A 57671-nucleotide genomic window follows, 5' to 3' on the forward strand; every position below is an offset into this window, starting at 1 on the left:
TCGAACCGGTGTCGACCAATATCCTGTCCGGACTGATAGAGGCGCTGGCAGGGGCACCCTATCACGGGCGGGCAGACCTTCCCGTTCTTGCAGAAACCCTGCAGCTCGAGGCGGATGAGCTCTTTCATCTCGGCGAAGCCCTGCAACTCTTGCGCTTTGCCCACCTCAGCGAAGGCGACCTCGTGCTCACCGAAGCCGGAACCAAATTCGCCCACCTCGCCACCGACGCCCGCAAGAGGCTCTTCGCCGAACATCTGGTCACCTACGTGCCGCTGATGGGCCTCATCAGGCGCGTGCTCGACGAACGCACCACCCACACAGCCCCGGCCGCCCGTTTCCGAAACGAGCTTGAAGACTATATGACGGCCTCTCGCGCAGACGAAACCCTCAGGACCATCGTTTCATGGGCAAGGTATGCAGAGCTGTTTGCCTACGACGAACGCAATGAGATGTTCAGCCTTGAAGATCCGGAGTGAAAAAATGGCATTCCGCCAAGTGCGCAAGTGTGACATCGATCATAACCTCAGCCTATCGCGACGATCAATAAATCCAACTTAAATTTATCGCAGTGTTGCGCTAAGTTCCGCCCCGACAGACGGGAACAGCCTTTTGAAAATTTCGGGTTTCATGCGGAATTTTCATACGAGCCCAAACTGTTGAAATTCGATGCTCCAACGCGGGCGCATTTTTTCGAGGAGAAAATCATGGACCATGAACCAGCCAGCGCTCAGGGCGCCAAATGTCCCGTAGCGCATGCGCCGGCGCCGAAACCTCGCTCCAACCGCGATTGGTGGCCCAACCAGTTGGACGTCCAGATCCTTCACCACGGTGCCGGCCGCGCCGATCCTCTCGGCAAGGATTTCAACTACGCCGAAGAATTCAAGACACTCGATCTTGCCTCCGTGAAGGCCGATCTCCATGCATTGATGACGGACAGCCAGGATTGGTGGCCCGCTGATTTCGGCCACTATGGCGGTCTTTTCATCCGCTTGGCCTGGCACAGCGCCGGCACCTATCGTATCACCGATGGCCGCGGCGGCGCCGGCGCCGGCCAGCAGCGTTTCGCGCCTCTAAACAGCTGGCCGGACAACGTCAATCTCGACAAGGCCCGACGTCTGATTTGGCCGATCAAGCAGAAGTACGGCAACAAGCTTTCCTGGGCAGACCTCTATATTCTGACCGGAAACGTTGCGCTCGAATCCATGGGCTTCAAGACCTTTGGATTTGCAGGCGGTCGCGCCGATGTGTGGGAGCCTGAGGAACTGTTCTGGGGGCCGGAGGGCTCGTGGCTCGGCGACGAGCGCTACAGTGGAGAGCGGGAGCTGGCCGAGCCGCTGGGCGCGGTACAGATGGGTCTGATCTACGTCAATCCCGAAGGTCCGAACGGCAATCCCGATGCGCTTGCCTCCGCCCGTGACATCCGCGAAACCTTTGCCAGAATGGCAATGAATGACGAGGAAACCGTCGCACTGATCGCAGGTGGCCATACCTTTGGCAAAACCCACGGTGCAGGCGATCCTTCCTTCGTCGGCATCGACCCGGAAGGCGGCGAACTCGAGGCCCAGGGGCTTGGCTGGACCAGCAAGTTCAACACCGGCGTCGGTGCCGACGCGATCGGTAGCGGCCTCGAAGTCATCTGGACGCAGACGCCGACACAGTGGAGCAACCACTATTTCGAGAACCTGTTCGGTTTCGAATGGGAGCTGACCACAAGTCCGGCCGGTGCCAAGCAATGGGTCGCAAAGAACGCCGAAGCCTCAATCCCGGACCCGTTCGATCCGTCGAAAAAGCGTCTTCCAACCATGCTGACCAGCGATCTGGCGCTGCGTGTCGATCCTGCCTACGAGAAAATCTCCCGGCGCTTCCTGGAAAACCCCGCTGAGTTCGCCGATGCGTTTGCCCGGGCCTGGTTTAAGCTCACCCATCGTGACATGGGACCGAAGATCCGCTACCTCGGGCCGGAAGTTCCGGCGGAAGATCTGATCTGGCAGGACGTTATTCCAGCCGTGGACCACGTTTTGGTGGATGACGCAGACATCGCCAGCCTGAAGGCCAAGGTGCTTGCCTCTGGTCTTACTGTTCAGGAACTTGCATCGACCGCCTGGGCTTCCGCCTCGACATTCCGCGGCTCTGACAAGCGCGGCGGTGCCAACGGCGCCCGCATCCGGCTTGCGCCGCAAAAAGACTGGGAGGTGAACCAGCCGGCGCAGCTGGCGAAGGTTTTGGCAGTTTTGGAGGGCATCAAAGCCGACTTCGACAGGGCTCAGTCGGGTGGTAAAAAGATCTCTCTGGCGGATCTGATCGTCCTTGCAGGCTCTGCCGGTATCGAAAAGGCTGCCAAGGCAGGTGGTCACGATATCACGGTCCCCTTTACCCCCGGCCGCATGGACGCATCGCAGGAGCAGACGGATGCGGCCTCCTTCGCGGCGCTGCGACCACGCGCTGACGGCTTCCGCAATTATATCGCCGGCCGGCAATATATGAGGCCGGAAGAAGCACTGGTCGATCGTTCGCAACTGCTGACGCTGACCGCACCAGAGATGGCGCTTCTGGTTGGCGGGCTTCGGGTTCTCAAGGTGGGACAGCCGGAACATGGCGTGTTCACCGACAGACCGGAGACCTTGACCAACGACTTCTTCATCAACCTTCTCGACATGAACACGGTGTGGTCACCTGTCGAGGGTTCGGAAGGCGTATACGAAGGTCGGGACCGCAAGACGGGCGCACGGCGTTGGACGGGAACGCGTGTGGACCTGATTTTCGGTTCTCATTCGCAGCTCCGGGCGATTTGCGAAGTCTATGCGCAGTCCGATTCCGCCGAAAAATTCCTGCGGGACTTCGTCGCCGCCTGGACGCGGGTCATGAACGCAGACCGTTTCGATCTCAAGAAATAATAGCTGCGTATTCGTCTACCACGAAGGGGAAGGGCCACCGAAGCCTTTCCCCTTTGCGCTTTATGATGCGGTCGAGAGACACTTTGAACTGCCCGCGTCACATCATTTTGTTCCAGCATGACCTGCTCGGTCCGAAATCCGCACAGCGTTTTAGAAACAACATCACCGCGTCATCGCGAACACCGTCGCTGATGCAGTTGTTCGCCGGCCGGCCACCTTCCCTTGTCGGACCGACACACCGCAGGGGACCGCTCCCGCAGACCCGTTGCAAGGCAGTGCAGCGCATTCCCAAGAACGCGGCATCCTCGGGGAAGGGAACCGTTTGTTCATAACGGGATCGAACCCTAATTTGCCCTGAACAGAGAACCCCAGGCCGATAGACAGTTCCCAAGACGAGCACAGCTATGCGCACTTGTCACACCCGCCGCCGAAATGCTGCCAACGACGCTTCACACACTGCAAGATCGGCTTTACCTGCTTGAGATTGCAGAGAGGCGTGACACACGGCGTGACAGTGCTCATTCACTCCCATTAAGCTGTGGAGAACGCCTTGCTGGTGGCACGCTATTTGTTAATATGCGAACATTCGTATGAGACATCCCATATAGAGCCTCCCATGCACCAGCGCCGGCTTGAAAAATTCTACCAGGCCAATCCAAGGGGTCTGAAGTCGGCTGCGGGCGAAGCGTCGGCTTCCGTGACCGGTACGGGCTGCCAGGACCCGGGTTTTGTCGGTGGATTGGATTCCCATCTGACCGGTGAACAGGAGCGGCGGTTGCCGGTCTCACCAGGCAGTTCCCAGTAGGCAAATCCCTGACCGGCATGTTTATCGGACAGTCCCGAGCGGACCGGATTTTTTCATGATCGGTCTTCGGTGGCGCATGATTGCCGACATTGCGCCGTGTGTTGAAGAACGGCTCACCCACTCATGCTCGCTTGACGTATCCCACAGAGGGCTTACGGATCTGATCCGGCCTTGATGCAAACCAACGACCCCAGTGCGGCTCGTTTCCTGTGCGGTGTGTAAGTGATGACGACTGTCGATAATGCGGTGCTGGCCACGGCTGAAGGCCAACGACTGCAGGAGATCAAGCGCGGTGTTGCCTGGCGGCGATGGGGCCCATATGTGTCCGAGCGTCAGTGGGGAACGGTTCGCGAAGACTACAGCGCCGACGGCGATGCCTGGAATTTCTTTCCGTTCGATCACGCCCGAAGCCGCGCCTACCGCTGGGGGGAGGACGGGCTTGCGGGCTTCTGCGACGAGAGCATGCGCTGGTGTCTGGGGCTGGCACTCTGGAACGGCAAGGACTCGATCCTCAAGGAGAGGCTGTTCGGGCTTGCAAACGCCGAAGGCAACCACGGCGAGGACGTCAAGGAAGTCTATCACTACGTCGACGCGACGCCGACCCATTCCTACCAGAAGATGATCTATCGCTATCCACAGGCGGCTTTCCCCTACGGACAACTCCGCTCCGAGAACGCCAAACGAACGCGGCTCGATCCGGAGTTCGAAATTGCCGATACCGGAATCTTTGCCGAGGGGCGTTATTTCGACGTGAGCATCGAATACGCGAAGGCGGGGCCAGACGACATCCTGATGCATATCGTCGTGGAAAATGCGTCGGATGAGGCTGCTGTGCTTCATCTGCTGCCACAGCTCTGGGCGCGCAACACCTGGTCCTGGTCGGACGATCCAAAGCGTCCGCGGCTGGAGGCGCAGGCGAATGGCGACGTGCTTGCCACCCGGACGGCTAAGAAGACGTGGCGCCTCAGCGTCGACCAGCCCTGCGAACTGTTGTTCTGCGAAAACGACACCAATTCGCCGTTCCTTTTCGGCTCTGAGGCCGGCGGGCGTTTCAAGGATGGGATCAACGATTTCGTCGTCTCCGGTGTTCAATCGGCCGTCGATCGGCAGAGCGGCAGCAAGGTCGCGGCACGACAGATCTTCGAGGTGCCGGCAAAGGGCAGGGTCTCCATGCGCCTTCGCTGGCGGGAAGACGGGCTTTCACCCGAGCCCTTCGGCGATTTTGACGCAATCGTCGAACTCCGGCGGCAGGAGGCGGATGCCTTCTACGACGCGGTGCAAAAGGATATTGCCCCGCAATCTGCCCGGGCGGTGCACCGCCAGGCCATTGCCGGACTGCTGTGGTCGAAGCAGTTTTATTTTCTCGATGTTCCCTGCTGGCTCGACGGCGATCCCAATCTTCCGCCGCCGCCCGCAGAGCGTCGCAAGGCGCGCAACGCTGACTGGCGCCATCTTAACAATGCCGACATCATCCTGATGCCGGATGCCTGGGAATATCCCTGGTATGCCGCCTGGGATCTGGCTTTCCATTGTCTGCCCATGGCGCTGGTCGATCCGGATTTTGCCAAGCAGCAGCTGTTGCTGCTCACCCGCGACTGGTTCATGCATCCGTCCGGGCAGTTGCCGGCCTACGAGTGGAATTTCTCCGACGTCAATCCGCCGGTGCAGGCCTGGGCGGCCCTACAGGTCTATGAAATCGACCGCAAGCTGACTGGCATCGACGATATCTCGTTCCTCGAGCGCATCATGCACAAGCTGATGCTCAATTTTACCTGGTGGGTAAACCGCAAGGACTCGGACGGCCGCAACCTCTTTCAAGGCGGTTTCCTCGGGCTCGACAACATCAGCCCGTTCAACCGCTCGGAGGCTCTGCCTGACAATATGGTCCTCGATCAGGCCGACGGCACCGCCTGGATGGCGATGTACGCGCTCAACCTGATGAAGATCGCCATCGAGCTGGCGTTGAGCGATCCTGTCTATGAGGACATGGCGAGCAAGTACTTCGAGCATTTCCTGCTGATCGCCGGCGCCGTTGCGGATATTGGCGAAACCGGCGAGGGGCTGTGGAACGAGGAGGACGGCTTCTTCTATGACATGCTGCGCCACACGGACGGATCCTCTGTCCCGATCCGCATCCAGTCGCTGGTCGGCCTCATTCCGATCTTTGCCGTCGAAGTGCTGGACAACGATATTTTCGACAAGCTGCCGTCCTTTGCTGCCCGCTCGCGCTGGCTGCTGCAAAACAGGCCGAAACTTGCCTCCCTTGTCTCGCGCTGGACAGAGCACGGCGAGGGGGAGAGCCACCTTCTGTCGTTGCTGCGCGGTCATCGCTTGAAGGGGCTGCTCAGGCACATGCTCGATGAAAAAGAGTTTCTTTCCGATTTCGGCGTTCGATCCCTGTCGAAAATCTATGGGTCCAACCCTTACCGTTTCCAGGCAAAAGGCATTTCCATCGAGGTGCCCTATACGCCGGGGGAGGCGGAGAGCGGTCTTTTCGGTGGCAATTCTAATTGGAGGGGCCCGGTATGGATGCCGGTCAATTTCCTCTTCATCGACGCGCTGCGTAAATTTCATAGCTATTTCGGGCCGGACTTCCTGGTGGAATGCCCAACCGGGTCAGGCGTTTTCATGAGCCTGGACGGGGTCGCCGACGAGCTGAGCAAGCGCCTTGCCCGATTGTTCGTACCCCAAGGGGAGAGCGGCGCTACACCCGTTGGCGACTCTATCCTGGGCTATCAGTTATTTTACGAATACTTCCATGGCGATACGGGCCGGGGGCTGGGCGCCTCACACCAGACCGGATGGACGGCGCTGATTGCCAACCTCATCTCCACGACCGGGCAAGCCCGATGAAAATAGCCGACGAACGACCGTTCGTCGTTCGTCGGCAAAAGGTGAGAAGATATTCTCGACAATCGAAAAAGTTTTAAATTTCCGGTGACAGGCGTCCGCTTCACTCAGCTTGGTAGCCGGGCAACAGGGCTTTTAATCGGCCCTTAACCATTTAATTGCATGATCCGCTTCATGAACTCCGTTTTGGTATGCGCAAACACGCCAACGGCTAGACAAATTTGGGAGCCGAACATGATGAAAAGCTTGATTGGGGCTATTGCCTTGGCCCTGGCTGCGACGACGGCATTCTCTGCCGATCTCTATCAGCCGGAACAGGCCCCGCCGCCAGAAGTTGCCGTTGCGCAATCGAGCGGCTGGTATTTGCGCGGCGATGTCGGCTACGCCTTCAGCGACCTGCGCGGAGCCAACTATTTCCAGGGCTCGAACAGCAACATGCAGGACTTCGATTCTGCCAAACTCGATGACAGCTTCACGCTCGGTGGTGGCGTCGGCTACCAGATCAACGATTACCTGCGCACAGACGCGACGGTCGACTACCTGTTCAAGTCGGACTTCAAGGGCTCGACAAAGGGCGATTGCGGCGGTTGCGGACCGGATTTCTCGGCCGTTGCCGCGACGTCACGTGACCGCTCCTCTCTGACTGCCGTGAGCTTGCTTGCCAACGCCTATGTCGACATCGGCCACTACGGCGCCTTCACGCCTTACGTCGGCGGCGGTCTCGGTGGCACCTATATCAAGTGGGACAAGCTCCACAACACGTCTTGCTCGGATGCCGATTCGTCCTCTTGCGACGAAACCGTAACCCATAACGGCCGTGGTAGCTGGCGCTTCACCTACGCGCTGATGGCCGGTACCGCGATCGACCTGACCTGCAATCTGAAGGCCGACGTCGGCTATCGCTTCCGCCACATCGAAGGCGGCGACATGTTCGGCTTTGCCGAAAATGGTGGTCCCGGTTACGACAAGGGTCTGAACCTGCACGAAGCCCGCATCGGTGCGCGCTACAACTTCGGTGGCTGCCAGACGGCCAGCTACATGCCTCCGGCCGAAATCCCGGTCGCCCCGGCTGTCTACAAGTAAACAACTATCTTGATCGTCGAACGCAAAAGCCGCCCGGTCGCTCCGGGCGGCTTTTGCGTTGTCGGCGCGGGCGACCATCCACTGATACCAATCGGCAACAGGCTTGTCTTCGCGACGACGAAGCAAGGCCGATTAAACCTTCATTAACCACGAATTCCCTATGGTTAATGAAATCAAAACGATTGGCAGATTCGCCTTGGCGCGCGTCTGGCTGGAATGCGGGCCTTGTGCCCGGTGGGGAGTGCTTGCGATGATCCGCTTCGATGCTTTGGCAGCGGCCGTGGTGATGACTGTAGCGGCGGCGGGTGCCGCCTTTGGCGGTGATATGCCCCCCGAGATCACAGTGCCCGAGGTCAGCGTCAAGGAGGCGCAAGGGTTTTACGGCCGTGTCGATCTCGGCTATGCGGTGCAAACCAGCCTGCACGGTGCCCGGCTGCGCAGCTATGACGCCAGCAGCGACGGTTACGACAGCGAGCGTTTCGACAAGACCCGCTTTGGCGGCAACGATGTCACCGGTGGCCTTGGCGTCGGTTATCAGTTCAACGATCTCGTTCGTGCCGATGTCACGGGCGACCTGTTCCGCGGCGATTTCAGCGGCAGGTTTTCGACGGCTTCACCTTGCGCGGATGGGGCAGGGGGAACCGGATGTACCGGCAAGACTTCCGCATCCTTCAAGGCGGGCAGCCTGCTCGCCAATGCCTATGTCGATCTCGGAACGGTTGCCGGTTTCACCCCCTATGTCGGGGGAGGCGTCGGTGCGACCCGGGTAATCTGGGGCGATGTCCGAACGACGAGCGCCTGTGTCGGCTGCTCCAGCGAGGTCGCTTCGAGCGCGCGAAGCTCCGGCGATGCCGACTGGCGCTTCACCTATGCATTGATGGCAGGCCTTGCCTATCAGCTCTCACCAAACGTCAAGCTCGATCTCGGCTACCGCTACAGCCATGTGGCGGGAGGCGACATGTTCGGCTCTTCCGCCGCCAATACGGCCGCCGGTGCCACTGGCGCCATGGCCCGCCAGGAAATCCGCGTCGGATTGCGCGTCACCACCTGGTAGTCTTTATCAGGTCGCTGCCGCGACAAAAGATCCTCTCGTCACGACACCCATCTTGACTTCCGCCGTGTCCCCCTTTACCCACAACGGCGGGCCACCCTTCCCCAACGAAGGGCTTTCTATCTGAGAGGATAGCCTCATGACAGAGACCGCAAAGCCGGACGTTCGTCCGCATAATACTCATTTTTCTTCTGGCCCATGCTCGAAGCGCCCCGGTTGGTCGCTCGATGCCCTTTCAGATGCGGCCCTTGGCCGTTCGCATCGCGCGAAGGTCGGAAAGACCAAGCTCAAGCAAGCCATAGACCTTACCCGTGAAATCCTGAATGTACCGACCGATTATCGTATCGGCATCGTGCCCGCCTCCGACACCGGCGCCGTCGAAATGGCGATGTGGTCGCTGCTCGGCGAGCGCGGCGTTGATATGGTGGCCTGGGAAAGCTTTGGCGCCGGCTGGGTTACGGACGTCGTCAAGCAGCTGAAGCTGAAGGACGCGCGCAAGATTGAGGCCGACTACGGTGAGCTGCCGGACTTGTCGAGCATCGATTTCGACCGTGACGTCGTCTTTACCTGGAACGGCACCACCTCTGGCGTCCGCGTGCCGAACGCCGACTTCATTCCGGCCGACCGCAAGGGCCTGACGATCTGCGACGCCACCTCGGCCGCCTTCGCGCAGGACCTCGATTTTGCCAAGCTCGACGTGACCACCTTCTCCTGGCAGAAGGTTCTGGGCGGTGAGGGGGCCCATGGGGTTATCATCCTCTCGCCTCGTGCCGTCGAGCGGCTGACGACGTACGTCCCTGCTTGGCCATTGCCGAAGATCTTCCGCATGACTTCGGGCGGCAAGCTGATCGAAGGCATTTTCACCGGTGAGACCATCAACACGCCGTCGATGCTCTGCGTCGAGGATTACATCGATGCGCTGCTCTGGGCGAAATCTCTCGGAGGCCTCAAGGCGCTCATCGGCCGGGCCGATGCCAACGCCAAGGTCATTGCCGACTTCGTCGCTGCCAACGACTGGATCGCCAATCTCGCGGTAAAGCCGGAAACAGCGTCCAACACGTCCGTCTGCCTGCGTATCGTCGACGCGGACGTCTCGGTGCTTGACGAGGATGGACAAGCCGCTTTCGCAAAAGGCCTTGTCGCTCTCCTCGAAAAGGAAGCTGTGGCATTCGACGTCGGCCATTACCGCGATGCGCCGTCCGGTCTGCGCATCTGGGCCGGTGCGACGATCGAGACATCGGATATGCAGGCGCTGATGCCCTGGCTCGCCTGGGCTTTCCAGACGCAGAAGGCTACGCTTTCCAAGGCCGCCGCCTGACCGAGCGATTCAGGCTCCGCCGAGAGGGCGGAGCCACAGCATTCCATTCACTTCATCGCTGAACCCATTCTCAGGAGGCCATCATGGCACCTCGCGTTCTCGTATCCGACGAACTGTCGGAAACTGCCGTCCAAATTTTCCGCGACCGTGGCGTCGAAGTCGATTTCCAGCCGCAGCTGGGCAAGGACAAGGACAAGTTGGCCGAAATCATCGGCAATTATGACGGTCTCGCGATCCGCTCCGCAACCAAGGCGACGGAAAAGCTGATCGCTGCTGCCACCAATCTCAAGGTCATCGGCCGCGCCGGTATCGGCGTCGACAATGTCGATATCCCGGCAGCATCGCGCCGCGGTATCATTGTCATGAACACGCCGTTCGGCAATTCGATCACGACTGCCGAACACGCCATTGCGTTGATGTTTGCCGTTGCTCGCCAATTGCCGCAGGCCGATGCGTCGACGCAGGCCGGCAAGTGGGAAAAGTCTAAGTTCATGGGTGTCGAAATCACCGGCAAGACGCTCGGCGTCATCGGTGCCGGAAACATCGGCTCTATCGTCATTTCGCGCGCCCTCGGGCTTAAGATGCACGTCATCGCCTACGATCCCTTCCTGTCCAAGGAACGGGCCGAGGAAATGGGTGTCACCAAGGTCGAGCTCGAGGAGCTTCTTGCCCAGGCTGACTTCATCACGCTGCATGTCCCGATGACCGACAAGACGCGCGGCATCCTCAACAAGGAAGCGCTTGCAAAGACGAAGCCAGGTGTTCGCATCATCAACTGCGCGCGCGGCGGGCTGGTCGATGAGGCAGCCCTTGCCGAAGCCATAAAGTCCGGCCATGTCGCCGGTGCGGCCTTCGACGTCTTCGAGGTCGAGCCTGCCAAGGAAAGCCCGTTGTTCGGTCTGCCGAACGTCGTCTGCACGCCGCATCTGGGCGCTGCCACCACAGAGGCGCAGGAAAATGTCGCCCTGCAGGTCGCCGAGCAGATGTCGGACTACCTGATGAAGGGCGCCGTTTCCAACGCCATCAACATGCCGTCCATCACTGCCGAGGAAGCACCACTGCTGAAGCCGTTCATCCGTCTTGCCGACGTGCTTGGCGCTTTTGTCGGCCAGGTGACGGACGAGCCGATCAAGGAAATCGAGATCCTCTACGATGGCGTCACGGCCAACATGAACACCAAGGCGCTGACATCGGCGCTGCTGGCCGGCCTGATCCGTACGCAGGTGTCGGACGTGAACATGGTCTCGGCCCCGATCATGATCAAGGAAAAGGGCATCGTGCTGTCCGAGGTCAAGCGCGACAAGACCGGCGTCTATGACGGCTACATCAAGCTGACTGTCAAAACCGACGGCATGACCCGCTCGGTTGCAGGCACCGTGTTCTCGGATGGCAAGCCGCGGTTCATCCAGATCAAAAACATCAATCTGGACGCGGATGTCGGACAGCACATGGTCTACATCACGAACACCGACGTTCCCGGCATGATCGGCTTCATCGGGACGACGCTCGGGCAGGCCGATGTCAATATCGCCAACTTCCAGCTCGGCCGCGACAGCCAGGGCGGAGACGCCATTGCGCTGCTCTACGTCGATGGTGCGATCAGCGACGATGTGTTGGCAAAGCTGACGGCCAATCCTGCCATCCGCCAGGCGCGGCCTCTGGTCTTCAACGTCGACTGATCTATCGTCAACTCAATTCAAAGCCGGCGCGAGCGATCGCGTCGGCTTTACGCGTTTTCAGTAGTATTCAAAGAATCCGACCGACAGACAGGTAGATGAGGCGTTTGATCTCTCGGCGGGCGCGGGTGGTCATGTCGAGGATGAGGGCGGTGAAGATGCTGAGAAACCCGAGCAGCACCATACCGAGACTGAGGATTGCCGTTGGCAGGCGTGGAACCAGTCCGGTCTCGAAAAAGGTCATCAGGACAGGCACCATCAGCACGGTTGCAATGGTAAAGAACAGCAGGCCGAACAGGCCGAAGAACATCAGCGGCCGCTCTTCCTTGATGAGCTTGACGATCATCAACATGATACGCGCACCGTCACGCACCGTGTTCAGCTTGCTCACCGAACCTTCCGGCCGTTCGCTGTAGGGTGTCGGCAATTCTGCGCAAGGCATGCGCAGTTCCAGCGCATGTACTGCAAGCTCGGTCTCCGTCTCGAAGCCGCTGGACATGGCTGGAAACGATTTGACGAACCGGCGCGACAGGACCTTGTAGCCGGACAGCATATCTGAAAATTGCGGTCCGAAGATCCAGCGGACGATCCCGGACAGAAGCCTGTTGCCGAACTGGTGACCGGGCCGATAGGCGCCGCTCAGTGTCGAGACGCGCGAGCCGTTGACGAAATCAAGCTCGTCTGAAATCAGCGCGTCAATCAGCATCGGTGCGAACAGGGCCGAATAGGTGCCGTCACCATCGGCAAGCACATAGATGTCGGCATCGATATCTGCAAACATGCGTCGAATGACATTGCCTTTGCCCTGCCGCTTTTCCACCCGGACGACGGCGCCGGCAGCACGGGCGATGGCGCCGGTGCCGTCGGATGAATTGTTGTCGTAGACATAGACGGCGGCGCCCGGCAGTGACATCTGGAAATCGGCCACTACCTTGGCGATCGTCACGGCCTCGTTGTAGCAGGGAAGAAGCACGGCAATTCGCTTCTTGCCGAAGGCCGCTGACGAGGGTTTGAATTCGGTGACTTCCAGCATTCGGCAGCTCCAGGACACAGAGGCTTTCCGTGCCAAAATTTACGAGCAGCACGGGGCCTACAGTTCTAAGGGCGTGTCTTTAAGATTTGGTGCTGATGAGGGTAGCCGCGCCACTATTCCCGAACCGCCGAACGGGGATGGTTTATGAAATCTGAACGTGACTGAGGTGATATCTGCAAGCAACCGCTGTCTGCAGGTTGGCTCGGAATGCAAATTTTGCAGCGCACCCTTTTCTATGTCGCACTGCACACTATTTTGGGGGCATGAAGGAATTTCTGGCAAAAGTTGACGATCAATTGAACTGGCTGCCCGGCTGGGTCGTCGGCTTCGTGCTGATCATTGCGGCGATCCTGTTTGGCCTCGTGGTCCACAAGCTGCTTTTCAACATGCTCACGAGGCTAGTCGCCACCTGGGATCTGTTCTGGCGATCGCTGATCTCGCGCACGGAACGCCCAGCGCGTTTTGCCATCGTCGTCGCTGCGTTGGCTTTCGCGGTCTCGGTTGCCCCGCTGACCGAGGTGCAGGCATCTTTGTTGCGGCACGTCCTGCTCATTTGCTTCATCGCGCAGGTGGCCTGGATGAGCAAGTCGGCCCTGCACATCTGGATGATCGTCTACCTCCGGCGCTTCAAGCTCGATGCGGAGGACAATCTGCTTGCCCGCAAGCATGTGACGCAATCGAAGATCATGCAGCGCATCGGCGACCTCATGATCGTCATCGTGGCGATCGCCGCAGCGCTGATGACATTTGAGCCGGTGCGTCAATATGGCGTCAGCTTGCTTGCCTCGGCCGGTGTCGCCGGCATCGTCCTCGGTCTTGCCCTCCAGCCGGTCCTGAAGAACCTGTTTGCCGGCATACAGCTTGCGATCACCCAGCCGATCCGCATCGACGACGCGCTGCTTGTCGAGGGCGAATGGGGCAATGTCGAGGAGATTACCTCGACCTATGTCGTGGTCAAGCTTTGGGACTGGCGCCGGATGATCCTGCCGCTCAGCTATTTCATGGAGAAGCCGTTCCAGAACTGGACACGCGAAAGCTCGTCGCTGATCGGCACTGTCATGATCTATCTCGACTACAGCGTGCCGGTGGCGGCGTTGCGCGCGAAGGTCGAGGCGATAGCGGCGGAATCTGCCTTGTGGGATCGGCGCGTGGTCAATGTCGCCGTCACGGATTTTCGCGAGACTGTGCTCGAAGTCCGCATTCTCGTGTCCGCATCGAGCGCCGGCCGGACATTCGATCTTCGTTGCGAGGTCCGTGAAAAACTGATCGAGTTCATTCAGTCGGAGTACCCGAAGGCACTGCCGCAGTTGCGCATGGACATGCGCGACCTGGTGCCGCGCGAGCCGAACCAGTCGAGCCCTGCGGCGTAGGCCGCCGTTGTGGACGGATGCGATTTCTAGGTCTCCGGTCGATGCTCGCGGTGGATCCAGGCGGTAGTCTTCAATAAAACACACAGTCGACTGCGTCGCTCAAGGCTGCAGTTCGAACTATTCACGGTAACGCTACGACAAAATCGAATTGAGGGCGTTGCGTTTTGTCGCCCGACGCCTCTATTCCGTCGTCTTTTCGGTGCCGTTCGTTTGACATCTTTTGGGTATTGGATGGTCTTATATGAGGGCAGCGTTGCGTCGGTTAGCATCCAGCATGCTTGTTCATCTCCTGCTTGCGTCCGCCGCCATGGGCAGTTGGGCTTTTTATGCAAATCGCAGATATCCGATGCCGCAGCCTTTGTCGGCCGGGCTCGTGCAGGGAATGCTGTCTGCGCTGCTTATGGTGCTTCAGAAGTCGGCCATCGACGTGCTGGCAAGGCGCTTTCCTGGCAGTGCAGCGCTTTGGGCCCCACCGCTGATTACCGGCCTGGGTTCTGCAGCCGTTCTCATCCTGGTGCATCGTCTTGGCGGGACGCCGCGGATCGCACAGACCATTACCCTGCCGCTGATCGTCTCGACGAGCTATGCGACAATCTATACCTTTTGCATCGTTCGCGCGCGCGGCGAGACGCAGTGAGAACGACAAAACGCTCTATCAGCCGGCCGCCGATCGGGCGGCTACCTGCGTTTCCGCTCCGGGCCTTGCGTGCCAAGCCAATTCTTTCTATATCGTTTGCCAGAAACCGCAGGTTTCCGGAGCCTCTTTTGGTCCGGCAAGCCAGATGTTGCCGCTCTGCGGGCATGGCGCGGAACGTCACCAGAACGCGCGACAAGGGAACGGCAGGCAGACCGTGAATTCACTCGATTTCGACAAGCGTCCGGAAGATACCCGCATCGTCGTTGCCATGTCCGGCGGCGTCGACAGCTCTGTGGTAGCCGGAATCCTGAAGCGCCAGGGCTACGATGTCCTCGGCATCACGCTGCAGCTCTACGACCATGGTGCCGCCGTGCATCGTGCCGGTTCCTGCTGTGCCGGACAGGACGTAGACGATGCGCGCCGGGTTTGCGAGACGATCGGCATTCCCCATTACGTGCTCGACTACGAGCAGCGCTTTCGAGACACCGTGATCAATCCATTCATGGAAAGCTATGTGGCCGGCGAGACGCCGATCCCTTGCGTCTCCTGCAACCAGACGGTTAAGTTTGCCGATCTGCTGGCAACAGCGAGGGAGCTCGGCGCCGACGCGCTGGCCACTGGCCATTACATCCGCTCGCGTGCGAACCCCTCTGCCGACAATCCCGGGCGCCGGGCGCTCTACCGGCCTGCCGACGCCGATCGCGACCAGAGCTATTTTTTGTTTGCGACAACGCAGGAGCAGATCGATTACCTGCGATTTCCGCTCGGCGGCCTGCCGAAGGCCGATACCCGGGCTCTGGCCGAGGAGATGGGGCTTGTCGTTGCCAAGAAGGCCGACAGCCAGGACATCTGCTTTGTGCCGCAGGGCAAGTATTCTGACATCATCACGAAGCTGAAGCCGAATGCGGCGCTCGCCGGCGAGATCGTCCATCTCGACGGACGCGTGCTGGGCAACCACGAGGGCATTCTGCACTACACGATCGGCCAGCGGCGCGGTATCGGCGTTGCCACTGGCGAACCGCTCTTCGTGGTTTACCTTGACGCCCGCTCGCGCCGCGTCATCGTTGGCCCCAGAGAAGCATTGGAGACGCACCGCGTTCACCTGCGCGATGTCAACTGGCTCGGCGACGAGGCGCTGGAAGTGGCCGCTGCGGGCGAGGGGTTTGCCTGCTATGCCAAGGTTCGCTCCACCCGCCAGCCGACGCCAGCCGTGCTGCACGTCAACGCGTCTGGCATCTATGTTGATCTTACGATCAGCGAGGCGGGCGTTGCCCCTGGACAGGCCTGCGCCCTCTATTCCGCACCCGGCGACAACGCCCGCGTCTATGGCGGCGGCTTTATCGAACGATCCGAACGGGAGCCATCGGCCGAGGCGTCACTCGCAGCCCTGTTGCGCCCGGCCTTCGCCGCCTGAGCCTTGCCAAGAGCCCGGAAAATCACTTGTCACTCAACGCGTCGATTTTTGTCTCCGCCGCGCTTGACACTAAGGTGAAGGCGGTTTTATAAGCCGCTCAACCAAACGGACCTTTCGGCTCGAATTCTAGAGTGTCGCAAAGGTCTTACGGCGGGGTAGCTCAGGTGGTTAGAGCAGCGGAATCATAATCCGCGTGTCGGGGGTTCGAGTCCCTCTCCCGCTACCACTAAAACAGACGACAGTATCTTCGCCGGCCAAGTTCGTCAGGTTGACTTTGATCTCGAAGAAATAGTTCTCGCCTGGTTGGCGTGGCGCCAAGATGACCTTCGATACTACCTGCCTGAACCTCATGAGAACGTCAGGGCTGGCCTGTCCGTTCTTGCTGGACAGAGTTTCGGCAAGGCACTCTATATCCCTTTGGAAATTCTCTATCGCCTTTGGCCGGATTGCAATGACGTCGTGGCGAGGCGGCTCGTCCTGAAGCTCGCGCTTGCACCGATCGCGTTCGGCTCGTAGGCCTGGCAGCACAGCAGCGGCATCATCGTCCTCTATCAGCCCCTTGGAAAGCTTCAGCGGCTCACAGCCGCTTTGAAGCTGACGAGTCGGGCTCTGCAGTCTTTAGGCACGTAAAAGCAAAGACGTCGTTGCAGGTTGTCGAGCAAATTTGGACGGAGCAATTCGTGGAAGATCGTTGCTCAGAAATGTCCAAAGTGTCGGGAGGGATAAGGACTATCCGAGACGATATGGTTCCGTTCAAACCATCAATGGATTTTAGCGATCCACGTAACTCGATGTACCTTGCGGTCATTTTTTAGAACGCCGTCGACACCTCCCGCCCTAACTACGCATTATGCCGGAATTACTCGAACGGGTCTTGCTGGAACGCCTGCCAGTATCGTGTTGGGTTCACAGCTTCGATTGACAACAGATCCTGCGCCGACAACCGATCCAGCGCCAATCGAGACTCCGGGAAAAATTACGGCGTTCGCACCAATCCAACAACCTGTGCCGATCACGATGTCCTTGCTGACAGCTTTACCGGCTCGGCGACTTGGTGGGCCGATTTCATGGGTTGTGGTTAGGAATTTGACCCCAGCCGCAACCATGCTGCCGCCACCAATATCCACTCGACCAGAACCATCAAATGTAATGTGAGTGCTAAGGAAAACCTGATCACCAAGGCGAAGGAGCTTCGGATCTTTTATTGAGCTTCCACCGAGGATGGTTACGTCCTTGCCCATCGAGACTCCAGAGATCCGAAGTAGTGCGACCCTGACTTTTGATGGGAAACCCATAAAACTGGCTATGACGTTAGCGGTGATCTTGCCGAATGCAGACATTTACGCTCCTTCTGTTTGCAAATGCAAAGGTCACGACATTTCAGAGGTAGTCAATCTCCGTCTCTCCTTATCACCCCGCCCTAAACACATGTGGGGGCGCCACCACCACAACATTTCCCCTCGCCACCTCTCATTGATGGCGGGGTTTTCTCGTTCTGGGAACACCTCAGGGCTTATCCGAATTCGTGCATACTCCGAAGGGACAGCAATGGGCCAATGTCACCCATGAACAGAGACCCGGCAATTCCAACCAAGCTGCCAGACCTCAGCGTCGAAATGCGGAAATTCTTGGCTGGAGTGAGAGACGACGAGATCCCCAATCTCCGCATTGTCGTGGAGTTGCGGGAAGACGAGATCAAGCGGTTCGTCTTTCTGACCACCCAATTCACGATCGAGGATCTTCAGACCATGTCTGACAGTCTCGAAAACCTCCGGACCATCAAGCGGTTTGGAAAGTTTGGCGCCTGGTTTGCCGGATTTGTTGCGGCAGGAGCTGCAGCCGCTGCTATTGTCAAGGGCTGGCTATGGACTGGGGGTCCGAAATGAACCAGACGCTCCGAAGAATATTCGCGGGCACCACGCTGGCTCTCGGCTTTGTCGGCAGCTACTCGATTGTCTCCATGGCCTTCGATAGACAGCCGCCCATCCTCTATGAGGAAGCCAAGGCGCTGTCATCGTCAGTGCCACAGGGAGGCTCGCTGGACGTCGAGTTCAAGGTTTTCCGAACTCGCATATGCCCGGTGGTCGCAAAGCGACGGCTGATTGATTCCCAAGGCAGTAAGCACAGCATCCCGTCCTACACCGTGGGGATGCAGATGTTGGCCGGCCGCGAGACGTACATGAGGTCGATCGTCATTCCCAATAATGCCTCAATCGGCCCCGCGCTCTATGAGGTCGATCTAGATTTTATCTGCAACGCCATTCATCAGATGGGTTTCCCGATCAGGGTAGTTTCTCCCCGGTGACGTTCAATATCACTCAGGGGGATGGTTGACCCTCGCCTGCCCAAAATACACCAGAGCCCCGGTTCACCTTCATTGGTGGGCCGGGGCTCCTTTTTGCGTTTGTGGGCTATTTCTGAACGGATGGGCTAATTTGGGGGGAAGACGACCCGTTGGAGTTATCAGCAGATCGGGTGGGCTGCTCCGCTTGATAGCGCCGAACTGCTTGAACAAGCTCGACTTGCCACGTTCCTAGGCTGATCTCGTCTTGTTCGCCTGTCGTCTGTTGTGACCACAACGGTCTCCCGCTACCACACATCAAAAATGGCTCCAACGCAATAAGTGCATGGATTTCGATAAGCGTTTTTGCTTGTCGCCCTTGTAGTGCGTCGCTGCTTTGTGTCAGATAAAGTGCCGCTACAACCTTACCCAATCTATCAGCATGGCATCAAGGTTTTCATATTCGGCTAATATCGTGGCTGGAAACTCGACATCGTGGACCCTGATCTGCCCGTCAGATTGATACAATACTCCCATCGAGATCCCGAAGTAGGTTTCACGGCGCTTGCTCCACGGTGATTGCTTGACATAAAGCCGATTTGCAGAGGTTGTGAAGTGCTTGCGCTCCGCTGCCAAACGTTCCTCGGTGGGTCTTTGTCGGCTATGCATAACAACGCTTCGATTCAGAGGAGCGCAATGCCATGAATAGAACGCAGCCCGAGATGTAACAGCCACGCCAGTTCATAAATAATGTTAGACATTTCATCAACATTACCTGTATCTACATGATGAGCAAACCCATATCAACAACGCGGGACGCTTTTGTCGTCCATTGGCGCCTGCGTATTATGACAATTTTTATTTGTAGTATCACCGCTTTAATTGCACTCTCTACTGTTGGCGCAATTCTGTTTTATATAATATATTTCCGGGATCAGCTTTGATGGAGCTCTTGACTGGTTGAAATTCAGGAGGAAGAGGTGAACCGGCCCGCTCGTGGCTATCGCGGCGCCTGCGGAACAAGGGTTTCCCACCTGTCATAGCGATGGTGTAACAGGCTCCGGCTGCGAAAATCACGCCGGTGCATTCTTGGCGACGTCACTCCCGACAGGCGAAGCTAGAAGTCTGCATGGTTGCTAATCTTGTCGTTTGTCGCCCGGCTCAGACCAGTCGATCATGAGAATAGTGCTTGGACACCTTTGACAGAACCGGCCGACAGCAAGCTAGTTTCGAGGGTGGATTGGTTGAAGCACGGCAGCGTGTCTTCCACGCATTGGTCGAAAATGATTGATCACTCGACCGATCCAAGCGTGAGGGGAGGGAGCTGGAGCGCATCCACGTCTTCTTCCGACGAGCTCTGCTCGTCGTCGATATGATCGACGATCTCTCTATTGTTGCTTGAGCTTCACTATAATCTGAACGGAAAGTTCGGTGAAATAGTAATAATTAACAAAATATATTTTTTTGATGTTTGAGAAGCCATATATACATCGTTATTATTGTATTAAGGAAAATTTAAAACGTTTGGTAATGAAATTTTCAATGACGGGGATGTTGGGACAGGTTTGCTATTTCGTAATTACATTTAAATTTGAAATATCGTGATTCACCTTTTCAAAAGAGCTGCTTGTTACCATCTGGGAAAAGGGGAATAGGTCATGGCAGCAAGTAACTCCGGCGTTAAGCAGTGGGCGACATATTCTGGGCAGACCTTGATCGGTACTGGGTTCGCCGACACGCTGGGCGGTATCAATGGCGCAGTGACTCTGGTTGGGGGCAGCGGGAATGACACTTACTATTCCTATTCGGCGCTTAACGCCATCCAGGAGGAGCTAGGGGGCGGCGATGATCTCGTTATCACCTCCAAAAACTACATACTGGGCGCCAATCTCGAAAACCTGCAGCTGACGGGCGACAATACCTATGGAATTGGCAATGCGCTCGCCAATGTAATTTCGGGCGGCGCTGGACATCAGCAGCTTTACGGAGCAGGAGGCAATGACGTCCTGACCGGTGGCGCCGGTAGTGATACTTTCATTGTTCGTATCGGCGGAGGTTCGGACACCATCACCGATTTCGAAGCTGGTGCTATAGGCACTGACGTCATTCAGCTCGGCAGTTACGGTTTCACCAGTTTTCAGAGCCTTTCGTCGCATATGTCGCAGGTCGGCAACAATGTTGTCATCCAGCTGAACGCGGGTGAAACATTGACACTTAACAACCACAAGCTTGCCGATTTTGCTGCCAGCGATTTTCAATACGCGCTCGATACCACCAAGCTGACCCAGACCTTTGGCGACGAATTCAACAGTGTCAGCCTCCAGTCGGCCGGTGGTACCTGGCGAACGTCTTTCTACGATGGTGCGTCCGGACGCCTTCATGGCGACGAATCCCAAGTTTACATGGACAAGGATTATCTCGGCCTTGGCGTTAATCCGTTCTCGACGACGAACGGGGTGTTGACCATTCACGCCGAAACCGCAAGCGCTGCCGTGAGACAGGCCACGGGCGAAGATTACACATCCGGCATGCTGTCGTCGCGCGGTACCTTCTCGCAAACCTACGGTTATTTCGAAATACGTGCAGAAATGCCTTCGGAAACAGGAACCTGGCCGGCGTTCTGGCTTTTGCCTGCCAACGGTAGCTGGCCACCGGAGCTGGATGTCTTTGAAACGCTTGGCAAAGACACCTCCTCGGCTATCTTGACAGCACATTCGAATGCCGACGGTACTCATACAATGGCGGGCATTTCCTCATGGGTTGGCGATGTGTCCGCCGGGATGCACACCTATGGGGTTTTGTGGACCAAGACGGATCTCGTGTGGTACATTGACGGCGAGGAGGTTTTCCGCACGGCGACACCTGCTGACATGAATCAGCCGATGTACATGGTGACTAATTTGGCAATCGGCGGCGCCTGGGGTGGCGACACGGATACCAATTTCACCGGTGCCGACATGCAGATTGACTACATCCATGCCTATCAATTGCAAGATCAGACAGGTATTCCGAATGTCGTTACCTCAGATACCTTTTCCCTGACGCTGGATGCTGTCGCAAATTCACTGGTGCTGACCGGAAATTTGAACCTTAACGGAACCGGCAACTCGCTGAATAATATCCTGACCGGCAATACGGGAAACAACGTCCTCGACGGCGGTCTCGGTGCGGACAGGATGATCGGGGGCGCAGGCAACGACACGTACTACGTCGATAATGCAGGTGATACGATCACCGAATGGTCGACCGGTGGCATCGACAGTGTCTATTCGTCGATCGATTTGAAACTTGCCGACAACGTCGAAAATCTCACCCTAACTGGGACCAGTAATCTCAACGCTACCGGCAACTGGCTGAACAACGTTCTGACTGGCAATGCTGGAAACAATGTCTTGGACGGCAGCCTTGGTGCCGACACCATGATCGGAGGCGCCGGCAACGACACCTATTACGTCGACAACGCCGGCGATGCGATCACCGAGTGGTCGGCAGGCGGTATCGACAGTGTCTACGCGTCTGTTTCTCATACTTTGGAAAACAATGTTGAGAACCTGACGTTGACAGGGCTTGCCAACATCAATGCGACCGGGAACTGGCTGAGCAACACCCTAATCGGCAATGCGGGCAACAACACCCTTGATGGCGGGTCTGGTGCTGACACTCTGATTGGCGGCAGCGGTAGTGATGCCTACTATGTTGACAATTCGGGCGATATTGTCACGGAACTGGCTGGCGGCGGGACGGACACTGTCTACTCGTCGATAAGTTACGCGCTCGGGGCCAATGTGGAAAACCTGACGCTCACGGCAGTTTGGAACACCAACGGAACCGGCAACGAACTCAATAATATCCTGACCGGCAATACGGGGAATAACGTCCTGGACGGCGGTCTCGGTGCAGACAGGATGATCGGGGGCGCAGGCAACGACACGTACTACGTCGATAATGCAGGTGATACGATCACCGAATGGTCGACCGGTGGCATCGACAGTGTCTATTCGTCGATCGATTTGAAACTTGCCGACAACGTCGAAAATCTCACCCTAACTGGGACCAGTAATCTCAACGCTACCGGCAACTGGCTGAACAACGTTCTGACTGGCAATGCTGGAAACAATGTCTTGGACGGCAGCCTTGGTGCCGACACCATGATCGGAGGCGCCGGCAACGACACCTATTACGTCGACAACGCCGGCGATGCGATCACCGAGTGGTCGGCAGGCGGTATCGACAGTGTCTACGCGTCTGTTTCTCATACTTTGGAAAACAATGTTGAGAACCTGACGTTGACAGGGCTTGCCAACATCAATGCGACCGGGAACTGGCTGAGCAACACCCTAATCGGCAATGCGGGCAACAACACCCTTGATGGCGGGTCTGGTGCTGACACTCTGATTGGCGGCAGCGGTAGTGATGCCTACTATGTTGACAATTCGGGCGATATTGTCACGGAACTGGCTGGCGGCGGGACGGACACTGTCTACTCGTCGATAAGTTACGCGCTCGGGGCCAATGTGGAAAACCTGACGCTCACGGCAGTTTGGAACACCAACGGAACCGGCAACGAACTCAATAATATCCTGACCGGCAATACGGGGAATAACGTCCTGGACGGCGGTCTCGGTGCAGACAGGATGATCGGGGGCGCAGGCAACGACACGTACTACGTCGATAATGCAGGGGATGTGGTCACTGAACTAGCCGGTGGTGGCAATGATACTGTCTATTCCTCGAGGGCCTACACGCTAGGCGATGACGTCGAGAATCTGACGCTGACGGGCACCGGTAATTTGACGGCGACCGGCAATACCCTCGCCAATATCCTTACCGGCAACGATGGCGACAACATTTTGAATGGGGGTGCTGGCGGCGACACGATGATCGGAGGTGCCGGGAACGACACCTACTACGTCGACAATGCTGCCGATACGATCACCGAGTGGTCGACGGGCGGTATCGACACCATCTATGCGTCTGTTTCGCACACCTTGGAAAACAATGTGGAGAACCTGACGTTAACGGGGGTCGGCGCCATCAATGCAATCGGTAACGGTATCAACAATCTATTGACCGGCAATGCGGGAAACAATGAATTGTCTGGCGGCGGCGGTCGAGACGTCTTGGTCGGTGGACTGGGCGCTGACGTCCTGACGGGCGGCGCAGGAAACGATACCTTCAAATATAATTCCGCGTTAGAGTCGACTGCCAACAACCGTGACACAATTACTGATTTTTCCAGGGGCGATATCATCGACTTCTCGAGCATCACCGACCAAAAACTATCTTTCATCTATACTAATGACTTCTCGGGGACGGCGGGGGAGGTTCAGGTGACGGCCAGCGGTACCGGTTCAATGGTCAGTATCGATATCAACGGCGACCACACTGCCGACACACAGATTTATCTTTCGAACATCAGCGTAACATCACTTCACGCTGATGGCTCTGACTTCCTCCTCTAGTAGACGGCGCAAAAAATTTGAAATCAGCTCGTGTGATTTCCTAGGATTTGATCGAGAGGCAAAGGCTAGATCGTTTCTCCGTCGCAAAATATGCGAATGAAGGGTCGTTGCACCCCAAATCTGGCAGACAGGACTGTTGCCGCGGACAACAGCGTGCCCTTGGTATTCTGCTATAGCCATGTGCGCAAGCGGTTGCACGAACTCGCCGCTGCCGGCCCCGCGCCGGTTGACAGCGGGGCGCTCAGCGGTATCACCGAACTCCTGACGAACAGGATGCTATCCGGGACAAGCCCCGCGAAGAACGCCGCAATGTGCGTAAGGCGAAGAGCCGTCCGTCGCCGAGGGGCTTGAATCATGGTCGACCGAGCAATTCGGTCTTGTCGGCCAGGAGACCAAGCTCGCGGAAACCATCCGCTAACTTTGCTCAAAGTCGCATGCTGGCGCAACAGGGGATCCCGTGTGAAATGTTCTTCACGGATCGATCCACTCGCTGTTTTGAACGGTCAGTCATTGCCGCTTGAAAGAGCAGTGCATTAATCATCATTCTAACGAGAATGCGATGTTTATCATTTCTTCAGCCCGCATCGTAATAATGCAAATTACCAAAATATATAGTTGCGACCACCGAGTGTATCGTTGTTGTCGAAGGTGTGCCTATGAAAATCGATAATCCCTTCGTCACCGCTTTGAGGAGCTATCGGCAAATATTGTCATCAATAATTGTCTTCAGCATCGCCATCAATGCACTTATGTTTGTATCACCTTTGTATATGCTGCAGGTTTATGACCGCGTGCTCCATAGCCGCAGCGAAACGACTTTGCTAATGATTACAGGCCTAGCCCTAGTGCTGTTGGCCATCTACAGTCTACTGGAATGGCTCCGATCTCGCATTCTAGTCCGCGCGGGCCTTCGCTTCGATGATATGATTTCAAACGGCCTATTTAGTCGTGTTGTCACAACGACGCTACGGCAACCTCAAGCACGATCGGAGTTTGCCCTTTCGGACATTGATCGACTTCGGGATTTTTTGACCGGCCCCGGCCTGATTGCTATTTGCGATCTTCCCTGGATGCCCGTCTTTTTGATAGTCTGCTTTCTCTTTCATCCACTTGTCGGCGTGATCTCACTGGTGGGAGCCCTGCTGATCTTCGGGCTTGCCATTCTCAACGAATTCATGACGAAGAGGACGTTGAATGAGGCCAGCGGCCATGCCCAAGCAGCACAGCAATTCGCTAGTTCCGCTCTTCAAAATGTCGAGGTGGTACGCGCACTTGGCATGGAGCGTAGTCTCCGATCTCGATGGCATGACATGCACCGCAACACGCTCGTTAAGCAAGTGATTGCGAGTGATAGGGGAGGCGCACTGCAGTCCCTTTCAAAGTTCATTCGAATGGCATTGCAAACGATAATACTCGGTGCCGGGGCTTATCTCTCAATAGAGGGGGAGATCTCGGGGGGGGCTATGATCGCTTGCTCGATCTTGATGGGCCGCGCGCTGCAGCCAATTGACCAAGTTGTTGGCCAATGGAAGCAGTTTGTCGGCGCACGACAAGCCTACCACAGGCTGTCTCAAATTTTCCGAGATGTCCCGGATGAACAGGTCAGAACGCAATTGCCTGCGCCACATGGCAGATTGGTGGTGGATCAACTGACCGTCGTGGCTCCAGGGCAGCGGATGGCTGTTTTGCAGGGTATAAGTTTCCATGTGCAGCCCGGTCAGGCGGTTGCAATTGTGGGCTCGAGTGGTTCTGGCAAATCGAGTTTGGTCCGGGCGTTGGTTGGCGTGTGGTCAGCGCATTCAGGTGCGGTAAGGCTTGATGGATCGGAGTTGCAGCATTGGCAGAAAGATGATCTCGGCAGGCACTTTGGCTACCTCCCCCAATCGGTCGAACTGTTCGCTGGTACGATCGCCGAAAATATCTCGCGTTTTCAGTATGATGCCTTGCCACAGCAGATTATCGCTGCGGCCACTGCGGCTCGGGTCCATTCGATGATACAGAGTCTGCCCAATGGCTACGATACACAGATTGGTTCGGGTGGTAGTTCGCTATCTGGCGGACAACGCCAGCGGATTGGACTGGCGCGCGCTCTTTTTGGCAATCCAGCTGTGATCATCCTAGACGAACCGAATGCAAATCTCGACAGCGATGGAGAAGAAGCACTTTTTCAAGTGATCGGTGATCTGAAGGCTGCAATGAAAGGTGTGATTTTCGTCAGTCACAAGATGAGCCTAGTGGCGCTGGCAGAAAAGACGCTTGTGCTCGCGAATGGTCGTGCCCAATCCTTTGGTGCGACGCGAGATATCTTCCAGCCCAAGGCTATGCAGGCCCCTGAGCCTGCATTTGGTAGCGCATCGCATCCCCGTCACGTTGCTTGAGGAGACCATTGATGTCCACAACAGCTCAACAATTCGGTAGCGAACCGCGCTTTGCATCGGAGTTTGGGAGACCTGATAATGCATTGTCGTTTTCTCCCAGACCTTACATCATAGCCGGATATCTCACAATCCTGATCGGTTTTGGAGGGTTTGGTGCGTGGGCAGGGTCAGCGCCGATCGCCAGCGGAGTGGTCGCCAATGGCACCGTCTCCGTGGAGTCGAACAGAAAGACGGTCCAGCACCTCGAGGGTGGTATTGTTTCAGAAATCGTTGCGAAGGAGGGCGATGTGGTCGATCCTGGCGCCGTTGTTCTGCGGCTGGATCCAACTCATGCATTAGGCACCTATACATATCTGAGGGACCGTGTTGGGCAGCTGCAGGCCCAGGAAGCGCGTCTAATCGCCGAAAATACAAACTTACCCGCGATCTCATTACCGCCGGAGCTGACGGCGCGAAGTGGCAGCGCCATTGAGGCGGCGGTCAGTTTGCAGCAGACAATTTTCAACGATCGCCGACGTAGCAGAGACGGCCAGGTTGCCATTCTTGAAGCCCGCGCAGACCAACTTCAGGAGGCTGTCTCGGGCCTGTTAGACCATAGAAATGCCACCGACCAGCAGACCTCATCACTTCAAGAGGAAGTAAAAAGGTTGACGCAGGGCATGCAGAATGGCGCGGTCACCGTCAATCAGATTTCGCAGGTCACCCGAGCGCAGCTAAATATGCAAGGGGATCGGGGATCAATTAACTCTGAAATTGCCAAGCTTCGGCAGACAATATCGGAGACCAATTTGCAAATCGTCCAAGTCAAGCAGCAATTTGAGGAGAGAGCGGGCGGCGAACTGCGAGACGTGCGTGACCAGCTGAGCGAAGCGGTAGAAAAGGTCGGTGCCGCAAGGGATGTACTGGACCGGACGGTTATCCGTGCTCCTGTGAGGGGTATGTTGCAGAATATTCGTGTTCACACGAAGGGAGGCGTAATTCGCGCTGCCGAGCCTGTCATGGACATCATTCCTCTTGACGATAATCTTATAGTAACCGCGAAAATACGACCAATTGACATCGATAATGTCAAGATCGGCCTGAAGGCTGAAGTTCGCTTCTCCGCTTTGTCGAGCAGGACGACGCCCGCCGTGTTTGGCAAGGTCACCGTCCTATCACAGGACGTCATGGAGCCTACCAAGGCAAACGAAGCACCCTACTACGAGGCCAGGGTTGAAGTCGATGACAAGGACGTACCAATGGAAATTCGGGGAAGACTACTTCCTGGAATGCCAGCCGACGTCATCATTTCTACAGGCGAGCGAACATTTGCTCAATATATTGCAAGACCTCTCGTCGATGCGTTTCATAAGAGCATGCGTGAAAAGTGACAGCCATACGACAGGACAGAAATACCCTCAACAAGACGAATACAAACATGCACTTTATTTGGCGGAACTCGGCCGCCTAACCACATATAATTTACGCACTGGATGAGGACCACTCTAAATGACCATTATTTCCCCGACTCCAATTGCTGCCTCTCAGAATTGGGTGATATCCTTGGGGGCGCCGGCGCAAGGAGGACATAAGGGTCAGAAACCATGTGCGCCTGGGCAAGGTTGGGGCACGGTCACGGCAGGAGAACCCTCGCTTCCACTATCAGCCGGCTATATTCCAACGCTGCGAACTAGACAGAGGACGCTACGCGACGCATCAGGTCCGGCGGTAACCAACCCGCGTATCAGAGCATGATCAACCGTCGTTATTTGACCGTGCCTCCTGCTTTCCCCAGGATGCATCCACACGCAACGCAACGCCCAGACGAGCGGGCGACGAATTTTCTATTCCTGCATCTTGTAATGGCGAACATGAGAGTGGATTGATTCCAACACTTGGTGCCCGCGTCTGTCGGCTGCGATGATGTCTTCAGGGTCAGCTTTCAGATGAAGGGTCTAGGCTCTTCGTCGTGTTCTTTGACAAAGTGATTGATGGCCGCCTGGAGGTCTACGACGGAATGGAAGGCTCCGTTCTTCAACCGAAGACGGGTGAGTTTCGCAAAGAAGCCCTCGACGGCGTCCAGCCAGGAGCATGAAGTCGGAACGAAGTGGAAAGTCCAGCATGGGTGCCTTGCTAACCAGGCCCGGACTTTAGGCTGTTTGTGTGTGTGGCATAGTTGTCCAGAATAACGTGAACCGCCTTATCCTTCGGCAACTGGGCCTCGATCGTTTTGAGGAAACGGATGAACTCCTGATGCCGGTGGCGCTGCATGCGGCCGATGACGGAGCCGTCGAGGACATTCAGGGCGGCGAAAAGTGTCGTGGTGCCGTGGCGCTTGTAATCACGGGTCATCGTGCCGGCACGGCCCTTTCAGGGGAATACCCTGCTGCGTCCGATCAATCGCCTGGATCTGACTTTTCTCATCAACGGAAAGGACAATCGCATGGGCAGGCGGGGAGACTTAGAGGCCGACCACATCGTGAAGCTTCTCGGCGAAAGCCTTGTCGTTCGATAGTTTGAAGCTTCGCCAGCGATGGGGTGCGAGACCATGCTTATGCCAGATCGACCACTGAAGATGCCGCAATCCCGACTGCCTTTGCCATTGCACGAACCGTCCAGTGGGTGGCTTCCTGCTTGGGAGGCTCCTGGGTCAAGCCGACAACCCGTTCGACAAGATCACTGGCAAGCGGTGCAGTGCCAGGCGGCCGGCTCTTGTCGCGCAAAAGGCCGTCGATGCCTTCCGTCATAAAACGCTCCTGCCAACGCCACACGCAGGTCTTCGACTTTGCTGAGGCGGCCATGATGGCGACTGTTCCCAGACCCTCGTCGCTCGTCAAGATGATCCTCGCCCGCCACACGTGCTTTTGTGCCGAGCTGCCTGCCGAAACAATTGCGTTCAACCGAACCCGGTCGGCAGCGGAAACCTCAAATGTGATACCTGTACGCATTCAACATGCGTTGCATATTCGCGCACAAATTGGAATCCCATCCCGGACTCCTTTATCTCAATCAATCCATTAGAGTGCAGTGAGATCGACGCCGTGAAGCTTCAACATAGCTATGCGATTGGGTGGAACAAGCGTTGCGGCGGCGAGAACATGCGCCTTCAAATCCGCACCCGGATTGGCCAATATCTCGCTAATATCCTTCCAATAGGCTTGGCTTAGCAGGGTCCTGATGTCCCGCTCGACAGTCTCACTCGAAAGCGCCAGCGTATGAGCTGACGCCCGTCTCCACACGAAGAAACGCGCCCGCAAGACATACATTTCCGAGGGGGCGAGAAGCGAGGACTGCCTCAAGATCGCTGAGAGTTGGTCGGGATTTTCGCTGGACGCCTGCCGCACCATAGCAAGGCGCGCCCAAAGATCGCCATCGCCGGGACTGCAGGACAGCGCATGTACGATATAACGGTCCGCGCGCTCCATCGCCGTTGCCCAGTCTTCGTAACGAGCGACAGAATCCTGGAGATCCAGATCCATAAGGATGAATGCGAGGCCTTCATCGAGAATATCCGACCGGCACTGGTTGCTGGTAATGATTGCTTCGGCTTGAGAGGCGTAGCGATCAATTACGTTCTTGTTTGCAGAATCACCGGCAGTCAGCGTTGCGTTCAGATAGAAAAGGTTTGCAAATGTGAGCGTCGCCTGCAGTTCTCGAAATGCCGAGACCATGAGGAAAATTGACAGGCCTATAAACAATAGGCCTGTAGGATTAAGACGACGCGGCAAGATCTTAATCTTCACGATAGTAGCTTGTATATCGGGAGTGATAATATTCACTTGAACCGTAGGCTCGATACAACTTCATCTTGTCGTTGTCGACCTTGTTCAGAATGATACCGGCGCATTTCTCGATGATTTCGATGTTAGCGCGCAGCGTGGAACGTACAACCTTCCGCGTGGTCTTGCCCCACTCCACCACGAACAGGAATGAATCGACCTGCGCCGCGATGGCGCGCGCATCGACAACCGGCGCGAGCGGCGGTAGGTCGAGAATGACGTAGTCAAATCTCGTTCTAACGCTTTCCAACAGATCGCTCATCTCCGATGAGGATAACAGCTGAGACGAATGAGGAATGTTGTGTTTGACGACCGCGGGCAAAAATGCGAGGCGCGTTTTATCGCTCAGCAGCAGCAGATCCGCCAACGCCAGTCCCTCGGTTAAAGCCTCAACAAGTCCGACTTGCGCATGCTGCGCGAGGGAGTGTGTAGAGCCTGGATTTCGGAGATCGCAATCGATCAACAGCGTCCGGGCACCTTGCATGGCCAGCAATTCGGCAAAGTTCATTGAAATTGTTGACTTTCCTTCACTCGGAAGAGTTGACACGATACCGATGACCTTGGCGCCGGGGCCTTTTCTAGAAAGGTCAACCGCCATCTTGGCGCCACGAAGCGTTTCGGCAAACGCTGACATGGGGTGGTCAACCACATAATTCGACATAGAGTTCGTGCGGCGTATACTGCGGGTATCCCCATCGCCACTGGCAGCAGATCTGGTGGCCTTACCGACCTTTACAAGTGGTGCAAGTCCAAGAAATTCGAGCTGAAGCTCGTCTCTGACCTGTTCGCCTGTCCTGAAAAAGCGGTCGCGTATCTCCCTCAATCCGGCGACCCCCGACCCGAGCGCCGCTCCTACAACGCCGAAAAATGCGACGACCAGCGCCTTGCGTGGATATTTCGGCTTATCCGGCTGGACTGGGCGGGTGATCACCCGGGCCTCCGTTATCGGAAAAGATTGCTGCTGAACGGCTTCCTGGTATCGTTGCAGGAATGTTTGATATAGGTTTTTAAACGAGTCGGCAGAACGCTCCAGCTCTCGCAGCTGTACACCAGTTTCCCCGGCAAGTGCGCTTTCACCCCTGGCTTTTGAGACGCTGTCAGTCAGAGAGTTTTCTCGCGCTTGAGCGACATCGTACTCGCTTTTGTAGCTCTCCTGATACCGGGATAGCTCTTCAAACATCAATCGCTCGTATTCTTTCATTTCAGCTCGGAGCTGCACTGCACGAATGTGGCCCTTGCCGAGACGGTTTGAGATATCAGCCTCGAGTTTCGAGGCCGTCAGGTATTTTTGGCGCAGCTCGTTTGACACCGCGCTGTCCAGGACGTCCGCAACGACAGCGTCCGACTGACCGTTTTGGACGATCTGCTGAATGCGCTCATATCTGGCTTTAGCTTTCGCAGTGTCGGACTGGGCAACGATGAGCGCACTGTTGAGCTCAGAAAGCTGTTGATCGCTGATCAAGGTCCCTCCGGCAGAGAGCAGCCCATTTTCGGCGCGGAATTTTTGGACAGCGTGGTCGCTGTCCAATGCCTTTTGCTTCAATTCGTCGATGCGGGCCAGCAGCCAATCGCTCGCGCGACGGGTGGAGTCATACTTGGAATCGAGCTTGTCCAATATATAGGCATCTGGAATCGCGTTGGCGACGCGAGCTGACAAGTCGGCCGAGGGTGACGTGAAACTAATGTTTAAAATATATGTGCGTCCGACACGTGTGATATCCATGTCGTCTTGCAGAAGGGTAAGCGCATCACGCCTGCTTTTCTCGGCCAGATCCTTATCGATATTGCTGGTGACAAACCATTTCATCGGATTGAATTTGCTTAAAAACGAGCCGGAGGAGGCCATGAAAAGCGGATCTTGCCCCAGATTGAGCTTGTCAACGACAGCAAGGCCAATCGTATCCGATTTAAGGACTTCCACTTGGCTGAGAATAGACACCTCATCATCCCCGCCAGTCACGCTATCGTTCTGGGTGAGGCGATTGACCAGGCCGTCATTGCCACGGTCAATCAGCAAACTAGACGTGGCTGTGTAAAGGGGAACGGCCGTCAGGGCATAGGACACGCCTATAATGACTGCGACAATCGTAGCAAGGGCGACAACTGCCCATTGGCGTCGGACAATCGCTAACAGTTTTTCGATATCGATGGCATCATTTGGCGACCGTTGTTCGAACCAGTCATGCTGTAGTGTAGAAAGTCTTTCTGGAGACAGCATTATGATTCTCTTTCTTCAAATAGAGCAGACTACCGTGACGCTTGGCTCTACTGAATAACTATGCCACGTTTCAATAGAATTAAGGATCAACAGGCAGACAACACTTAAGCCACAGAAAGCGTCAGAAAGCCGGAGCGAATCACATTTTTCGCCGTGGTCCAATCTCTAGGATTTTATTCTAATCCCACACGATGGAGCTTTCGCGATCAACAGCAGACTTTGGGCGCGACTATCGTCTAAGAAATGACATTTCGCCGAAGCGACCAGGCACATACACTCTCTAATGCGACTGTGGGCAGGTAGGGTATTCGGAATACCCCGGAGCACTCGAGTATTTCCAAAATATGAACCGACTGTCTCTTTGCTCGCGCCTAGCATGCCCACAGGGGCGAGCATTCTAACTTGCTGGACTTGTCGAATTGCGCTGGGTAGCCGTACGTGAAAATCGAGCCGAGCTTCCCGTTATGAACGTTGTAGTTTCGGTTTTCGTCCCGAAATCGCCGCTAGAAGTTCCGCCGGACGAAAGTCCCGGATTGCCCCCGCCTGCGATTCCAGATGCGGAGGTGCCTGCCCCTGTAGCACCCAGCGATGCAGTCAGCACATCGTTGAGGCCCGCTGCAAAAGCTGTCGTTAATTCACTATCGTTGGCAGCCGCAACCTTTTGTTGAATGAGCAGCACATATTCTGGCGTCGTGACCTGACAGGATTTTACAGCCCGTGCTAGGCCGGCACCGATCGCAGATTTCTGTGGACTGTTTGCCCGGGCAACTAGCTCCATCATCGGATCCAACACAGCCGTGCTGGAACCCGTCAGCCCTCGGACTTTCGAGCTCATTGGCAGCCCCGCGGCTGGGAAGTCCGATAGCAAAGATGCCGGCTGCGCGAGGAACGCGGCAATATCAGTGTCTGCCATCCGGGCCGGCGCGACGAAGCAGCCGGGCGAAACCTGAGCAACGGCCGATCCTCCAACGGTGAGAGTGGCAAGAGCTAGGCCGAACGAAACGCAGTACTTAAAGGAGGAATGCACGGACGACCCCACAATGTAATCATTACCATAGTGTTAACGTGCTACACCGCCGGCAGATATCAAGCAAGAAATTTAGTATTCCCTCCGCGATTTTCAGCTGTAAATTCTGATTTCCCTGAATTCTTGGTTAAAAATGCAGAGTTTCACCTTATTTCCTGCCTTAGATCGACAAATGCAGATCCAAAAGATGTTTTTTGTTCTTCTACTCACGCTTGGATTTAACGAAGGCGCTAACAATTAAATACCTCTGGCATTTATACACGCTGGATTTTCGACCATCATCTAATAATCGCCGTTGCGTGCCTTCTGGAGATTTGAATGTAGAATAATATCGATTTATTTTTAAATCGTGATGTATTGACCGCTCTCTGACGCAGGAGTTTAACCTGCTGTTCAGTAACGACTTTGCAAGGCAATTTGCCCAGAGTTGTAAATTCCAAGATCCTTAGCTCGATGTGCGTTCAAATAATTTAGGATGATCATTCCAATGTCCGGCAATATGGAGTTACAATCGAAAGTGACCGCGCCGTCCATCATACAAGCGCTTTACGTTCTATCCCTTATGTTGACAGTTTTGCCGTTTGGTGCCGTTCATCCCATTCCACTGAGCGTAGCGACGATCTTCTCGTGCTTCTTAGCTCTGATTGCGGCGAAAGTCTTCGGGTTGCCTGTTCGGACTCGCTGGCTGTTTACAGTTGGTCTGATCCTCGCCATCACGACAACATTCTGGGTAGAAGTGCAGAGCATGACGACCATCACAGGTAGCCTTGCCAATCCATTATGGCGAGATCTCGAGAAGGCCTCCTTACGTACTACTGGAGCGATCTCCATCCAGCCCGCAGATTCGATAGCCACGCTGATGTTTATGGCTGTTCCCATGATGACGTTTCTCACGGGGTTAATCATCAGTGGTTCGGATGAGGATGGCCGGCACATGGCAGCGGTCCTGACCGTTGGGGGTGGTCTATGCGCCATCTACGGTCTTATTCAGTTCAGCTTTTTCCCGAACACTAATATGTTCTTCCCAAAAGTCGCATATCAAGACAGCCTCACAGCGACCTTTGTAAATCGGAACACTGCGGGAACCTTTCTGGGACTGGTCTGTCTGGCTCTCGTACGCTACGGCTGGTCGTTATCGAGAAAGATTTCTTGGTTGGCAATATTGCATCCTGCGCCCTCAGGCCGCCTACGCAGGGGCTCGGCCCTGTCTTTCTTCTCGTTCATTGCACTCCTATTCGCCTGCTCCGTCGCGGCGTTGCTTCTGACAAAATCACGTGGAGCGATCGCAAGCACCGCCATAGCCATGCTTTTTCTCGTATTCTTTTTGGCAATCCAACCTATGAAAAATACAGGTTTCTCCGCGCCAACGTCCCGAATGAAGCGAATTTTGCGAGGGACGCTGGCAATGACAATTATTATCGGCGTTCTAGTTGTCTTCGGAGGAAGGACTCTTTTAAGAGCGGAGGCACAAGGAACCGACGATGCCCGCTTCTGCGTTCTCCCCGGCATTCTGGAGCTGGCCAAGGGGGAGCCTCTGCTTGGCTACGGCTTTGGCACTTTTCGATATGCTTTCCCTCCCTTTAGAGACGCCCGATGCGGCATAGTCTACATCTGGGAGCGCGCCCACAATTTTTATCTTGAAGGGTTTATCGGTCTCGGCGTCATGTTCGTGGCGCTCGTCTTCGTCGGTTTATTCGCCCTGCTGATAGTTCACGTCATCGGCATTTATAAAAGACGTAGCATGCGTTCTTATTGCGCGCTTGGGTTTGCCAGCATCCTCCTCGTAAGCCTTCATGGCCTTGTCGATTTCTCGCTCGAGATTCCGGGCATGGCATCCTATTTCGCGGCTTTGATAGCAACCACATCTTCCGTATCACTTGGAAGGTCACCTCACCGAGGGCAGCGGCAAAACCGGTCGTGAAACCCGCCGCCGGTAGAGGTCCAACGCTAGCTTGCCGTGACTATACAATGCGGGCGACCTTTTCCTTGCTGGCTGAACAAGCACGTTTGTAGCTAGCCCTTTGCTCGTCGGCCTTGCAGGCTGGATCTATCGAACTCGCTTGAACTGTGGGCGAATGTTATCAAGATAGTGCTGCCCAGGCGATGACGATCCAACCATGGCCATAGCCGCCTGCTCTGGCACATCTTGAAACAGCCGTTCTTCGCCATTTTTAAAACTTATGCGAAGTTGCCCGTCTGTCTGGCTAAAAAACACAGATTTAATGATGCGGGAGGACACACTAAGCTCTTTCATTAACGACCTCATTACTTGGAGATTTGTGACCTTGCCCATACACTTGCCAAAATTGCGTAAAACGACGACGTAAATAGACCGTTACCGCGCTCTGATGTCGTGGACCTGCTCTAACGTGGAGGACCCGAGTTCACCAGAGCTAGGACCAGCAGGCCAACCACAGCCGGGTCGGCCATACGTCTTGAATGTTGAACGGCAGACGAAAATATCCCAAGATATTGAGCACCCTGCTGGAAACCTAGAAGCTAGAGTGCAGCGGGACATCGCAGATGAGGTACTCAGCGACGTCACTGGTGACGACAGCCGTGGTTTGCCGTTGAGCTGTGGAGTGATGGTGGTTGCCATCGGCAAGCCCAAGCCTTCGGAGCGTGCTGCCAACCCAATGCTCAGCAACGGCTAGCCGGTTGACCCGTTAGATCACCACCGCTACCGTTTTTAGCCAGTGAAGTGAAATCGGTCCCTTGACAGCCAGACAGCAGGCAGAGTGTTCACGTACATCAGACCCGATTACGGAATATACGACGAAACACTGACCCAATCGACGAGCATATCCTGAGGCAAGACTGAGTCTACAGGTGGCCCTGGCCAATTGCCGCCGACCGCGACATTCAGGAGTATATAATAGGGCTGGTCATCGAATATCCATCGTCCGCCTGCGGGAATAGCCGTTTTGGTTACAGTCTTGTAGACGACTCCGTCGAACAACCAGGAAACACGCCCAGGCGTCCATTCAATCGCGTATACGTGAAAATCATCCGACAGGTTGCCCGTTGCAGTCTTCTCACCTGGTGAAGCAAAATCGGGGGCGTGTAGATTGCTGTAGACTGTGCGAGGGGCGGCAGCCGTGTTCTCCATAACGTCGATTTCGCCGTTGGCGGGCCATTGGCCCCGATCGCCCATCAACCAAAATGCTGGAAGAAGGCCTGGGCCGTGTGGAATTTTGATGCGCGCCTCAAACTTTCCAAATTGCAGTGAAAACCGCCCCATGGTCTTAATGCGGCCAGACGTGTAGCTGCCATCGTCCTGCCTGCGGGCCGTAATCACCAAATTCCCATGGCCGTCTTGTCGGATCGTTGTGACCTTGTCTGTGTAGGTTTGGCTTTCGTTATTGCCCCAAACTTTGCCAGAGCCAAGATCGTAGTCCCATTTCGTGGGGTCCAATCTGCTCATGGCAACGCCATTGAAATCATCACGCCAGACGGGTTTAAACGTTACCGCCGGAGCCGCACTGGCCGCGGTCAAGATGAACGCCAGGACTAGAATACCCTGATGTAGTTTGGACACTTTTACCTCATGCGTGGGACATGAAATCGACCGCTACGATTATAAAGCTGCGGATGCGGCTACAGGTGATGCGTTAAATGAACACATGCCTCCCGCGCACACGCGGTACCGATCCGTCAGACGCGGGATGTGTTTGCGGTTTTTACGTTATCGCCGGTCCGCAAAAGCAGTAGTAGCAAGGCAATTGGCGTCGTGGATACATAGCGCCATAGCAATTTTCGGGGCTGGGTGACCATTCGGTGCACCCACTCTGTTCCAGTCCGTTGCATCCACAGCGGCGCGCGGCCATAAGTACCCGTCACATAATTGAAACAACCGCCGCAGCTAACGAGCCATCCAGCCGAAATGCGATGACGGTTCCGGACACAAAACGCCTGTTCCTTCGGCTTGCCCAATCCAACCCAGATGATATCAGCACCGGAGGCGTTGATTTCGTTGCAAACCGACGGTTCTTCTGCACTTGAGAAATACCCGTTCCTAACACCCGCAATAATCAGGGAAGGGTACAGACGCCGCATTTCTGCCGCGCAGGCTTGGACGACCTCTTCACTTCCACCCAACAGAAAGAAAGACTTGCCGCTTTGCTGTGCAGCATTTGCCATATCGTGAAACAGGTCAGTCGTCGCACTTCGCTCGGGAACCGGCGACTTCGTTAGCCATCTGGATGCCGTAACAAGCGGCTGTCCATCGGCATGAATAATATCTGCAGCATTCAAATCGTCGCGATAACTTTTATTAAAAAGTGACATCGCAAGACCATGACCATTTATGTCAAAAAGCAATTTGGCCGTCGAATCACAAGGCTGCTGGTTGCCTTGCATAATGTTGACGAGATCTTGTCTCGAAACGCAAGCTGTGGAAATACCCCCAATGGTTACTCGATGAATGTCTGCCGCCACGTAAGCCCCCTTTGCATCCGGTATATGCAAATATTCTAAACTGCGACGTAGACAACGACCGCACTATCATACTTACTAAAAAGTTAATCGTAAGCAACCCGAGCAGTCGGATTATTTTGCAATGCAATAAGAATTTTGGCCGCTGGTTAGCTTGCGCAACAATTTATGAACCGTTATTGGAAATTATGGTAGACACTGGAGCCCTTTCATGTAGGAACAACTGCGTTCACGGAATGAATTCTTAGTAGTTTTCCGCATCTATCCAAGGGCTTCGGGGCGTCACTAACCGATGTTTACCTTGCTCTTGCCGTCGCCTCTGGATACACACGGGTAAGTAGTCTCAGAACTAATCCAGCGATTTTGTGGCCTTCTTTTCTCACAGGAAGACAGACTCGGCACCGCCGCGGTTTTCGATTTATATCGATTCGAAGCAGCTGAAATGAGCCCACAAAAGGGCCTCCGCACCCTTAACCATTGGTTTACTTTATTGATGACGCTGCTATTTAAGTGAGATATAGCATGCAACGCAGAACTGCTTCTAACGAAGCTAGACATTAGTCAGTAAATGGGGGCACTCCTTTGTCAGATTCGATTTCAGACGTTCGAAATCCTACGGTCACAGTGGAGTTTAGTAGCAGTCGGTTCCAACATGTCGTTAAACGGCTTATGGACATTGTAATTTCTGCTTCGGCATTGATAGTACTTGCGCCGTTGCTGTTTGTTATACTTGTTGCCATTCGCGTCGAGAGTAGAGGATCTCCTATATTTACGCAGATGCGTTGGGGCCGGAATGACACCAAGATCAGAGTGTTGAAGTTTCGCTCCATGCGTTCAGATCTCGGTGATCCGACGGGCGTAGCTCAAACCGTAAAGTGTGACCCTAGAGTTACACGAGTAGGGGCAATTCTGCGAAAAACCAATCTCGACGAGCTGCCGCAATTGGTGAACGTCTTCAAGGGCGACATGTCCCTGGTAGGTCCACGGTGCCACGCTATAGGCATGCTTGCAGGAGGTATGCAGTACGAGGAATTGGTGCCGCGATATCACGAGCGCCACTCCATTCGCCCAGGTTTGACTGGACTCGCGCAAATGCGTGGACTGCGTGGCCCCACAGACCGGCCTGCAAAGGCCCGCGCAAGAATTTCCGCCGATCTTTATTACGTCGAGAATTTTTCACTGCTTCTGGACATGCAGATCTTGGTCGGCACAGTCATCTCAGAGTTGCGCGGCGGCAAGGGCTTTTAGACCAAGCGTTCAGACAAACCCACTCGTATTCGACAATCGCTCAATGAAAACGTTTCTGCTCGATGCACCGCCTGGCCTAGGACATTCCCTTAACCTGCGGTCGTGTTGAGCATCGTAAAGATGCTTGTGCATTTGCGTCTGAGCTTTGGGTGTCAAGTTGAACCTCGAGGCAAGAATAGCTTCCGGGGAATGTGCGGGCCACGACTGTGAGCGGGAGGCACGCCACCTGCGTCTCAAAAATACTCGGCAGTGCATCAGCGCGCTCACCACAACCGCCTGGTATCTTCTTCCAACAGCGCTTGAAAGGCACCAAGTAGGCTGGCACTGTTCACATCGGCTGGTGCAACGCGATCCAGCCAATCCAATGCGACATTCTTACTCGGAGCCAGCCATACCTACACAAAGTTCAGGAAACACTCGCGCTCAAAGCCTCTTATGCTTTACTCACCCTAATCTCTGTTACCACTTAGGCATGCGTGGCCCCCGCCTTGACCATTGTTACAAAAATACGCCCTTCCCATACGATTGTGTTAGCCGGAATTGGATCATCGCTATGTAATCATGACGGCCGATAAGTCGCACATGCCGCCCCCCTTCTTGTTATTGCTTTTTGGAATGCGCCAACTTTGAATGTTACGTGATTCGGGGAGGTCTTAGGCGAGAAGATGCGAGCAAAGTAGCCTATACGTGTGGTGAGTGGGACGGCAGATGATGAACCGCAGAGACATTCAATAGGGATAGTTCATGGTGAGCCTTGCGAACAGTGTTGCTTTACAATCACTGCCCTTCGGGCTCGATTTTGAGTTTCCAACAGACAGAGTAAAGTGTTGATGGCTTTCAAAAGCGAAGTTGCACCTGGCTGCAATTTATGACTGCGTTTATCCGGAGATGGCTAGAGAGATATTTGAAACCGGAAATTCGCCGCCCCCGATTTGTTTTATTCGCTTCCGACTTTGTCGCTGTTTACGCAATCGGCGACGTCCACGGCAGTGTGGAATTGCTGCGACACGCTTACGAGAAAATTATAGAGGATAGGTCAGAAGTCACGGGCAGAAAGCTTGTAGTGTTTCTAGGAGACTACGTCGATAAGGGTCCGGATTCGAAGGCTGTTCTGGAGTTTCTGTGTGAGCCTGTTCGTGAAGGGATGCATCATGTTTGCCTCTGCGGAAACCACGACGCTGAATTTTTTCGGTTCCTGCAGGACCCGAAATCCAATCTCGGTTGGCTGGACTTTGGCGGTGTGGATACGCTCCGGTCTTATGGAGTAGACGCCAAGCACATTTTGAAAAACGGTGGCGGACCAGATGTATTGCATCGAACCGTCTGCCAAGCCATCCCGGATCAACACATCGATTTCCTTTCATCTTTGCCGACGATGCTCAAGGTTGGAGATATGGTGTTTGTTCACGCCGGAGTACGACCCGGCATTCCTCTGGTGGAGCAGACAGACCACGATCTCCTGTGGATCCGGGAGCCGTTCCTCACTGAGGGACCGAAGCTGCCTTTGTTTGTCTTCCACGGACATACCGTTACGGCAAAACCCGATTTCGGTAAGCGCCGGGTAGGCATAGACACCGGTGCCTTTGCGACCGGTCGTCTCACCGTTCTCAAACTCTCCCAAGGCACGGTGTCAATGTTGGAGTAGTGATTCGAATGTGTTTACTGCTTCGCGTGGCGCCAATGAGAATACCCTCGGCATCGAGTCAATGCAGGATGAAATTTCTTCGATGTCACCATTATTCCAAATCAACGCTCAGTCTTGTCCTTGGGGCGAGACTAGGCAGTGCACCGTTCGGACAAGTGGGGACCATCGGTCGTCCAGAGCGACGGCTCAAGGATCTAAAGCATTTGGGGTGCGTGGGAGGCCAGAAGGCCCAGTTATCCTGTCGATTCTCGCTCTCAGGTGGCCCCTGTCCTTTATTTGCGCCATTGGGTGGCGTCATGAACCTGCACTGTTTTGTCGCCTTTGCTTGGCGATCCTGCCGGTACGTCTGGTCCCTCGCCCTGATCATCTGTTCGGGAGGGCTGTCCGTTTTTCGGGCTTAATTGGTCGTCCTATAAAAGACGACGCTGTTCTTAGCCTCGCCACCTGCCTCAGCCAACAATAAAAGGTTAAATATGCGTAAAGGCAGAAGTGCTTCATTGCGTTGCAGCATGAAATTGAACTATGAACAGTTAGCATCAACTTGGCAGTCCTAATGAGAAATACTTTTTTGTTGATTGGCAACTACGGGCTCGCGACGTTTGCAACGGCGGCTGTATCTGCAAGTCATCTTCTGCTGCAACTTGCCGTGCTGCACAGCTTAGGATCGGCAGAGTTCGGACTGATAGCGTTCATGTTGACGTTGATGCAGTTTGGTTCAGGTCTCTGCAATTCCTTGGTCGCAGCGCCCTACACCGTTCTTGTCAGCTCTAGTTCGGAGCATAGGGCTGCAACTGACTTTTTTTTCACCGTCAATGGCGTTCTTGCTGTTGTGAATGGTGCACTTGCGGCCACAATGTCCCTGTGGATAGGCAATTCGAGCCTTGTGACTGCGTTCTGTTTCGGACTATCGAGCGCGCTTTTTACAGTCCGGTGGTTCGGCCGGACAGATGCGTATGCCACGCAAAATGCGGTCATGGCTGCTGCATCCGATATTGCGTATTCCGTCGCGCTGCTGCTTGCTCTCGGGGTTGCCTGGCTCCTCGGCATGTCGCTGCTGCATGCGTCGATAGTCTTCGTGGTGGCGGGCATTGCAGGTATGGTTCCGCTCGGTGTTTCTTTCGTAGGCAAGCATGCAAACAATCAGTGGCGTTCGACTGTCGCATCCTACAAACCCATTTGGCGCGATCAGACACGCTGGGCGGTTGCAGGCCTGGTGACAACCGAGGCAACGTCAAACGCTCATTCTTACTTGGTCACGCTGATCGCCGGGCCGGCGGCATTCGCGCCGGTCGCTGCCGCTATGCTTTTCCTCCGACCGATAGGTGTCTGTACGGCGTCGCTGACTCAGATCGAGAGACCTGCAATGGCGCGTGCATTTGCGGCCAACAATCGCAAGCTGGCGCTTGCATGCGCCAAGCGGTTTACGGCTGTTCTCATTCTCGTATGGGTGCTGACGATTGCAGCGACATTGGCCGTTTTACACTTCTTCCCTGGAATAGCTTTCAAGCCGGGGCTTGAGGTGAGGCTGGTGGAGGTGGCTTTTGTCATATGGGCGGTCATTTGCCTGGTGACATCTGCGCAAACCCCATTGAACGTCTTGCTGCAGGCGGAGGGGCGCTTTCGTGCACTGGCCCATGCAAGCATCAAGGCATGCCTTGTCACAGTCGTAGGCGTCGTGGTCTTGTTGCTGACGATCGGGCCCGTCTATGCGACGCTGGGAGTTCTTCTAGGCCAGATCGTCATGACCTATGGAATTATATCTAGCGTCCGAGTCAAATATCCACCCCAAGAATTAACGGCGATGGAGACCATTGGCGCGTGAGCTTTACCGGAAAATTCTACTTCTACCCGACGGGCGTGAAAGGACGTTATAAGTGCTAAGTAAACTTAAACTTATGGCAAAACCTGCCTTCATGCGTGCGCTCGAAGCTTGGACGCAGATGCGTTGGCGTCGAAGGATCGTTGCTCCTCGCCATGGCTTGCCGCATCGGCTCGTGGTTTCCCTGACATCCTATCCGAAGAGATACGATGTATTGGAACTAACTCTGAAGACAATTTTGACGCAAGATCAGTCGCCTGACGCGGTGGTGTTGTGGATCGCGCATAGCGATTTAGAAGCGCTACCGGCATCAATCACGGTCCTGGCGCAGGACGGTCTTACCATCCGCGCAACAGACGACCTTCGATCATACAAGAAAATTATTCCCGCTCTCGGCGAGTATGGTGACGCGGTCATCGTGACCGCCGATGATGATGTCTATTATCCACCCTCGTGGCTGCGAAAGCTGACGGACGAATACCGCCAAGGCGTGGCAGAAGTTCTTTGCCACAGAGCCCATCTAATGCGTGAAAGCAACGACGGCCTACATCCCTATGACCGATGGCAATTCAATATCAAAACGGCTAGCGATGAACCGGACGTGTTTTTCACTGGCGTCGGCGGCGTGCTTTATCCCCCCGGGATCCTCCATCCGGATGCTCAGAATATTGAGAAAATACTCGAACTATGTCCGACGACCGACGATGTCTGGTTGAACTGGATGGTTCGTCTGAATGGTGCGAAGGTTCGCAAGGTCAGCGGCTGGACCCGATTTTACGAGTGGAGCGGATCTCAAGCCGTTGCTTTGCAGAACGGCAATCGAGGTGACAATGGTGGCAATGATGCTCAGATTGCCAATCTCGTGCGTGCCTACGGCCTACCGGAGAAAAGATGATGAGCGTGAAGAAGGAAGCATTTTCTGCTGTACGCTGGACCACCTTTGCTACGGTCGGTCGCGTTATTTTGCAGACACTTCAATTGATTATCCTCGCCCGACTGATTTCGCCCCAGGATTTCGGGATGATGGCTATGATTCTCAGTGTCACGGCCTTCATCCAGCTTTTCGGCGATCTTGGCGTCAGTACGACGATTATCTACTCGCGGGAAATTTCCAAGGAAGTCCTGTCCACCCTGTACTGGCTGAACCTGGTTATGGGGGCCTTGCTGTCAGGTTTCGTGTGGATTGCAAGCCCTTCCGTCGCCAGGTTCTACGGAACGCCGGGCTTGGAGATCCCGCTGTCACTTGCAGGGAGTTCCTTCTTCCTGCTCGCGATCGGTCAGCAGGCAAAAGTCTTAGCTGAAAAGCGTCTCGCATTTCGACCAATTGCTATGGTTGAGTTGACATCTGCAACTATCAGTACAGTGCTGGCGATTTTGGTCGCATATTTCGGGGGTGGGGTTTACTCTCTTGTCGTCGCCGTTACCGCCCTCGCGGCCGGAAATAGCCTACTTTATTGGCTTTTCGTCCGCGACGGCTGGCTGCCCACTCTGCATTTCAGATTTCGAGAAGCATTGCCGAATGTGAAATCTGGACTTTATTTGCTTGGTGCGAGTTTGGCTAATACGGCCACTCTCCAAGCAGACGTCATGATTGTCGGAAGAATGCTAGGCAGCGCTACGCTAGGTTTCTACACAGTTCCACGTGAGCTTTCCTTAAAGGTTATGCTCGCGACTAATCCTATTGTGACCCGCGTTGGGACGCCGTTGATCGCGAAAGCGCAGGGTGACAAAGCGCTTTTGTGCAAGATTTATCTCGCAACTATCAGGATGACTTCCGCAATAAACTTTCCGATTTATGCCGCGATAGCGGCATTTCGCAACGAAACAGTTCATATTGTGCTCGGACCCAACTGGGCCCAATCAGCGGATCTTCTTGGACTTATGGCGATATGGGGTATGTTTCGAGCGCTCGGCAACCCGGTAGGAAGCCTACTCTACGGAACTGGTCACTCAAGATTAGCCCTGTACCAGGCGCTCGCCGTGACGGCAATCATCATACCTACAATATATGTCGGCGGCTTGTGGGGCTCAACGGGTGTGGTGATAGCGCTCACGGGTTTCTACATACTGTTCGTATTTGCCGTCTGGCTGTTCGTTGTAAGAAGAATTACTGGAGCCGGCTTTCTTGAATACACGCTGCAGTGGGTGGTGCCACTACTAGTGACTGTTCTGTCACTCGGCGTCGCCCTGCTAGCCTCCTACAGGCTCCCAACAGATGTAGCCAGGCTTGCCATTGGATTGCCTGTCGGTGGTATAGCATACTTAGCGTTTAGCTGGTTGCTAAACCGGCAGTGGTGTGAGGCGATGCTTGGCATGGCGGGAGTTACAGGCAGACTTAAGTTCGTGCCCGCAAAATCCTGAGGGTTAGAAGTTGATCAGGCGACATGAGACGAGTGTTAAGATAGGCGAGCAAAATGGATAGACTTCCTTACTTCTCAGTGGTCATTCCGCTCTACAATCGCGCGGACTGCATCGCGGAGACGCTGCAATCTGTGCTGGATCAAAGCTTTGGGGACTTCGAAATTGTCGTTGTGGACGACGGATCGATCGACGAGCCCCAGACGACTGTCGACGCTATGGGTGACCCACGCATTCGCTTTTTCAGTCAGGCCAACGCCGGGGGAAGCGCAGCGCGCAACAAGGGCATCGACTTGGCGAGAGGGCACTACATTGCCTTTCTCGATTCTGATGATAGGTTTTTGCCCAATCATCTCAAGACTATGCATGACGTCTTATCTCGCAATCCGCAATCAGACCTATCGATATATTCGCCCGTAATTGTCGATAGGGGTGACGGCAAGACGTTCGTCAAGCCCCCGCGCGCTATTGGCGTCAACGAGGACATGGCCGATTATGTCATGCGGGATCGTGGTTTCATCCAGACAAGTGGTCTCGTTGTGCCGAGAGAAATTGCAGCCAAGGTGCGCTACCGAACAGGTCTGCCTTTCGGCCAAGATACGGATTTCGCTGTGCGACTTTTTAGGGCCGGCAGCCGCTTCCAGATGACTGAGACGCCGACCGTCGTTTGGAACGATGCAGTCGACCCGCAGAGGGTGTCGGCGGCGCGGAAAGGCCATAGGGTCATAGGCTGGCTAGAGGAGATGAAGCCACTTGTATCGAAAAAGGCTTACCTAGGCTACCGTGGATGGCATGTAGCAAAGGGCCTCGCGCCGCAGCAGCCGTTGCTAGCGATGAGATATTATCTCAGTGCCCTATTTTCAGGTTGTTACGGACCTAAATTAGCATTTGCCGTCTTATTGCAGATTGCGTTACCAGGCGAATACTATAGACGGTTCTCGGACCTCGTTATAGGCTTAGCAAGGCGAAACGTTTGAGTAGTAATCCGATACCCACATTCTCGGTTGTAATCCCCGTCTACAACAGAGCTCATCTGATCATGAGAGCTTTGAACTCTGTGTTTGATCAAACATGGAGGGATCTCGAGATTATTGTAGTAGACGACGGATCGACTGACGACATTGAAGCGGTTATCGATCGTGTCGCGGACGAGAGGCTCAATTTTATACGCCAGCACAATGCTGGCGCAAGCGTCGCCAGAAATACAGGTATCGACGCTGCGCGCGGACGCTTTGTTGCCTTTCTCGACTCCGACGACGCGTTCTTACCGCGGCACCTTCAATTGTTGCTTGGCCTCCTCGGGACTCGCCAAGATCTTGCGGTCTATTCACCGATTATTGTCGACAGAGGCAACGGAAATACCTTCGTCAAGCCACCTCGCGGCATCGCTGCGGGCGAAGACATGGCATTGTACCTAATCTGCAATCGCGGTTTCGTGCAGACCAGCGGTTTGGCACTGCCAACGGACATCGCGCGGGCTGTTCGCTATAGGCCAGACGCACGCTTTGGTGACGATACGGACTTTGCCATTCGCCTGCAACTCGCGGGTTGCCAGTTTGTCATGCATGAAGAGCCGAGCGTAATTTGGTACGATGGTTGGCGAACCGACCGGCTTTCTATCGGCCGCGCGTCTGTCGGCGACTTGCCATGGCTCGATGCTCTCAGGCCACATATCGCTAAGAAGGCATATCATGGCTATCGCGGGTGGCATTTTGCAAAAAGCATTGCACCCGATAGGCCGCTGCTGGCTTTGGGCTTATATTTGCGAGCTGTGGTCAACGGAGCTTTTTCGCCCGGTCTTGCAGGATTGGTATTTCTGCAGATATTTGCGAGTGACAGGACCTATAGATGGCTGGCTGATTGGCGAATTTCGAAAACCAAACTGAAAGCCAGTAGGTAATTCATATATCGAACATTTAAGGCACTATAAATATTCGCAAAGTCGTTGATTTGATCGAGTAGGTTAGTTGTTTAACTTATTGATACCGCCGAGCTTTGATGCGATTGATAACAACTCCCACGTAATTCGGGGTAACAATGCTAAACTGGGCAATATTGATCACGGCGCACGATGATCCCGAGCACCTGAGAAGATTCATCGATGTCATGGCCGATGACCATGTATGGTTTTATATTCATGTCGATTTGAAGTCCGACGTAGACCGGTTTACCAATTTGCAAACAATACCTCGCGTATGCCTGATCGAAAGCAGGGTGAACGTGAATTGGGGTGGTTGGAGCCAGGTCCAAGCGACTCTCAATTTGATCGAAGCGGCACGAAAGAGCCCGCACGAGTTCAAGTATTACACGTTTGCCAGCGGCAATCATTTTCCAATTCAGAAGCCGGAAAAGATATGGAGCCACTACATAGCATCTGGGAGCGAATATATCAATTTAGTTTCCGTCCCGAATATTGCACTGCAGAAAAATATGAGCCGGTTTAAGACGTTTAACGTGGACGGCGCCTACAGACCCCAAAGTTTCGCTGCTCGTTTAAAATCGCCAATTTATCGTTTGATCGCCCGACTCCCTATCCGGAACATAGAGAAGTATTTGAACGGTTGGACGCTTTACGCAGGCAGCAACTGGTGGACTCTCTCCAACGATGCAATTTCATGCGTTGTAGAGACTATCAAAACTAAGCCGGAACTGGTTGAATTTTTTAGGTATGTGAAATGCCCTGATGAAAGCTTTTTCCAGACTATACTAGGTAATTCGGGATTTCTAGCTTCATGCGCAAGAGCTGACGTATATACGGATTGGTCAGATCCCAAAGAAGCGCCGGCGCAGATTCGCATGAGCCATCTTCCTCTGATTTTGGCCGATGATTTCACGCTCGCAGATGGCTATGGCGCCGGCCCGGCACACTTCGCACGCAAATTTTCGACGAGAAACATCGATGTCGTCCGTTCCCTACAAGATGTTTTGTGAAGATGAATTATGTCGGTGTAGAAATTGCCTAAGGGACTAGCCTAACCGAGTGTTGATTGTACCTTGCTAACTATGTCAAATTGTACTGCTGAGTCACTGAAGAAGCTACGAAAACTACCCTTGAGTTCGAAACACGAGACGATCGAGCAACAAACGTGTTATATGACGAATGCAATTTTCTTAGCGAGATTTTTTGTAGGAATCGAAGCTGATATGGGCAGTTCTGGTTGTTGAGGCATAAAAACATTGGAATATGAGGGGAAGTGGGAATTGAATCGCATCTTGACAAGGTCTACTCAGACAACCTCTTTTGAAAAATTCCTTTTTGTTTTGTCTGTACTTTTTTTCTCCTACGTCATGCTGGGCGGCATGCCTTTTGAATCGCGCGGAGATGCTTCGGTTGCGACGGTTGCAGATTTCCAAGAGGGAAACGCTTTTCGTCAATTTTTTTACTTGACGTTTTTTGTAGTAACTACGGTGCTGGCCATCCGATCCCGAGGGCTGGACTATTTTAAACTATACTCACCCATGTTTATTGTTTTATTTGCTTACTCCGCGCTGAGTATATCTTGGGCGGTACGACCAGACATAGGGGGGCGAAAACTTGTACTTGCGATAATATTTATCATAATTGTCGTTAATTGGTTCGCACTGTTGGGGTCCAAAGCGGTGCTCAAGAACCTTACATTCTCCTTAGGGTTGCTGATCGTTCTTTCAGTGATCGCTGTATTTGTCGTCCCCGCTTGGGCAAAACACCCGCCTGGCGAAACGGACCCCGCACTCGTCGGCATGTGGCGGGGGCTCTTTACTCACAAAAATCATGCGGCTGCAGCGTGTGCAATTGCGCTAATCCTCTTTGGCTATAGGTGGGCACTCCGTAAACAGTGGAGTGATTTCATCGTGTTTTTCCTTAGCGTAGTCTTCTTACTGGGATCCGGTGGCAAAACCGCCCTAGGGTTTTCGTTCCCTTCACTCATCGCCGCATTGGTATTTAGAAACTACGCAAAGAAAGAGTCCGTCTCTAAGCTTGCTATAGCAATTGTTGCGGTGTTATTTCTTATAGTGCCTATATTGGGAATGTTATTCTCGGATAAGATAATCCAAATATTCAGTGACCCTATGGCATTTACCGGCCGTATTCAGATCTGGACTTTGACGCTTGAATACATCAACGACCACCCTTGGTTTGGCTCGGGTTACGGTTCATTCTGGCAACTCGGCGATAGTTCTCTCCTCGACACCTACTCTGCAGAACCCTGGTTAGCTGGTACATTCCATGCTCATAACGGATACATCGAGCTTGCTCTTATGCTTGGTATTCCAGGCGCAGTTCTGGCGTTGATCCCAACTGTAGCCATCCCTCTCGTTCAGGTGTTCAGGAAAGCACGATATAACGCTAATCTTTGCGGGTTGATGTTTGGTTGGTTGCTTTTTTCTGTGCTCTTCAATCTTCTTGAAGCTCAAATTTTCACAAAGGACTGGGAGGTCTGGCTAATTCAGGTGGTGCTTTGCATCAATCTGAGAGTGATACCCCGGGTATATGTGCCAAATGTGAAATCACTAGTCTCTCGAAAAATAGGCGAAGAACGCAACAGGCCAATTGCAGCGGAGTAGGGAATATGAAAAAGCTTGGCCGCTCGTTTCTTGGATAAATGCTGAGGTTCCGAGCCGGGAAATAGGGGCTCCGTGAATAGACCATAATTTGCTGCCGTAATATCGGCTTTGTCAAGCGTAATGGCATAGCTAAAAGGCGATCCGTCTCGTTCAAGCCCGCTTTCTTTAGTTATTTACTTAACGCGGAAGAGCCTCCTTAGCTGTTTTATGACTGCCAAGATGCGTGCGTCGAGTGGACGAATGTTCCAGCTGTGTCCATTTCATTGCGATTGACCTGCAAATCCAACTTCGGGTCATATTTTGGCTCTAAATTTTTAAGTTTAGCTATTCGTCATATCAAATATGTGATCGAGGTTCCGTTTCTTCGAATGAAGCGGCGATCGATTCCCACATAGGTTTCCTCTTCATGTCGGCGTCTAACGGGAGCACTCTCGAGAGCTGTCCATCTGTACGCCTATATTTTTCATAAACCGAATGCCACGAATATCTGTCCGACAGGCCCCAGGTAAGTGCACCGATTGTTGCTTTATTAGAAAGCGCAACATCGAGAAACGCCCTGGTGGCGTTAGCAACAAATGCATCTCGTTGAGAAACGTCGCTGGGACCAGCCTTATCGGACACGTCCATTTCTGTTATCATGATCTTTAACCCGAGAGCCGACACATCGTCTAAAAAATTCGAGAAAACCCTTTCATCGAAGCGGTCGGCATAAGGCCAAAGGTGTCCCTGGATTCCGAGACACTCAATCGGAACATTTTTGGCCTTCATTCGCTCTAATAGCGAGAGGATTGCTCTGCGTCGGTTTGAATGCCAGATTGGTGCAGCCTCAACGCCGTAGTCATTGAGGACGAGGAGCGTATTAGGATCAGCAGCTTTCGCAGCGTGGAATGCCAGGGCTATATAGTCCTCACCGAAATTTTGATACCAAACGCTATTCTTGCGTAGGCCGTTTTTATCCCGGTCTTTAGGTTCGACGGCCTCATTGACAACGTCCCATGAGTGGAAACGACCAGCGTAACGGCCGACAACATTGGAGATATAGTCTACTAAAAGTGCCTCCCTCTCAGAGGGTGACGAAGCGTTCGCCAGTGCGGGAGCCAACCATTCCGGGTTTTCACTGTGCCAAACCAGTGGATGCCCCCTGACACTCTGGTTGTTTGTTTCCGCGAAAGCCACGATTTCATCGATAGCGCCGAATGTGTAGTCGCCTGGAGCAGTTTCTATATACTTTCGCTTCATCTCGAATTCTGGAACGAGAATGCCGGCCTCTACGGCCGTTGCGGCGGCAAGACCTTTATCTTTGGCGAGATTGATACTTGAGACCGCACAGCCATACATCAGATTTTTTTTGCCTGCCAATGTTCGCAGACTGTCTCTTGGCGCGGCTCGTAGCCTCTTAAAAAAAAGGGAAGCACCGGCGGCGGCGAGGAATGTTCTTCGTTTCAATTTCTTCTACCACAGTTTTCTTTGTATCGCACATAAACACTGACTTTGGGGCAGACGCAAGAATTGGTTAACGTTTTAGAAAATGTGATCTCAACGTAGTTACTTAGAAGACGTTGATTTGAAGAAATCAGGACTACTCGAAAGGGCCCGTTGCGCCACCACTTTTGACCCCTCGGCAGTGAGATGCCCGTAGTCCCATTGCAGTGGTACGCCGTTTTGCTCGCTGGTACAGACCGCACCGTTGCTCGGGCAGAGAAGCCTGTATGTAGAGATATAAGAGCCGCCCGCCGCCTTAACGGCTGCTGCCATGTCATTGTCTGTCGCGACTTGCTCGATGTTGCGAGCTGAGACCAACAGACCGTCATTCCTGCCACCGGCGACCTGCGCGAGTAGGCGTGGAAGCGGTTTGTAGTACTCAACAATGGGACCGAATACGACAATCCGTCCCGCTTTGGAGCGGAGCGCTTCGATTGTTTCGACAAGGTCTGGAATATCGCTCTCTATCCAGCGCGCAGAAAGAACCAAAGTTTCAGGACGGTGGGTCTCCAGGAAATCACTGAAGACTATATGCATCAAATCTGTGCAGCCGCGCTCACCCTTTAAGACGATAACCGGTTTGCAGCCGCTGGATGTTGCCTGCATTACATTTTCCTGCGGCATTACCGCATGCAGTCCGCTCCAGAGATCTGCAGCATGGCTATCACCGATTAGTAAGAGATTGGGCTTTTCGATGGTGGGTTTCAGGCAGGTGTCGCGATCGTAGTCTGACAAGCTGTTGACATGGCCGAGCAGGAAGCAAACACCGCGGCGATAGATTGGAGTATCGTCATAGTCGATGTAGCTCGCCAGCCGGTCGGCCTCGCTGCCCCTGGATATTGTCAGGATGTTGCTATAAAGAAGCCCGGATCCTGCGCACAGTGTGATGTAAGCGGTGCCGGCCCAGACAGCGAGCGCGGTGCGGCTTGCCGCGATTTTCCGTTCGCGGAATGGCTGCTCAATGTATCGCCATGACAAATAGGCAGTGACGATGCTCGCGGCAACGAGCACAAATGCTTCCGGCGCCGACAGGGCCGTTCCGCGCAAAAGCTGATAGTAGATGAAGATCGGCCAATGCCAGAGATAGAGAGAATAGGAGATCTTGCCGACCCAGACCACGGGTCCCGCAGAAAGCAGGCTTTTGACGATCGTGGGCCCCTGACCGCCGACGCCAATAAGGACCGCGGCAGCAAGGCAGGGGATGACCGCATAGTAGCCAGGAAACGCAAGCCCAGAGTGGAATTTCACGCTGCAAGCAACCAATAAGAGAAGCGCTGCTAGCATGCCGAGTTCGCGGAAGATGCGGGGCATGAGCGGCAAGCCGCGATAAGCCAACAGCGAGCCGACCAGTAGTTCCCAGGCGCGCGTTAGCGGAAAATAATATGCGACGTCACGATTGGCCGTCGTCAACAAGATGCCGCCGATAAGGCTGGCAAGCGCTAGGCCGGCGATTACCCAAAACGCCGTTCTTGGGCGTGATGTGCCGATCACAGCCAGCACGAGCGGGAAGGCCAGATAAAATTGTTCCTCGACGCCCAGCGACCAGGTGTGGATGAGCGGCTGGGAATTGACGTCGGCGCCAAAATAGCCGGCAGAATTGAGCAGATAGATATTGGAGAACGAAGTTAGCGCGGTAATCGCCGTCAGCGCCGTCGTTCGCATTTCAACAGGAAATAGGGCAATCGGCGCGGCTGCAAGCGTCACCGCAATCACCGCAATCAGGGCCGGAAAAATTCGGCGAACTCGGCGCTCATAAAAGCGTGCGATCGAAAAATTGTTCCGTTCGAGGTCAGTCCGCAGCAAACTGGTGATCAAGAAGCCAGAGATGACAAAAAAGACGTCGACGCCGATGAAGCCTCCTCTGATGCCCGTTATTCCAGTATGATAGATCAACACTATGCTGACTGCGAGTGCGCGCAAGCCATCAATGTCCGGCCTATAAATGCCTTTCGTTGATGCCAACGAAACGGCGGACTTGTGTTGCTGCGTTCTCAGTTCGCTCGTATTGGTGACGGCGAGGGGTAGCTTATCGGACATTCGTTCGAGCCTTGCTGCTGTTGGCGACCTCAATTCGGCAGTTTGTCGTCGGGACTTCAGCCATCAGCGTCAAAGCAGACAGAAAATTGGACTGGATCGGACGTCACAAATTGGAGACGTATTTTACAGTATGCTTAAAACCGTTGGGTCCTCTTGGCCGTTCTTTTTGCAAGTATTGAGCCAAAGTCAAGCCTCGGTCGCAGCGCCTGATAGAGAGAACGCCCATTTTTCCGATGATGCTTAGAGTATATGCAGCCGAACAACTTGTTGCTATCCGATATATGCACCCGAAGATGGGATGACAAACAGCTCGCAGTTGCGAGATGCGACACCCATCCCGACCCATATTGCGTGGAAAGACATGCGCGCTTTGCAATTGCTGAGTAAAAAAACATCGAACCTGAAATATTTGATGTTCTTGTTGCTTTTAATTTAATCAAAAATCACGGATTTTTCGATGAAATTAGCTTTTCCCTGAGCATCTGGACATCTCACGCACAAAATCGTACATCAAAATCTCATAACGAGTATGTTGTTGCATTGCCACATAGCCTTACCGAAATGGTTCATTCACCTTAATGCCGTCTTGCCAATATGGCATTTGGAATAGTGATCGGATAAAACCTAATCAGAAGTGCTTTTTGTCAAGTGCGGGAGAGGATGCTGCATCGTTACCTTTTGAAGCCTCGTGGGCCATGCTGATACGGGAGCGACGGTGGTCTTGCGAACGCGGGAAGGACACGATCAGTGACGCCTCTGGGGTCGCCGTGTGGACCGGATGCGTGGAACTATAGTCAACATTAACCTATGAACCGTGAGTGCCATATGCTGTCACCAGATAAACTCTCCTCTCGCAGCGACAGCATGTGGGATGCCAGCAGCTCGGTCGAATCGTTGGATTTTAATCGGTTGCTCGCAATCGTGCGCCGTCAGTGGCGTATCGTTGCCGTTTGCGCGTTGGTGTTCATGGTGCTTGGCGTGGTGATAGCGCTGACGGCGACGCCGAAGTATACGGCTGAAACCGATGTTTTAATCGAGCACAGCAACAGCGGGATCGTAAACCAGATCTCGGATTCCGGCACGCCCGTATCGTCGGAAGACGAATCCACGGTGCTGAGTCAGCTCGAGATTATCAAATCCAAGACAATCGCGCTTGACGTGATCCGCAAGTTGGATCTGACCCATAACGCCGTTTTCATGCAATCTGAGAGTTCGATACTCGGTACCGCTCGCTCGATGTTGAACATCAAGGCTTTGCTCGGTGGCGCGCCTCCCAAACAGGAAAATCCTGAGACGATTGCGCGAGCCGTGCTGTCCGATAATATGGCGGTTGAGCGGAGTGGCCGTTCCTATGTCATGAACATCAGCTACACGTCTCCAGACCCCGATCTCGCAGCTCAGATCGCCGACGCCTTTGCCGATGTGTATGTCGTAGACAAGCTTGATTCCCGCTATGAGGCGACGCGCCGTGCCAGCGAGTGGCTGCAAGAACGCATCGACGAACTGAAGCAAAAGGCATCAGATTCGGATCTTGCGGTCCAGAAGTATCGTTCCTTGCATAATCTGATGCCCGCAAAGGACGGCAACCTGATCAGTGATCAACAGTTGTCCGAGCTAAACAGCGCATTGATCGTCGCTCAATCCGACAGGGCTCAGGCTCAAGCAAAATACGATCGGGTGAAGTCGATCATTGATGCCAAGCGAACGGATGCGATCGTCACGGATGTGCTCGGAAGCTCGGTGTCAAACGATTTGCGCCAAAAATATTTGGCTGCATCCAAGACCGAGGCCGATATTTCCAGCCGATTGGGCGCCAACCATGTCCAAGCGGTTAGGTTGCGCTCCGAAATGGCCGAATATCAGCGGCAGATGTTTGAAGAGCTCGGCCGTATCGCCGAGAGCTATAACAGCGAGTTGCAGGTTGCAAAGGCCAAGGAAGATGCGCTGCGCACGAATGTTGCCCAGGCAAGCGGAGTGAGTGCCGTGGCCGGCGAAACGCAGGTCAAGCTGCGTGAACTTGAGCGCACGGCCGATAGTTACAGAAACCTTTTGCAGACATCGCTTGCAAGCTTTCAGGAAGCGTCGCAGCAGCAGTCGTTTCCCATTACGGAGGCTCGCATCATCACCAATGCGACGCCGCCCGACAAGCCCAGCAAGCCGAAAAAACCGCTTGTCGTAGCTATTGCTACGTTCCTCGGCATCGCGCTTGGTGGTGGCATAGGAGCATTTCGCGAGTTCCGCGATCGTTTCTTCCGGACTGGCGAACAAGTCAGGAACAACCTGGAACTTGAATATCTCGGCTCGGTACTGCTCGACGACAAGGTTAAGCCTGTAAAGGACGTATCTCCAGATGGCAGTTTGAAAGCCATTAGACCCATCAACAGCCTGATGCGATATGTGGTCGACCATCCACATTCGGCATTTGCAGAGACGATGCGCAGCGCAAAAATTTCGGCCGATCTTCAAGGCGCGGAAGGGCGCAGCAAGGTCATCGGCATCATCTCAACTTTGCCCGGTGAGGGAAAATCAACGATCGCCGTCAATTTCGCGGAGCTTCTTGCGTTGCAAGGTGCCAGAACACTTTTGATCGATGCCGACCTTCGCAATCCGGGTGCGACGCGCAGCCTCGGACAGCACGCGAAAGACGGTCTTCTTGAAGTCCTGATCGGACAGGTTCCGATGAATGAGGCCATACTCACCGATACGACGACCCGCCTTACCTTCCTTCCCGCTGTATCGAAGCGTCGCGTTCCGCATTCACCGGAACTTCTGGTGTCTCCGGCGATGACGCGGCTTCTTGATGAAGCAAAGGCGCGCTTCGACTATATCGTCATCGATTTGCCGCCAATCGGCCCTGTAGTCGATGCGCGTGCAATGAGCCCGTTGTTGGACACCGTATTGATGGTCATCGAGTGGGGCAGGACCTCGCGTCAGGTTGTCCGCAACAAACTCATGAACGAGGCGCGCCTGTATGACAAATGCGCCGGTGTCATCCTCAATAAGGTTGACGCGAAGAAGATGGACCTTTACCGCGAGTTTGGGTCGGAAGAGTACTATCACACTCGTTATGCCGACTATTACCACCAGGGTTGAGAGGGCCGACACTTCGGCTTTCCCGACTGCCGCTTTCGAGCTGACGTCTGTCCCTTAACCCGGCTGGTCCGGTTCCTGGACGGGCTGTATGGCGGAAGTCTCGTGCTTAAATGTCAATAACGATCCCGCAGATTCGAGTGGATTTGAATGCCAGGCTATAGTGTCGCGATTTGTATACCAACCTTCCGGCGCCCCGCCGGTTTGGCACGGTGTCTTCACGCGATTTCTGGTCTCAAAACGGACACGGCGTTTCAGATTGTTGTCGCAGACAATGACGTTGATGGGAGGGAGGGCATCGCGACCTGCCGGGCGATGTCGGATGGCGGGTTCGGTCTTGACATTGCTGCTGTTGCCGTCAGCGAGAGGGGCATTGCCCAGGCGCGCAACGCACTGGTCGCGGAAGCGCTGAAGAACCCCGATATCCAATTCATTGCTATGATCGATGACGACGAATGGCCGGAACCGCAATGGCTGCAGGCTCTCATGGATGCACAGCGTCTGACCCATGCAGAGGTCGTCGGTGGACCCGTTCAACGTATATTTGAAAAACCGGTTCCACGGTATCTGGCGGCAGCCAATCTGGCGGATTTTTCCAAAATGAAGACGGGGCCCATCGATTGGGTTGATGCGACCAGCAATGTTTTGTTTGCCGCGTCTGCTTTCCGCACACGGGAAGCGCCCTGGTTCGATCCTGTCTTTGGTCTGCTCGGCGGCGAGGATACGGATATGCTCTTGAGCTTCAAGCTCGCTGGTACCAAATTCGCTTGGGCGCATGATGCGACGGTCTTGGAGGACATGCCGGTCTCGCGGTCCTCGACCCGTTGGATGCTAAAGCGTGCCTACCGAATCGGCAACACGTATACGCTCGTCCACCTGAAGCATCGACCACCGGGATTTAGTTTCGCGCGCGAAGCCTTTCGCATTGCCGGCACGCTATGTTTTAGCGCCGCGACACTTGTTGTGTTTTTTTGGCACCCTGCGAAACGCTTTGAAGCCGCGCGACTTGGGGCCCGGGTGCTTGGTAAGCTCAGTGGCTTTTTTGGATACAAGCATGTTGAGTACGCGGTAACCCACGGCGGTTGAATGAGGGCCCCAAGACCGGACGCCCCCTCTGTGGCAGGTTATGTCCCGCTGTCACTTGTCGCCACCACCTGAGCGGATGCGGCTTTACGATTGATCGGGAGTAGCGGCCCCCGGCGGTGCTGAAAAGTCAATTCAATGACATTGCGAGGAGCATGCGCAACTAAAGCGTTTCTGAAGCAATCAAAGATAGTATCCTGCCATTGCAATACTCCAGATTGTAAACACAGCGAGTTGTACCGTGGATGTATCTTCGAGAGGGCGATATCAAGCCAGCCTTCGTGTCAGTAACCCGATCATACTAGAGCGGTTCCCTGACTGATTGAATCTTTGGGGCTTTGCAAATCGGTCCGGGTCTGATTCAAGCTATCTGCCGATGGAGGTCGGCGGATATGTCAAAATTCCTTTCTGTCGATCTGCGCGTTCGTGTTGTTGCTGCGGTTTCTGCTGGTGCAACGCATCGTGAAGCCGCCGAACGTTTCGGCGTGAGTGCCGCAAGCGTCAGTCGCTGGCGAAATCTGCAACTGCGGCAGGGTGATGTGCGACCTGGCCCGCTTGGCGGGGATCGCAATTCCCGCAAAACCGAGGCGCATGGGGAACAGATCATGGCCTGGCTCGCCGAACACCGGGACGGAACCTTGTTTGAACTCCGCGACGCGTTGGCGGAGCAAGGCA

At 54.6% G+C, this 57671-nt stretch carries 38 protein-coding genes, 1 tRNA gene and 1 pseudogene (2 of these 40 running past the window's edge); 30 read left to right on the forward strand and 10 right to left on the reverse strand.

Going from position 1 to position 57671, the window contains the following annotated elements; all coding sequences use genetic code 11:
- The 7 genes from J5278_RS24165 to serA form a co-directional block, all read left to right on the forward strand.
- On the forward strand, window positions 1–476 hold the 3' portion of the coding sequence (locus J5278_RS24165) for an AAA-associated domain-containing protein (RefSeq protein ID WP_209187902.1). It extends 835 nt beyond the left edge of the window; only the last 476 of its 1311 coding nucleotides appear in the window; its start codon lies beyond the left edge, outside the window; the stop codon is at window positions 474–476.
- Window positions 477–704: 228 nt separating this feature from the next.
- Window positions 705–2894, forward strand: coding sequence for a catalase/peroxidase HPI (gene katG / locus J5278_RS24170; RefSeq protein ID WP_219258671.1), 2190 nt, complete (start codon window positions 705–707; stop codon window positions 2892–2894).
- Between the two features lie 1030 nt (window positions 2895–3924).
- Window positions 3925–6552, forward strand: a complete 2628-nt coding sequence (locus J5278_RS24175) for a glucosidase (protein WP_219258672.1) — start codon at window positions 3925–3927, stop codon at window positions 6550–6552.
- Window positions 6553–6783: 231 nt separating this feature from the next.
- Window positions 6784–7632, forward strand: a complete 849-nt coding sequence (locus J5278_RS24180; protein WP_143123218.1) for an outer membrane protein — start codon at window positions 6784–6786, stop codon at window positions 7630–7632.
- Window positions 7633–7882: 250 nt separating this feature from the next.
- Window positions 7883–8686, forward strand: coding sequence for an outer membrane protein (locus J5278_RS24185; protein ID WP_219258673.1), 804 nt, complete (start codon window positions 7883–7885; stop codon window positions 8684–8686).
- Between the two features lie 136 nt (window positions 8687–8822).
- Complete coding sequence (locus tag J5278_RS24190; protein ID WP_219258674.1) at window positions 8823–10001, forward strand: phosphoserine transaminase; 1179 nt, start codon at window positions 8823–8825, stop codon at window positions 9999–10001.
- Window positions 10002–10084: 83 nt separating this feature from the next.
- A complete protein-coding gene (gene serA, locus J5278_RS24195; RefSeq protein ID WP_209184625.1) occupies window positions 10085–11680 on the forward strand; it encodes a phosphoglycerate dehydrogenase in 1596 nt (531 codons plus the stop codon).
- 67 nt (window positions 11681–11747) lie between these two features.
- Here serA and J5278_RS24200 read toward each other — a convergent pair whose 3' ends face one another.
- Entirely contained in the window at window positions 11748–12710 is a 963-nt protein-coding gene (locus tag J5278_RS24200) for a glycosyltransferase (RefSeq protein WP_219258675.1), read from the reverse strand.
- A 263-nt stretch (window positions 12711–12973) separates the two neighbouring features.
- On the opposite strand from J5278_RS24200, the gene J5278_RS24205 reads away from it, so the two are divergent.
- The 5 genes from J5278_RS24205 to J5278_RS24225 all read left to right on the forward strand — a co-directional run bounded on the left by J5278_RS24205 (window position 12974) and on the right by J5278_RS24225 (window position 16647).
- Window positions 12974–14080: a mechanosensitive ion channel family protein gene (locus J5278_RS24205; protein ID WP_219258676.1), complete on the forward strand. Its 1107-nt coding sequence runs from the start codon at window positions 12974–12976 to the stop codon at window positions 14078–14080.
- Between the two features lie 346 nt (window positions 14081–14426).
- Window positions 14427–14717: a hypothetical protein gene (locus J5278_RS24210; RefSeq protein WP_317986990.1), complete on the forward strand. Its 291-nt coding sequence runs from the start codon at window positions 14427–14429 to the stop codon at window positions 14715–14717.
- 214 nt (window positions 14718–14931) lie between these two features.
- Window positions 14932–16131, forward strand: coding sequence for a tRNA 2-thiouridine(34) synthase MnmA (mnmA, locus tag J5278_RS24215; RefSeq protein WP_219258678.1), 1200 nt, complete (start codon window positions 14932–14934; stop codon window positions 16129–16131).
- Between the two features lie 149 nt (window positions 16132–16280).
- Window positions 16281–16357 (forward strand) — tRNA-Met (locus J5278_RS24220).
- A gap of 77 nt (window positions 16358–16434) precedes the next feature.
- Window positions 16435–16647 carry a hypothetical protein gene (locus J5278_RS24225; protein WP_219258680.1) on the forward strand — a complete coding sequence of 71 codons (213 nt, stop codon included), beginning with the start codon at window positions 16435–16437 and terminating at the stop codon, window positions 16645–16647.
- Between the two features lie 332 nt (window positions 16648–16979).
- On the opposite strand, the gene J5278_RS24230 is transcribed toward J5278_RS24225, so the two are convergent.
- A complete protein-coding gene (locus J5278_RS24230; RefSeq protein ID WP_219258682.1) occupies window positions 16980–17471 on the reverse strand; it encodes a DapH/DapD/GlmU-related protein in 492 nt (163 codons plus the stop codon).
- 225 nt (window positions 17472–17696) lie between these two features.
- Here J5278_RS24230 and J5278_RS24235 point away from each other — a divergent pair, with 225 nt between their 5' ends.
- From J5278_RS24235 to J5278_RS24255, 5 genes are all read left to right on the forward strand, one after another.
- Window positions 17697–18017: a hypothetical protein gene (locus tag J5278_RS24235; protein WP_219258684.1), complete on the forward strand. Its 321-nt coding sequence runs from the start codon at window positions 17697–17699 to the stop codon at window positions 18015–18017.
- Window positions 18014–18436, forward strand: a complete 423-nt coding sequence (locus tag J5278_RS24240; RefSeq protein ID WP_219258686.1) for a hypothetical protein — start codon at window positions 18014–18016, stop codon at window positions 18434–18436. Before J5278_RS24235 ends, J5278_RS24240 begins: the two co-directional genes overlap by 4 nt.
- 1634 nt (window positions 18437–20070) lie before the next feature.
- Entirely contained in the window at window positions 20071–23874 is a 3804-nt protein-coding gene (locus J5278_RS24245) for a family 16 glycosylhydrolase (RefSeq protein ID WP_219258687.1), read from the forward strand.
- A gap of 656 nt (window positions 23875–24530) precedes the next feature.
- Window positions 24531–26252 (forward strand): type I secretion system permease/ATPase, encoded by a 1722-nt coding sequence (locus J5278_RS24250; protein ID WP_219258690.1) that lies wholly within the window; start codon window positions 24531–24533, stop codon window positions 26250–26252.
- Window positions 26253–26263: 11 nt separating this feature from the next.
- Entirely contained in the window at window positions 26264–27622 is a 1359-nt protein-coding gene (locus tag J5278_RS24255; protein WP_219258692.1) for an HlyD family type I secretion periplasmic adaptor subunit, read from the forward strand.
- Window positions 27623–28075: 453 nt separating this feature from the next.
- On the opposite strand, the pseudogene J5278_RS24260 reads toward J5278_RS24255, so the two are convergent.
- The 3 genes and pseudogenes from J5278_RS24260 to J5278_RS24270 form a co-directional block, all read right to left on the reverse strand.
- A pseudogene (locus J5278_RS24260) lies at window positions 28076–29179 on the reverse strand (IS630 family transposase).
- Window positions 29180–29248: 69 nt separating this feature from the next.
- Window positions 29249–30010: a hypothetical protein gene (locus tag J5278_RS24265; protein WP_219258694.1), complete on the reverse strand. Its 762-nt coding sequence runs from the start codon at window positions 30008–30010 to the stop codon at window positions 29249–29251.
- Entirely contained in the window at window positions 29964–32228 is a 2265-nt protein-coding gene (locus tag J5278_RS24270; RefSeq protein ID WP_219258697.1) for a polysaccharide biosynthesis tyrosine autokinase, read from the reverse strand. The genes J5278_RS24265 and J5278_RS24270 overlap by 47 nt, the downstream gene beginning before the upstream one ends.
- A gap of 1514 nt (window positions 32229–33742) precedes the next feature.
- Here J5278_RS24270 and J5278_RS24275 point away from each other — a divergent pair.
- On the forward strand, window positions 33743–35176 hold the full coding sequence (locus J5278_RS24275; RefSeq protein ID WP_219258698.1) for an O-antigen ligase: 1434 nt from the start codon (window positions 33743–33745) through the stop codon (window positions 35174–35176).
- A gap of 126 nt (window positions 35177–35302) precedes the next feature.
- Here J5278_RS24275 and J5278_RS24280 read toward each other — a convergent pair whose 3' ends face one another.
- From J5278_RS24280 to J5278_RS24290, 3 genes are all read right to left on the reverse strand, one after another.
- On the reverse strand, window positions 35303–35509 hold the full coding sequence (locus J5278_RS24280) for a KTSC domain-containing protein (protein ID WP_219258700.1): 207 nt from the start codon (window positions 35507–35509) through the stop codon (window positions 35303–35305).
- Window positions 35510–36016: 507 nt separating this feature from the next.
- A complete protein-coding gene (locus tag J5278_RS24285) occupies window positions 36017–36793 on the reverse strand; it encodes a family 16 glycosylhydrolase (RefSeq protein ID WP_219258702.1) in 777 nt (258 codons plus the stop codon).
- A 116-nt stretch (window positions 36794–36909) separates the two neighbouring features.
- Window positions 36910–37692, reverse strand: coding sequence for a WecB/TagA/CpsF family glycosyltransferase (locus J5278_RS24290; RefSeq protein ID WP_219258705.1), 783 nt, complete (start codon window positions 37690–37692; stop codon window positions 36910–36912).
- Between the two features lie 579 nt (window positions 37693–38271).
- Here J5278_RS24290 and J5278_RS24295 point away from each other — a divergent pair.
- The 9 genes from J5278_RS24295 to J5278_RS24335 all read left to right on the forward strand — a co-directional run bounded on the left by J5278_RS24295 (window position 38272) and on the right by J5278_RS24335 (window position 49304).
- A complete protein-coding gene (locus J5278_RS24295) occupies window positions 38272–38937 on the forward strand; it encodes a sugar transferase (protein WP_374109199.1) in 666 nt (221 codons plus the stop codon).
- A gap of 904 nt (window positions 38938–39841) precedes the next feature.
- Window positions 39842–40582 carry a metallophosphoesterase family protein gene (locus tag J5278_RS24300; RefSeq protein WP_257623432.1) on the forward strand — a complete coding sequence of 247 codons (741 nt, stop codon included), beginning with the start codon at window positions 39842–39844 and terminating at the stop codon, window positions 40580–40582.
- Between the two features lie 553 nt (window positions 40583–41135).
- Window positions 41136–42404, forward strand: a complete 1269-nt coding sequence (locus J5278_RS24305) for a hypothetical protein (protein WP_219258709.1) — start codon at window positions 41136–41138, stop codon at window positions 42402–42404.
- A gap of 52 nt (window positions 42405–42456) precedes the next feature.
- The gene (locus tag J5278_RS24310; RefSeq protein ID WP_219258711.1) at window positions 42457–43296 is read left to right on the forward strand and encodes a hypothetical protein; all 840 of its coding nucleotides are present in this window, start codon (window positions 42457–42459) and stop codon (window positions 43294–43296) included.
- Window positions 43296–44762, forward strand: coding sequence for an MOP flippase family protein (locus J5278_RS24315; RefSeq protein WP_219258713.1), 1467 nt, complete (start codon window positions 43296–43298; stop codon window positions 44760–44762). The genes J5278_RS24310 and J5278_RS24315 overlap by 1 nt, the downstream gene beginning before the upstream one ends.
- 53 nt (window positions 44763–44815) lie before the next feature.
- Entirely contained in the window at window positions 44816–45736 is a 921-nt protein-coding gene (locus J5278_RS24320; RefSeq protein WP_219258715.1) for a glycosyltransferase, read from the forward strand.
- Between the two features lie 62 nt (window positions 45737–45798).
- Window positions 45799–46659 carry a glycosyltransferase gene (locus J5278_RS24325; protein ID WP_257623433.1) on the forward strand — a complete coding sequence of 287 codons (861 nt, stop codon included), beginning with the start codon at window positions 45799–45801 and terminating at the stop codon, window positions 46657–46659.
- A gap of 137 nt (window positions 46660–46796) precedes the next feature.
- Window positions 46797–47690 carry a beta-1,6-N-acetylglucosaminyltransferase gene (locus J5278_RS24330; protein ID WP_219258719.1) on the forward strand — a complete coding sequence of 298 codons (894 nt, stop codon included), beginning with the start codon at window positions 46797–46799 and terminating at the stop codon, window positions 47688–47690.
- A gap of 270 nt (window positions 47691–47960) precedes the next feature.
- Window positions 47961–49304: an O-antigen ligase gene (locus J5278_RS24335; RefSeq protein ID WP_219258720.1), complete on the forward strand. Its 1344-nt coding sequence runs from the start codon at window positions 47961–47963 to the stop codon at window positions 49302–49304.
- 336 nt (window positions 49305–49640) lie between these two features.
- Here J5278_RS24335 and J5278_RS24340 read toward each other — a convergent pair whose 3' ends face one another.
- Window positions 49641–50750, reverse strand: coding sequence for an endo-1,4-beta-xylanase (locus J5278_RS24340; RefSeq protein WP_219258722.1), 1110 nt, complete (start codon window positions 50748–50750; stop codon window positions 49641–49643).
- Window positions 50751–50849: 99 nt separating this feature from the next.
- A complete protein-coding gene (locus J5278_RS24345) occupies window positions 50850–52823 on the reverse strand; it encodes an acyltransferase family protein (protein ID WP_219258724.1) in 1974 nt (657 codons plus the stop codon).
- 825 nt (window positions 52824–53648) lie between these two features.
- Between J5278_RS24345 and J5278_RS24350 the strand changes: the two genes are divergently transcribed.
- The 3 genes from J5278_RS24350 to J5278_RS24360 form a co-directional block, all read left to right on the forward strand.
- A complete protein-coding gene (locus tag J5278_RS24350) occupies window positions 53649–55916 on the forward strand; it encodes a polysaccharide biosynthesis tyrosine autokinase (RefSeq protein WP_219258726.1) in 2268 nt (755 codons plus the stop codon).
- Window positions 55917–56063: 147 nt separating this feature from the next.
- Window positions 56064–56999 (forward strand): glycosyltransferase family 2 protein, encoded by a 936-nt coding sequence (locus J5278_RS24355; protein WP_219258728.1) that lies wholly within the window; start codon window positions 56064–56066, stop codon window positions 56997–56999.
- 389 nt (window positions 57000–57388) lie between these two features.
- Window positions 57389–57671, forward strand: a protein-coding gene (locus J5278_RS24360; protein WP_219258731.1) for an IS630 family transposase; it runs 664 nt beyond the window's last position. Within the gene, window positions 57389–57671 belong to an annotated coding region that runs on past the window's edge; the region does not span the whole gene.

It is taken from the genome of Rhizobium sp. B21/90, assembly GCF_019355815.1.
GTDB lineage: Bacteria > Pseudomonadota > Alphaproteobacteria > Rhizobiales > Rhizobiaceae > Rhizobium > Rhizobium rhododendri.

What these genes read in the sequence shown, in the direction of transcription:
- katG (WP_219258671.1), top strand. Translation starts at nt 705, where the DNA reads ATGGACCATGAACCAGCCAGCGCTCAGGGCGCCAAATGTCCCGTAGCG.
- J5278_RS24175 (WP_219258672.1), top strand. Translation starts at nt 3,925, where the DNA reads ATGACGACTGTCGATAATGCGGTGCTGGCCACGGCTGAAGGCCAACGA.
- J5278_RS24180 (WP_143123218.1), top strand. Translation starts at nt 6,784, where the DNA reads ATGATGAAAAGCTTGATTGGGGCTATTGCCTTGGCCCTGGCTGCGACG.
- J5278_RS24185 (WP_219258673.1), top strand. Translation starts at nt 7,883, where the DNA reads ATGATCCGCTTCGATGCTTTGGCAGCGGCCGTGGTGATGACTGTAGCG.
- J5278_RS24190 (WP_219258674.1), top strand. Translation starts at nt 8,823, where the DNA reads ATGACAGAGACCGCAAAGCCGGACGTTCGTCCGCATAATACTCATTTT.
- serA (WP_209184625.1), top strand. Translation starts at nt 10,085, where the DNA reads ATGGCACCTCGCGTTCTCGTATCCGACGAACTGTCGGAAACTGCCGTC.
- J5278_RS24200 (WP_219258675.1), bottom strand. Translation starts at nt 12,710, where the DNA reads ATGCTGGAAGTCACCGAATTCAAACCCTCGTCAGCGGCCTTCGGCAAG.
- J5278_RS24205 (WP_219258676.1), top strand. Translation starts at nt 12,974, where the DNA reads ATGAAGGAATTTCTGGCAAAAGTTGACGATCAATTGAACTGGCTGCCC.
- J5278_RS24210 (WP_317986990.1), top strand. Translation starts at nt 14,427, where the DNA reads ATGCCGCAGCCTTTGTCGGCCGGGCTCGTGCAGGGAATGCTGTCTGCG.
- J5278_RS24230 (WP_219258682.1), bottom strand. Translation starts at nt 17,471, where the DNA reads ATGTCTGCATTCGGCAAGATCACCGCTAACGTCATAGCCAGTTTTATG.
- J5278_RS24235 (WP_219258684.1), top strand. Translation starts at nt 17,697, where the DNA reads ATGAACAGAGACCCGGCAATTCCAACCAAGCTGCCAGACCTCAGCGTC.
- J5278_RS24240 (WP_219258686.1), top strand. Translation starts at nt 18,014, where the DNA reads ATGAACCAGACGCTCCGAAGAATATTCGCGGGCACCACGCTGGCTCTC.
- J5278_RS24245 (WP_219258687.1), top strand. Translation starts at nt 20,071, where the DNA reads ATGGCAGCAAGTAACTCCGGCGTTAAGCAGTGGGCGACATATTCTGGG.
- J5278_RS24250 (WP_219258690.1), top strand. Translation starts at nt 24,531, where the DNA reads ATGAAAATCGATAATCCCTTCGTCACCGCTTTGAGGAGCTATCGGCAA.
- J5278_RS24255 (WP_219258692.1), top strand. Translation starts at nt 26,264, where the DNA reads ATGTCCACAACAGCTCAACAATTCGGTAGCGAACCGCGCTTTGCATCG.
- J5278_RS24270 (WP_219258697.1), bottom strand. Translation starts at nt 32,228, where the DNA reads ATGCTGTCTCCAGAAAGACTTTCTACACTACAGCATGACTGGTTCGAA.
- J5278_RS24275 (WP_219258698.1), top strand. Translation starts at nt 33,743, where the DNA reads ATGTCCGGCAATATGGAGTTACAATCGAAAGTGACCGCGCCGTCCATC.
- J5278_RS24280 (WP_219258700.1), bottom strand. Translation starts at nt 35,509, where the DNA reads ATGAAAGAGCTTAGTGTGTCCTCCCGCATCATTAAATCTGTGTTTTTT.
- J5278_RS24305 (WP_219258709.1), top strand. Translation starts at nt 41,136, where the DNA reads ATGAGAAATACTTTTTTGTTGATTGGCAACTACGGGCTCGCGACGTTT.
- J5278_RS24315 (WP_219258713.1), top strand. Translation starts at nt 43,296, where the DNA reads ATGAGCGTGAAGAAGGAAGCATTTTCTGCTGTACGCTGGACCACCTTT.
- J5278_RS24320 (WP_219258715.1), top strand. Translation starts at nt 44,816, where the DNA reads ATGGATAGACTTCCTTACTTCTCAGTGGTCATTCCGCTCTACAATCGC.
- J5278_RS24325 (WP_257623433.1), top strand. Translation starts at nt 45,799, where the DNA reads ATGAGAGCTTTGAACTCTGTGTTTGATCAAACATGGAGGGATCTCGAG.
- J5278_RS24330 (WP_219258719.1), top strand. Translation starts at nt 46,797, where the DNA reads ATGCTAAACTGGGCAATATTGATCACGGCGCACGATGATCCCGAGCAC.
- J5278_RS24345 (WP_219258724.1), bottom strand. Translation starts at nt 52,823, where the DNA reads ATGTCCGATAAGCTACCCCTCGCCGTCACCAATACGAGCGAACTGAGA.
- J5278_RS24350 (WP_219258726.1), top strand. Translation starts at nt 53,649, where the DNA reads ATGCTGTCACCAGATAAACTCTCCTCTCGCAGCGACAGCATGTGGGAT.
- J5278_RS24355 (WP_219258728.1), top strand. Translation starts at nt 56,064, where the DNA reads ATGCCAGGCTATAGTGTCGCGATTTGTATACCAACCTTCCGGCGCCCC.